The organism is Streptomyces sp. NPDC045955, assembly GCF_056430805.1.
In genome coordinates this window covers 57,672-114,024 of record NZ_JBWKKY010000001.1, presented here as the reverse complement: position 1 = coordinate 114,024, position 56,353 = coordinate 57,672, and the positions used below count along the sequence as shown (strand labels likewise).

The following is a 56,353-nucleotide window of genomic DNA, read 5'->3' as shown; positions in this document are numbered from 1 at the left end:
CAGGGCAAGGGCGCCTGGCCGGTCTGCGGCAAGGGCCTGTCGAGCGCCGGCTACAGCGGCGGCTCCGAGCAGAGCAGCGGCTCCACCGAGACCCGCCAGACCGAGCAGCAGCCGGCCTCCCGCTCCGACGAGCGTCCGGCCCAGACCCAGAAGACCGTCACCACCCCGACCGGCAAGAAGGTCAAGAAGGGTGACGGCGAGTACAAGGTCGTCAAGGGTGACACCCTCAGCTCCATCGCGACCGAGCAGAAGGTCGAGGGCGGCTGGGAGAAGCTGTTCGAGCTGAACAAGGACATCATCACGGACGCCAACCTGATCTACCCGGGCCAGCAGCTGCACCTGAAGTAAGCAGCGGCCCATCCCCGTCCCCACGGGCTCCCCGCCCCGGTGCGTCATCCCCCGTGCGCACCGGGGCGGGGTTTTTTCCGGCGGTCTTTGCGATCCGGCTTTGTTCCGTTCGGAAACAATTTACTCTCGGTTCTGTCCATGGGGTGGGCGACCCGGTGGCCGATCGCCCGGAGCCGGTTAGGCTCATGTCGCGAGCCACCGCGGCCCGCGCCTCGCCGGGTCCACGCGGCCCGCGTACCCGCGTCACATGAAGAAGGAGATGCTCGTGCCGTCCATCGACGTCGTCGTAGCCCGGGAAATCCTGGACTCCCGAGGCAACCCCACGGTCGAGGTCGAGGTCGGCCTCGACGACGGCAGCACTGGTCGTGCCGCCGTCCCGTCCGGCGCCTCCACGGGCGCCTTCGAGGCCATCGAGCTGCGCGACGGCGACTCGAACCGCTACCTCGGCAAGGGTGTGGAGAAGGCCGTCCTCGCGGTCATCGAGCAGATCGGCCCGGAGCTCGTCGGCTACGACGCCACCGAGCAGCGCCTGATCGACCAGGCCATGTTCGACCTGGACGCCACCGACAACAAGGGCTCCCTCGGCGCCAACGCCATCCTCGGCGTCTCGCTCGCCGTCGCCCACGCCGCCTCCGAGGCCAGCGACCTGCCGCTGTTCCGCTACCTGGGCGGCCCGAACGCGCACCTGCTGCCGGTGCCGATGATGAACATCCTGAACGGCGGCTCGCACGCCGACTCCAACGTGGACATCCAGGAGTTCATGATCGCCCCGATCGGCGCGGAGTCCTTCTCCGAGGCCCTGCGCTGGGGCGCCGAGGTCTACCACACGCTGAAGAAGGTCCTGAAGTCGAAGGGCCTGGCCACGGGCCTCGGCGACGAGGGCGGCTTCGCCCCGAACCTCGGCTCCAACCGCGAGGCCCTCGACCTCATCCTCGAGGCGATCAACGAGGCCGGCTACACCCCCGGCGAGCAGATCGCCCTGGCCCTCGACGTGGCCGCGTCCGAGTTCTACAAGGACGGCGTCTACACCTTCGAGGGCAAGGAGCGCTCGGCGGCCGAGATGACCGAGTACTACGCGGAGCTCGTCGACGCGTACCCGCTCGTCTCCATCGAGGACCCGCTGTTCGAGGACGACTGGGAGGGCTGGAAGACCATCACCGCCAAGCTCGGTGACAAGGTCCAGCTCGTCGGCGACGACCTGTTCGTCACCAACCCCGAGCGCCTCGCCCGCGGCATCGAGGAGGGCGCGGCCAACGCGCTCCTGGTCAAGGTCAACCAGATCGGTTCGCTGACCGAGACCCTGGACGCCGTCGAGCTGGCCCAGCGCAACGGCTTCAAGTGCATGATGTCCCACCGCTCCGGCGAGACCGAGGACGTCACCATCGCCGACCTGGCCGTCGCCACCAACTGCGGCCAGATCAAGACCGGCGCCCCGGCCCGCTCCGAGCGCGTCGCCAAGTACAACCAGCTGCTGCGCATCGAGGAGATCCTCGACGACGCGGCGGTGTACGCCGGCCGCAGCGCGTTCCCGCGGTTTCGCTCCGCGAACAATTAAGCACAGCGCTCCGCGAACAATTAAGCACAGCGCTCCGCGAACAATTAAGCACAGCGCTCCGCGAACAACTAGGCACAGCAGGGGCTGACCCGGCCCTCAAGTAGCAGCGTCGTACGTACGTCCCCGTACCCGGTCCCGTACCGTGTCCGGGGACGTACGCGCGTATGACGGTGGAGCGGGAGGCGGACAGACATGGCCGTGAAGGACCGGGACCGGTTCTCCACCGCGACCAGGATCCGGCTGCTCGGCGAGCAGACCGCGGCCCGGGTCTACCGCTCCCAGACCAAGCGTCAGGCCCGCCGCTCGCGGCTGACCGGCCGGGCCGCGCTGCTCGCCCTGGTGATGTGCTCGCTGATCGTGGCCCTGGCCTACCCGATGCGGGAGTACGTCTCGCAGCGCGCCGAGATCGACGACCTCCAGCGCGAACAGCAGCAGGCCCGGCAGCGCGTCGAACGGCTGCGCGACCAGAAGGCGCGCTGGCAGGACGACGCGTATGCCGAGCAGCAGATCCGGAAGCGGTTGCACTACGTCATGCCGGGGGAGACGGGATTCATCGTCGTCGACCCGCACGCGGCGAAGCAGTCGCACGCCGACCTCGGGGCGGCCGACCGCCCCTGGTACTCGAACGTCTGGGACGGGGTCGACAGGGCCGACGCCTCCGACCAGTGACCCGATACCCAGCCAGTGACCTGAACCCAGAGAAAGACAGCCTGAACACAGTCATGGAAACGCCCCCGCCGACCACTCCGCGCACCGAGCCCACCGACGCGGACGTCGAGGCCTTCAAGCAGCAGCTCGGCCGGCCCCCGCGCGGCCTGCGCGCGATCGCGCACCGGTGCCCGTGCGGGCAGCCCGACGTCGTCGAGACGGCCCCGCGGCTGCCGGACGGCACGCCGTTCCCCACGCTGTACTACCTCACGTGCCCGAAGGCGAACTCGGCGATCGGCACGCTGGAGGCGAATGGCGTGATGAAGGAGATGACCGAGCGGCTGGCCTCGGACCCGGAACTGGCGGCGGCGTACCGGGCGGCGCACGAGGACTACGTCCGGCGCCGTGACGCGATCGAGGAGCTGAAGAACTTCCCGAGCGCGGGCGGCATGCCGGACCGGGTGAAGTGCCTGCACGTGCTGGTGGCGCACTCGCTGGCCGCGGGGCCGGGCGTGAACCCGCTGGGCGACGAGGCTCTGGCCATGCTGCCCGAGTGGTGGCGCAAGGGCGCCTGTGTGACGACCGTCGAGGAGGACGCCCAGTGACCCGTGTCGCCGCCGTGGACTGCGGTACGAACTCCATCCGGCTCCTGGTCGCCGATGCCGACCCGGGCACCGGTGAGCTGGTCGACCTGGACCGCCGGATGACGATCGTGCGGCTGGGGCAGGGCGTCGACCGCACCGGCCGACTCGCCCCCGAGGCGCTCCAGCGGACGTTCGCGGCCTGCCGCGAGTACGCCGGGATCATCAAGGAGCACGGGGCGGAGCGGCTGCGGTTCGTGGCGACCTCCGCCTCCCGGGACGCCGAGAACCGGGAAGAGTTCGTGCGCGGCGTGCTGGACATCCTGGGCGTCGAGCCCGAGGTGATCTCCGGGGACCAGGAGGCCGAGTTCTCCTTCACCGGTGCCACCAAGGAACTCGCCGGGCGCGACCACCTGCCGAAGCCCTACCTCGTCGTGGACATCGGCGGCGGCTCGACCGAGTTCGTCGTCGGCGACGACCGGGTGCGCGCGGCCCGCTCGGTGGACATCGGCTGTGTCCGCATGACCGAGCGTCACCTGGTCCGGGACGGGGTGGTGAGCGACCCGCCCTCCAAGGAGCAGATCGCGGCGATGCGGGCGGACATCGAGGCCGCCCTCGACCTCGCCGAGGAGACGGTCCCGCTGCGCGAGGCCCGCACGCTGGTGGGCCTGGCCGGGTCCGTGACGACCGTGTCGGCGATCGCGCAGGAGCTGCCCGAGTACGACTCGGCCGCCATCCACCACTCCCGTGTCTCCCACGACCGGGTCCGCGAGATCACCGAGTGGCTGCTGCGTTCCACGCACGCCGAGCGCGCGGCCGTGCCCTCCATGCACCCGGGCCGGGTCGACGTGATCGGGGCGGGGGCCCTCGTGCTGCTGTCGATCATGGAGCGGATCGGCGCGGAGGAGGTCGTCGTGAGCGAACACGACATCCTCGACGGCATCGGCTGGTCTTTGGCCTGACCGCCTACAGGTTGCGGTACACGTCCCGCCGGTCGCCTACCTTGACGACGAGGATGACGAGCTCACCATCGTTGATCTGGTAGGCGACCCTGTAGCTGCCGACTCTGAGCCGGTAGAGCCCGGACGGGCCGGTGAGCTTCTTGACATCGGCGTCCTCGCGGTACGGGTCATCGCCCAGCGCGGTGAGCGCGGTCAGGATACGCATGGCGTCGGGTCGGCTGATGGCCCGGAGCTGCCGTTGCGCCGCTGTGGTGAACCGGAAGGCGTACTTCAAGCCGCATCGCCGTTCTGCTCGGTGAACAGGTCTGCCAGCAGTTCCGCCATCGTCACGGTGGGGCCGCCCTCGGCCAGAACCGCTTCGGCTTCGCGCGCCAGCATGACGTCGGCCGCTTCCTCCAGTGCTTCGAAATCTGCGATCGGGACCACGGCCGCCACCGGAGCACCGTTGCGCGTGATGACGGTCGGAACGCCTTCCTCGGCCCGGTTGATGTGGTCGGCGAGGTGCGCGCGGGCTTCCCGTACAGTCACGGTGTTCTCAGGCATGAGACCAGTGTACGCATCAGTGTGTACACGGCGCTCTTTCGGTGAGTCGCATTCGCGAGCGATCCTCGACGGCATCGCGTGGTCCGTCGCCTAGCCCGCTTCTGAGCAGGCATGGATCACGAATGAGCGCGTCCGGGGGGTTCTTCTGACCCCCCGGCGACAGCCCGTCGGAAAAGTTCGTGAAGTTCTTCACAAGGAATTCGGCCCTCCCGGGCGATCAGAGGGGCTCCGTTGGCCCGTCCGGGGGCTGAACAGGCCTTTGAACATGTTCAGAAGCATGGTATGGAGGTGTCCGGGGAGGTGCGCGAAGAGGCACTCCGGAAGGACCTCACGGAGGCCCCTCGGATGCAGAGAGGCAGCTCACGCGGCATTGACAACGGTCAGGGGTGCACAAACGCTCCCGGTTGTCACCATGACGTGGATCACGCGGGCCGCGGAGGATAACACACACCCCACCCGAGCTTGTGAAGGGGCGCACGAGCCACCCCCCTCAACCGGGTGGATACTCGATGCCATGAGCACCACGGAGCGTCCCAGGATCCTCGTAGTAGGCGGTGGGTACGTAGGCCTGTACGCAGCTCGGCGCATCCTCAAGAAGATGCGTTACGGAGAGGCGACCGTCACGGTCGTCGACCCCCGGTCGTACATGACCTACCAGCCCTTCCTCCCCGAAGCCGCCGCCGGCAACATCTCCCCGCGCCACGTCGTCGTCCCGCTGCGACGCGTGCTGCCGAAGGCGGAGGTCCTCACCGGCCGGGTCACCAGCATCGACCAGGACCGCAAGGTCGCCTCGATCGCCCCGCTCGTCGGCGAGGCGTACGAGCTGCCCTTCGACTACCTGGTGGTCGCGCTCGGCGCGGTCTCCCGCACCTTCCCGATCCCCGGCCTCGCCGAGCAGGGCATCGGCATGAAGGGCATCGAGGAGGCCATCGGCCTGCGCAACCACGTCCTCGAGCAGCTCGACAAGGCCGACTCCACCACCGACGAGGAGATCCGCCGCAAGGCGCTCACCTTCGTCTTCGTGGGCGGCGGTTTCGCCGGTGCGGAGACCATCGGAGAGGTCGAGGACCTGGCCCGGGACGCGGCGAAGTACTACAAGAACGTGTCCCGCGAGGACATGCGCTTCATCCTCGTCGACGCCGCCGACAAGATCCTCCCCGAGGTCGGTCCCAAGCTCGGCACGTACGGCAAGGAGCACCTCGAGGGCCGCGGCGTCGAGGTCTACCTGTCCACCTCCATGGACTCCTGCGTCGACGGACACGTGGTGCTGAAGAACGGCCTGGAGGTCGACTCCAACACCATCGTCTGGACCGCCGGCGTCAAGCCGAACCCGGTCCTCTCCCGCTACGGCCTGCCCCTCGGGCCCCGTGGCCACGTCGACTGCGAGACCACGCTCCAGGTCAAGGGCACCGACTACATCTGGGCCGCGGGCGACAACGCCCAGGTCCCGGACCTCGTCGGCCGCAAGGCGGGCAACGAGAACGCCTGGTGCCCGCCGAACGCGCAGCACGCGCTGCGGCAGGCCCGCGTCCTAGGCGACAACGTCCTGTCCGGCATGCGGGGCTTCCCGCAGAAGGACTACTCCCACGCCAACAAGGGCGCGGTGGCCGGGCTCGGCCTCCACAAGGGCGTGGCGATGATCGTCATGGGCAAGATGAAGATCAAGCTCAAGGGCCGTCTCGCCTGGTACATGCACCGTGGCTACCACGGCATGGCGATGCCGACCTGGAACCGCAAGATCCGCGTCTTCGCCGACTGGACGCTCGGCATGTTCCTCAAGCGCGAGGTCGTCTCGCTCGGCGCCATCGAGACGCCGCGCGAGGAGTTCTACGAGGCCGCCAAGCCGGCCCCGGTCGCCGCCGCGCCGAAGGAGAAGTCCGAGGCCAAGGCCGAGGAGAAGACCGAGGAGAAGGCCAAGGCCTCCTGACCTCCGGTCGGTCACCCGCCTGACGAAGGACTACTCCACCGAGGGCGTCCGCCGCAGGATCTTCGCTGAAGGATCTCCGCCGAAGGACCTCCCGCCATCCGTGGTGCGGGAGGTCCTTCGGCGTTCCCGTTGCTTCGGCGTGGTGGTTTTGCCCAGTCGTGACGCGTGCCGGGGACTGCGCGAAGGCCCCGCAGGTGTTTACGTGGTGTCGGACATTCCGGGATTCCCCGTCACGGAGGTGTACACCATGGCAGACGCCGCGCCGCGGCTCCAGGGCCTCTTCGCACAGTTGCTGGGAGCACCACTACCGGTGCGCATCCGCGCCTGGGACGGTTCGCAGGCGGGCCCGCCGGGCGCGCCGACCCTGGTCGTACGCAACCGCCGCGCGCTGCGCCGCCTGCTGTGGAAGCCGGGTGAACTGGGCCTGGCCCGCGCCTGGGTGGCGGGTGACCTCGACATCGACGGCGACCTCTACACCACCCTCGACCTGCTGGCCGGTCACATCTGGGAGCGCGACGAGGACGCCCGCACCCTCGCCCAGGCCCTGCGCGACCCCGAGGTCCGCGCCGCCGTACGCGGGCTCGTCAAGCTCGCCGGGACCCCGCTGCCGCCCGCCCCGCCCCGCGAGGAGGCCCGCCGGCCCCGCCGCAAGCTGCACACCAAGCGCAGCGACAGACGCGCCATCAGACACCACTACGACGTCGGCAACGACTTCTACGAGATCGTCCTCGGGCCCTCCATGGTGTACTCCTGCGCCTACTGGCCCAGCCCGGACAGCACCCTCGAACAGGCCCAGCACGACAAGCTCGAGCTGGTCTGCCGCAAGCTCGGCCTGACCCCCGGCCAGCGGCTGCTCGACGTCGGTTGCGGCTGGGGCTCCATGGCCATCCACGCCGCCCGCGAGCACGGCGTGAGCGTCGTCGGCGTCACCCTCTCCCAGGAGCAGGCCGCGTACGCCCGCAAGCGCGTCGCCGACGAGGGGCTCACGGACAAGGTCGAGATCCGCGTCCAGGACTACCGCGACGTCCGCGACGGGCCCTACGACGCGATCTCCTCCATCGGCATGGCCGAACACGTCGGCGCCGAACGGTACCTGGAGTACGCCGGCGACCTGTACGGGCTGCTGAAGCCCGGCGGGCGGCTCCTCAACCATCAGATCGCCCGCCGGCCGGTGCGCGACGAGACGGCGTACGACGTCGACTCCTTCATCGACTCCTACGTCTTCCCCGACGGCGAGCTCCAGCCCGTCGGCATGACCGTCGCGATGCTGGAGCGCGCCGGGTTCGAGGTGCGCGACGTCGAGTCGATCCGCGAGCACTACGCCCTCACCCTGCGGCAGTGGGTCGCCCGCCTGGAGGCCGGCTGGCAGCGTGCCGTCCAGCTCACGAGCCCGGGCCGGGCCCGCGTCTGGCGCCTGTACATGGCCGCCTCCGCGCTCGCCTTCGAACGCAACCGCATCGGCGTCAACCAGGTCCTGGCCGTCCGCACCCCCGAGTCCGGGGCGTCGGGCATGCCCCTGCGCGCCCGCACCTGGAACTGAACACGGCAGGGCCCCGGTACCTGCCGGCGGGACCGGGGCCGTTCGGTGGCGGCCGGGGAGAGGGAGAACCGGGACCGCACTCGCGGCCCGTTTCCGGGCCGGGCCGCGAGCCCGCGGAGCTGCCGAACGGGTGACGCGGCCCCCGCATCCCCTCCGGGCCGCGCGGCCCCGCACCCGAGACGTCGAGGGCCCCTTTCCCACCGTGGGAAAGGGGCCCTCGCATGTCCGGCGCTACTCCGCCTTGATCGCCTCCAGCATGTTCAGGCGGGCCGCCCGACGGGCCGGCCACAGCGCGGCGAGGACACCCACCGTCGCGGCCAGCAGGAGGAAGATCCCCATCCGTGCCCAGGGCAGGATCAGTTCGTAGGTCGCCAGCTTCGTGGCCAGCAGCTCACCGGCCGCCCAGCCGAAGAACACGCCCAGGCCGATGCCCAGCACCGCGCCGAACAGGGAGATCACCAGGGACTCCAGACGGACCATCCGCTTGATGCCCTTGCGGTCCAGACCGATCGCCCGGAGCATGCCGATCTCCTGGGAGCGTTCGAAGACCGACATGGCCAGGGTGTTGATGACACCCAGGACCGCCACGATCACCGCCATGGCGAGCAGGCCGTAGACCATGTTCAGCATCAGCGTGAACATCTGCGCGATCTCGTTGGAGATGTCCTGCTTGTCCTGAACCTTGACGGCCGGGTTGGTGCCGAGGGCCTTCTCCAGCTTGTCCTGGGTCGCACCGGACGTGCCGCCGGCGGTCTTCACCATGACCTTCATGTTGTACGGGTCCGACTCGTGCGGCGCGAGGATCTTCTCGTCGAGCAGGATGCCGCTCAGGAAGTCGTTGCTCTCGTACGTGCCGGCGACCGTGAGCCTCTGCTTCTTGCCGTCCTCGAAGGACACGGTGAAGGCGGAACCGGCCTTCCAGCCGAAGGACTTGGCGGTGTCGCTGTCCACGACGGCCTGGGCGCCGCCGACCTCGAAGGAACCGGTGTCGACCTTCGGGCCGGCCAGGTCGCCGATCGCGGCGCCGTTGACGCCGGTCAGGTACTCGGTCCGGCCGTCGATCCGGGAGGCGGCGTTGAGCATCGGGCTGGTGGCGGTGACGCCGTCGGTCCGCTCCAGCTTCTTCTCGACGTCCGGCGACAGCGCGTTGCCGTTCGCCATGGACACCACGTAGTCCGCCTTGATCGACGACGACGCCATCTTCTCGATGGCCTGCTGGAGGCTGCCCGCCATCACCGTCATGCCGGTGATCAGGGTCAGGCCGATCATCAGCGCGGAGGCGGTGGCGGCCGTACGGCGCGGGTTGCGCACCGAGTTCTGCCGGGCCAGCTTGCCGGAGACACCGAAGGCGCGCAGCACCGGCGCCGCGGCGGCGATCAGCGGGCGGGACAGCAGCGGGGTCAGGATGAACACACCGATGATCAGCAGCACCGCGCCGAGGCCCATGGGTACCTGGCCGTCCGAACCGTCCATCGTCGTGGCCACGAGGACCACCGCGACGCCCGCGGCCGAGACCAGGGCGCCCAGCGTGTTGCGCAGCACCAGCGACTTCGTCGTGGCCTTGGCGTGCACGCTGTTCATGGCCGCCACCGGCGGGATCTTCGCGGCCCGGCGGCCCGGCAGCCAGGCCGCCAGCATGGTGACCAGGATGCCGACCGCGAGCGCGGCGACGATCGTGGTGGGCTTGATGACCAGCGGCCCGTCGGGCACGGACCCGCCGAACGTCCCCATGAGGGAGCGCAGTCCGGCTCCGATGCCGATGCCCGCGACGAGCCCGGCCACGGCGGCGACCGCGCCCACGACGAACGCCTCGACGAGCACGGACCGTGTCACCTGCCGGCGGGAGGCACCGACCGCACGCATCAGCGCGAGCTCCTTGGTGCGCTGGGCGACCAGCATGGTGAAGGTGTTGGCGATGATGAAGGTGCCGACGAACAGGGCGATGCCGGCGAAGACGAGCAGGGCCGTCCGCATGCCGCTCATCGACTGGGAGATCATCTGCGCCTGGTCGTCGGCGAGCTCCTTGCCGGTGGTGGTCTCGACCGTGCCCTCGGGCAGTGCCTTGTCCAGTTCCGCCTTCAGCGCGGCCTGCGAGACGCCCGGCTCAGCCTTGACGTCGATCTGGTCGAACACGCCCGCCTCGCCGAACAGCTTCTGGGCGGTCGCCGTGTCGAAGAGGGTGAGGCTGCCGCCGGCCGCGACGTTGCCGTCGTCGGTGGTGAAGATGCCGGTGATCTTCGGGGTCAGGACCGGGCCGTCGACCGACATGCGTACGGTGTCGCCGACCTTGTACCCGGCGCGCTTCGCCGTCTCGGAGTCGATGAGGATCTCGCCCGGGCCCTTGGGGGCGTGACCGCTGAGCAGGGGATAGCGCGGGTCCTTGGCGCCCCAGTAGTTGCCGCCCTGCGACTGGAAGCCCTCGCCGATGAGCTTGCCGTCCTTGTCGGCCAGGGCGGTGAAGCCCTGCACGACCCCGATGGCGGACGCGGCCCCGGGGACCCGCTCGCTCTTGTCGAGGGTGGCCCGGGTCAGGTCGTGGGGCTTGCCGGCCCGGTCGCCCTCGGCCTCCTGGTAGCCCGCTGTCACGGCGACGTCGACCTGGTCGAAGCCCTTGGCCGAACTCTTCTGGAAGGCGTCGGAGATGGTGTTGGTGAAGACCAGGGTCCCCGACACGAAGGCCACGCCGAGCATCACGGCGAGGACGGTCATCAGGAGCCGGGCCTTGTGCGCGAGCACGTTGCGCAAGGCGGTACGGAACATGGGTTTCTTCTTCTCGGTCCTGTCGGTCCTGACGGGGGATCAGCTGGTGCGGCCCTTGGCGTCGAACGCCTTCATGCGGTCCAGGACCGACTCGGCCGTCGGCCCGTACATCTCGTCGACGACCCGGCCGTCCGCGAGGAAGAGCACCCGGTCCGCGTAGGCCGCGGCCACCGGGTCGTGGGTCACCATCACCACTGTCTGGCCCAGTTCGCGCACGGAGTTGCGCAGGAAGCCCAGCACCTCGGCGCCCGAGCGCGAGTCGAGGTTTCCGGTGGGCTCGTCACCGAAGATGATCTCGGGCCGGGAGGCCAGCGCCCGGGCCACGGCGACGCGCTGCTGCTGACCGCCCGACAGCTGGGAGGGCCGGTGGCCGAGCCGGTCCGCCAGACCGATCATCCGGATCACGGAGTCCAGCCACTCCTTGTCCGGCTTGCGGCCCGCGATGTCCATCGGAAGGGTGATGTTCTCCAGGGCCGTCAGGGTCGGCAGCAGGTTGAACGCCTGGAAGATGAAGCCGATCTTGTCCCGGCGCAGCTTCGTCAACTGCTTGTCCTTCAGGGAGCCGAGCTCGGTGTCGCCGATGCGCACCGACCCGGAGGAGAAGGTGTCGAGACCGGCCACGCAGTGCATCAGGGTCGACTTGCCGGAGCCGGAGGGGCCCATGATCGCGGTGAACTCGGCCTGCCGGAAGTCCACGGAGACCCGGTCCAGGGCGACCACCTGGGTCTCACCCTGTCCGTAGATCTTCGACAGATCCGTGGCGCGCGCGGCCACGGTGGTGGCCCGGTCGGTGAGCGGTGCGGTGGTCACGGGATGGCACTCCTGTCGGACGACGGTGTTCTTGGAAGGACTCGTTCCATCGTCCGGGTCCCACGCCGCCGTGTAGTCACCCGTTGTTCCGGTTCCGAGGGCCGACTCCGGTCTGACCGCGAGGGGCGGAGTCATACCTGGGGATGACGAACGCCCCTGAGGGGACCGGGTGTCCGGAACCGCGTGTTCCGGATGTCGGGAAAATGAGCGGTCAAGTGTCAAGAACAGGTGGAGTGCCCTCGTTCGAGAGGTGAAATTCCGTCATTCCGGCTGCGCCGCCGACGGTCGCACGCAAGGCTATTGGCAAGTGCGGATGGCGCGTTCCGTGTGCTGATGCACCCTCAGACGTCAATAAAATAAGACAACATCGGTCCGCCCTTCCGCTGTTCGGGGGACACGTCCCGATAGTCTCGGAACCTCGATGCGGAGCCCATGGCCTGCCCGGATGGTGGAATGCAGACACGGCGAGCTTAAACCTCGCTGCCCCTTCGCGGGCGTGCCGGTTCGAGTCCGGCTCCGGGCACCTTCCGATCGCTGTGTCGTCCATTGAGAAGTTCGCGGCGTGACCGTTGACAGCGGTCGCGTGCCGTCAGAGACTCGCATCCGATATTGGTGAAGGAATTTTCACCTGGCGAACACATGGACGAACGGATGGGAAGGGGTCGCCCGATGCGCACCACCGTCGGCATCATCGGAGCCGGCCCCGCCGGCCTCCTCCTGGCCCGGCTGCTCCACAACGCCGGTATCGACTCGGTCGTCCTGGAGAGCCGCGACCGCGCCTACGTCGAACGGCGGCAGCGCGCCGGGATCCTGGAGCAGGGCACCGCGGACGTACTGCGCGCGGCCGGCGCCGGGCAGCGCATGGACCGCGAGGGGCTGCGCCACGACGGCATCGAACTGCGCTTCGACCGCAGGCGCCACCGCGTCGACTTCCCCGCCCTCACCGGCGGACGCTCCGTGATGGTCTACGCCCAGACCGAGGTCTGCAAGGACCTCATCGCCCTCCAGCTCGCCGAGGGCGGACCGCTGCTGTTCGAGGCGGAGGCGCTGGCCGTGGAGGACGCCGCTACCGACGCCCCGCGCGTCCGTTTCCGGCACGAGGGTCGCGAGGACGTCCTGGAGTGCGCGTACGTCGTCGGCTGCGACGGCTTCTGGGGCGTCGCCCGCAAGGCGATCCCGGCCGAACTCACTCAGGTCTTCGAACGGACGTACCCCTTCGGCTGGCTCGGCATCCTCGCCGACGTGCCGCCCTCGCACGACGAGCTGGTCTACGCCCGCCACGACCGCGGCTTCGCCCTTCTCTCCATGCGCTCGCCGTCGGTCTCCCGCCTCTACCTCCAGGTGCCCGACGGCACCGACGCCGAGGCGTGGAGCGACGAGGCGATCTGGGACGAGCTGGAGCGCCGCTTCGAGACCGCCGACGACTGGTGCCTGGAGCGCGGCCCGATCACCCAGAAGTCGGTCACGCCCATGCGCTCCTACGTCCACGAGCCCATGCGCCACGGCCGCCTCTTCCTGGCGGGCGACGCGGCGCACATCGTGCCGCCCACCGGCGCGAAGGGGCTGAATCTCGCCGTCGGTGACGTCGTGACGTTCGCCCGGGCCCTGGCCCACCAGCAGGAGACCGGATCATCGGCACTGCTCGACGCCTACTCGGAGACCTGCCTGCGCCGGGTCTGGCAGGCCGAGCGGTTCTCCTACGACATGACGACCCTCCTGCACCGCGCCCCCGGCGCGACCGGCTTCGAGGACCGGCTCCAGCTCGCCCGGCTGGACCGGATCGCCTCCTCCCGCGCCGCAGAGACCGATCTGGCCGAGGGGTACACGGGCTTCCCGTTCGGGTGATGCGCCGGTCGATGCGGGGGCGGCGTCAGCGGGTGATCTCCGTCCGGTTCCGGACGTGTCGCAGCTTGGTGATGAATGACCCCCTCCGGTGGGGGGAATCACGAAGCCGCGTAGCGTGTTGCGCAGCACGACGAGGGAAAGATCCTCCCCAAGCACTAGGGTCTTTCCTTTGCCTACCTATTACTCTTGAGCCAAGGCCACGCAGCGTTGGCCATGGAGGAGTGAAATGAGGAGCAGAAACCCGGTCTTCTCGCGACGGGGGTTCAGCCGCGACAACGGCTACGCGGGCTTCAACACCGCGCCGCAGGCCGGGGGTCCCGCTGTCGCCACCCAGGGCAACCCGTACGCACAGCCGACGGGCAACCCCTACGCGCAGAACCCGTACGCGCAGAACCCTTACGCCCAGCAGGACCTGCAGTACGGCGCGCCGCCGCAGGCCCCGGCCACCACCGGCCGGATGACCATCGACGACGTCGTCCTGCGCACGGCGAGCACCCTCGGTGTGCTCATCGTCACCGCGGCGCTCTCCTGGGCCCTGCTGCCGGTCGACGACGCCAACATCAGCCGCAGCTACGGCATCGGCATCGGCGCCGCGCTGATCGGCATGGTCCTGGCGTTCGTGCAGTCCTTCAAGCGCAAGGCCTCGCCCGCGCTGATCCTCACGTACGCCGCGTTCGAGGGTGTCTTCCTCGGCGTCGTGTCCAACATCGTCGACAGCCACATCGCCGACGGCGCGGCCATGCAGGCCGTGATCGGCACCATGGCGGTCTTCGCCGGTGTGCTGATCGCCTACAAGGCCGGCTGGATCCGCGTCAACCGCCGCTTCTACGGTTTCGTGATGGCGGCCGCGCTCGGCTTCATCCTGCTGATGATGGTGAACCTGCTGTTCGCGGTGTTCGGCGGCGGTGACGGCCTCGGCTTCCGCAGCGGTGCCCTCGGTGTCGTCTTCGGCATCGTCGGCGTCATCCTCGGTGCTTGCTTCCTCGCCCTGGACTTCAAGCAGGTCGAGGACGGCGTCGCCTACGGCGCCCCGCGCGAGGAGGCGTGGCTCGCGGCCTTCGGTCTGACGCTGACGCTGGTGTGGATCTACATGGAGTTCCTGAGGCTCATCTCGATCCTCAACAGCAGCGACTAGTACTGACCAGTCGTACGCGAGGGGCCCCGGCACAGCCGGGGCCCCTCGTCGTGGTGCGCGCCTAGAGCAGTTTGCGCGCGGCCCTCCTCAGGTCGTACTCGTGGACGATCGCCTTGGCGTGGCCGTATGCGAGGTTGTGTTCGTGCCGGAGCCAGCTGACCTTTTCCTCGAAACGGAAGAGTGCCGGGCCTTCTTCGACGGTGCGCAACCAGTCGGAGATATCACGACCGGTGCAGTGGGGGATGCGGGCGAGCATGTTGCGATGGGTCTCTTCGGAGAAGACTTGGGACATCGGCGCCTCCGGACGCTGGGATGTAAGCCGGTCCTTCAGGTCACCGTGCCTGAGTGTTCGCCCGTTGGCAACAGTCCCGGTGCGACGCGTACGCTCGCGGCGTGGTTGATACGACGCCTCTGACCCGTGCGGTGGATCACTTCGCCGATCGTTTGAGGGCCGCGCCCCAGAGCCGGTTGCAGCGGGGCGCTGCCGCTGAGGCTCTCGGGCTGGCCCGGGAGTTGTCCCGGAGGGCGCAGGTGCTCGAGGGTCTGGAGCCTCGGGAAATGCCGGATGCGGGGATGTTCGCGGCCGCAGATCAGATCACCGTTGCCGGGCATGATCTTGCGGTGGTGATTCCCAGTGGTGCCGACGTCGATGACGCGGTGCGGTTGGTCGAGGAGGCGCAGAAGCGGGCGGGGGTCTGAGCGGCGCTCCTCTACAGGGACGCGATGACCCTGTCGGCCAGGATGTAGACGTTCTCCTCGCCGCACTCGAACGTCAGGGTGTAGGCGCCCGAGATGCCGGAGCCGCCCAGGAGGACCGGGGTCCTGCCTGCGCGCAGAGCCTCGGCCAGGTGCTCCGCCGTCTCCCGGTGGCCCGGGGTCATGCACAGGGTCGTGCCGTCGGCGAAGACGTAGACGTCCAGGGTGCCCAGGGGGCCCGGGCGGACGTCCGTCAGTTCCACGCGCTGGGCGGCCAGCTCCTCCAGCGTGGCGACCGTGCGCTCGTGGTCGTTCACCACCGGCGACTGCGTCGGCACGAAGTCCGGGTGGGAGGGGTGGCGGCGGCGGGCGGCGGCCAGCTCCGGGGACTCCGCGGCCGGCTCCTCGGTGTCGGCGCCGGGCTCGGACACCGGCTCCAGGCCCGCGAAATCGGCCTGCCGGGGCAGGAACAGGTCGACGTCGGGCAGACCCAGCAGGGGCGGTGCGTCGGAGGCGTCACGGGCCTCCTGGGCGGCCCAGAACGCCCGTGCCTCGGCGAGCTCCCGCTCGCGCTCCTCCGCGAGCGCCGCCGCCACGGCGGCCCGTATCTCGTCGGTGTCGGCCGGCGTGCGGGCGGCGGGGAGCAGGGCACGGGTGGTGGCGGCGCGGTTCTCGGCCAGCGCGGTGTGCAGGGCCGCGACCTGTCGGCGCAGCTGGAGGACGGTGCGCAGGACGGCGACGCCCACGGCGCCCGTGGCGGCCGTGGTGACCAGCAACGCGATCGGCATGGCGCTCACTGACGTACTCCCGGTTCAAAGTCGACCCCCGACTTCCTACATCAGCTTGAAGGGCGGACTAACCAGCTGTCAGTGCGTAACGTCACGAAACGGACAGGGCTTGGATGCCGGGGGAGGGGGTGGGGCTGTTGTGACCTGGGCTTCTCTGCGTGTAGAGGGAGATAGGTCACATCCTGAGGGAGATTGGATCACAAAACAGCCCAGAACCCCGGAGTTTCCGGGGTTCTGGGCCAAGACCTCACGGTGCGTGCTATGGCGGCTACGGTCAGGCGCTCAGCTGAGGCGCTCGATGACCATGGCCATGCCCTGGCCGCCGCCGACGCACATCGTCTCCAGGCCGAACTGCTTGTCGTGGAACTGGAGGGAGTTGATGAGCGTGGTGGTGATGCGGGCGCCGGTCATGCCGAAGGGGTGGCCGACGGCGATGGCGCCGCCGTTGACGTTCAGCTTCTCCAGCGGGATGCCCAGGTCGCGGTAGGAGGGGATCACCTGGGCGGCGAACGCCTCGTTGATCTCGACCAGGTCGATGTCGTCGATGGTCAGCCCGGCCCGCTTCAGGGCCTGGTTGCTCGCCTCGACCGGGCCGAGGCCCATGATCTCGGGCGAGAGGCCGGAGACGCCGGTCGACACGATGCGGGCGAGCGGGGTGAGGCCCAGCTCGCGGGCCTTGGTGTCGGACATGATCACGAGCGCGGCGGCACCGTCGTTCAGCGGGCAGCAGTTGCCGGCCGTGACCATGCCGTCGGGGCGGAAGACCGGCTTGAGGCCCTGGACGCCCTCCAGGGTGACGCCGGCGCGGGGGCCGTCGTCCTTGGAGACGACCGTGCCGTCGGGGAGGGTCACCGGGGTGATCTCGCGCTCCCAGAAGCCGTTCTTGATGGCCTCTTCGGCGAGGTTCTGCGAGCGGACGCCGAACTCGTCCATGTCCTGGCGGGTGACGCCCTTGGCGCGGGCCAGGTTCTCGGCGGTCTGGCCCATGGCGATGTACGGGTCGGGCAGCAGGCCGTCCTCGCGCGGGTCGTGCCAGGTGGAGCCCTCGGACTGGGCGGTCGCGGCCGTGCGGGCCTCGGCCTCGGCGAAGAGTGGGTTGTGCGTGCCGGGCATGTCCGAACTGCCGTTGGCGTACCGGGAGACCATCTCGACGCCGGCCGAGATGAAGACGTCGCCCTCGCCCGCCTTGATGGCGTGCAGGGCCATGCGGGAGGTCTGCAGGGAGGACGAGCAGTACCGGGTGACGGTGCAGCCCGGCAGGTGGTCCATCCCCATCTGCACGGCGACGATGCGGCCGAGGTTGTGGCCCTGCTCGCCGCCGGGCAGGCCGCAGCCGAGCATCAGGTCGTCGATGTCCTTCGGGTCCAGCTCGGGGACCTTCGCCAGGGCGGCCTGGACGATCGTCGCGGTCAGGTCGTCCGGGCGGAGGTCCTTGAGGGAGCCCTTGACGGCGCGGCCGATGGGGGAGCGGGCGGCTGAGACGATCACGGCTTCGGGCATCACGGCTCCATTGACGTACCGGGTGGTCTGGCTGGGCTGTCTGGGAAGTTACCCGTACGTATGGGCTGGGTCACGGGTATGGCGATGTGACCCTGACCGCAGTTTTCTAAGCGCTTGCTTTTTCCGGCCTCCCGGGACTCTCCTCAGTTCGACGGCGTGGCGGGAGCCGGCTCCTGCTCGGATACCCGCCGGCGGCGCCGGCGCTTCAGCAGCGCCCACGGTCCCCTCGGACCGCTCGGCATGGCGGCCGTGACCTCCGTACCCGCCTCCGACGCGGCCTCCGCCGCCGCCCGGGCCACCGGCAGGAAGCCCTCGCGACGGGAGGCGTCCGGGCGCTCCTCCTCGGCCGGCCACAGACCGAGGGAGGCGCAGACGGTCGGCAGGACCGCCATCGCCGCCGTCGCGTAGCCCTCGGCGGAGGGGTGGTAGCTGTCCGGGCCGAACAGCTCCCGCGGGTTCGCGGCGAACTCGGGGCCGAGCAGATCGCCCAGGGACACGGTGCGGCCGCCCTGTTCGACGACTCCGATCGTCTGGGCGGCCGCCAGCTGGCGGGAGGCCCGTCGGGCCAGCCAGCGCAACGGTTGCCGGACCGGCTCGATCGTGCCCAGGTCGGGGCAGGTGCCGACCACGACCTCCGCGCCGGCCGTGCGCAGCCGCCGAACCGCCGAGGACAGGTGGCGGACCGAGCGGGTCGGGGGCATGCGGTGGGTGACGTCGTTCGCGCCGACCATGATCACGCAGATGTCCGGTACCGGGCGGGGGGCGGCCAGTACCAGGGCCACCTGGCGGTCCAGGTCGTCCGAGCAGGCACCGGGCGTCGCCACCGTGCGCAGCTCCACCGGGCGTTCCGCCAGGGCCGCCAGGCCCGAGGCCAGCAGTGCGCCCGGCGTCTGCCCGGCCCGGTGCACGCCCTGGCCGGCGGCCGTGGAGTCGCCCAGCATCGTCAGCCGCAGCGGCTCCACACCGGGATGGGCGTACGCCTGGCCGTACCGCCCGTCCGCGTTCGGCACATGCGCCGACGTGCCGTTGCCCACCCGGCGCCGCGCCAGCTGGACCTCCGCCAGCACCAGCCCGGCGGCCGCCGCCCCGGCCAGACCGATCCCGCCGCCGCCGTATGCCGCGCCCGCCGCGATCCGCCGGGCCACCCGCGCCCTCGACATGCTCGTCATGCGTCGCCGCCACCTCCTCGAACCCGTACACCCAGTGCTTGCCCCGTACAGACCGTCGCCCAATCCCAACGGGGAGTGAACGACCGTCACGGATGACCCGGCAGGGCCTAGGCTGGCGGCACCAACTACGACCACTTCTGCGGCAACCGGAGACAACGGTGCAGTTCCACGACTCGATGATCAGTCTCGTCGGCAACACCCCGCTGGTGAGGCTCAACAGCGTGACCCAGGGCATCAGGGCGACCGTCCTGGCCAAGGTGGAGTACTTCAACCCCGGCGGGTCCGTGAAGGACCGCATCGCCCTGCGCATGATCGAGGCGGCAGAGGAGAGCGGCGCGCTCAAGCCGGGTGGCACGATCGTCGAGCCGACCAGCGGGAACACCGGCGTGGGTCTCGCCATCGTGGCGCAGCAGAAGGGGTACAAGTGCATCTTCGTGTGCCCCGACAAGGTGAGCACCGACAAGATCAACGTGCTGCGCGCCTACGGCGCCGAGGTCGTCGTCTGCCCGACCGCCGTGGACCCCGAGCACCCGGACTCCTACTACAACGTCTCCGACCGGCTGGTCCGTGAGACGCCCGGTGCCTGGAAGCCCGACCAGTACTCCAACCCGAACAACCCCCTCTCCCACTACCACTCCACCGGCCCCGAGCTGTGGGAGCAGACGGAGGGGAAGATCACCCACTTCGTGGCGGGCGTGGGCACCGGCGGCACCATCTCCGGGACCGGCCGCTATCTGAAGGAGGTCAGCGACGGCAGGGTGAAGGTCATCGGCGCCGACCCCGAGGGGTCCGTCTACTCCGGCGGGTCCGGGCGGCCGTACCTGGTCGAGGGCGTCGGTGAGGACTTCTGGCCCACCGCCTACGACCGGACCGTCGCGGACGAGATCGTCGCCGTGTCCGACAAGGACTCCTTCCAGATGACCCGCCGCCTGGCCAAGGAGGAGGGCCTGCTGGTGGGCGGCTCCTGCGGCATGGCGGTCGTCGCCGCGCTGGAGGTCGCCGAGCGGCTCGGCCCGGACGACGTCGTGGTGGTCCTGCTGCCGGACAGCGGCCGCGGCTACCTCAGCAAGATCTTCAACGACGAGTGGATGGCCGACTACGGCTTCCTGGAGGACGCGGGCCCGAGCGCCCGCGTCGGCGACGTGCTCGCCGACAAGGAGGGCGACCGCATGCCCTCCCTCGTCCACATGCACCCGGAGGAGACGGTCGGCCAGGCCATCGACGTACTGCGCGAGTACGGCGTCTCGCAGATGCCGGTCGTCAAGCCGGGCGCGGGCCACCCCGACGTGATGGCCGCCGAGGTCGTCGGCTCGGTCGTGGAACGCGAGCTGCTGGACGCGCTGTTCAGCAAGAGCGCCTCCCTGGAGGACCCGCTGGAGAAGCACATGTCCGGCCCGCTGCCCCAGGTCGGCTCCGGCGAACCCGTCGCCGACCTGATGGCCGTCCTCGGCAAGGCGGACGCGGCGATCGTCCTCGTCGAGGGCAAGCCGACCGGGGTGGTCAGCCGGCAGGACCTGCTGTCCTTCCTCGCCCGCTCCGCGAAGTGACGGCGAACGGCCGGTGAACCCCCCGCGAACCGGGTGCACTTGGCGTTCGTCCGCGATCTTCGTGGACTTCGCGGAAGTGGTACGAGCGCGACACGTTCGCGCAGCACCCGCTTAACACGAGTCCTGCACATTAGGGGTGTCGGCAGGGCGGGAGCGGCTCCCCGCCCCGGCCGGCGCCGTTGGCGTCAAGGACCTCCGGAGCGGCTCCCGGACCTCCACCGACGTCACAGACGCGAGGGCCCGGCCTGACCAGGCCCGCGTCTTACGCGGGGACCGCCGTCGTCCCGCCCCCCGTTCACGGGGGTGCGGCGGTCCCCGCGCTTTTCCTTGTCCGGTCAGGGCAGCCGGCCCGCTTCCTTCGCGGGCGTCAGCCGGCCCGGCTCGTCACCCAGCTCCCCAGCAGCGCGAGCCGCTCCGCCGTCTCCGAGCCCGGTTCGGGCGTGTACGCCACGATCGTCTGGTCCGGGGCGGCCGGGATGGTGAGGGTCTCGTACGGGAGGGTCAGCAGGCCCGCGACCGGATGCCGGAGCTGCTTCACCCCGTGGTCGCAGGGCTTGACCAGGTGGTCCGCCCACAGGCGGCGGAAGTCGTCACTGGCGCGGGAGAGTTCACCGACGAGCCTGCCCATGACGGGGTCGTCGGGATGGTGGCCCGCGTTGAGGCGGAGGTGGGCGACCGTCTGGGAGGCGATCGCCGCCCAGTCCGGGTAGAGGTCGCGGGCGGTGGGATCGAGGAAGACGCGGCGAGGCATGCCGCGCTCGCCGGGGGCCAGGTCGCTGAAGCCGATCACGGCGTCACCGAGGGCGTTCCAGGCGAGGACGTCCATACGGTGGTCCAGGACGTACGCGGGGTTGCGGTCCAGGCCGTCCAGGATCAGCTGGACACCCGGGCGCACCCGGGACGCGGCCTCCCGGTGCGCGGATTCCCGGGACGCGGCCGGACCGCCCTCGGCCCGCCGACGGGGCCGGGCGACCGCCCGCAGATACGCGTGCTCCGCCTCGTCCAGCCGCAGTACCCGCGCGACCGCGTCCAGCACGGCGTCCGAAACTCCCCCGGGTCCCCGGCCCTGCTCGAGGCGGATGTAGTAGTCGACGCTCACCCCGGCCAGCTGCGCCACCTCCTCACGACGCAGCCCCGGGACCCGGCGGCGGCCGTAGGAGGCCAGCCCCACGTCTTCCGGCTGGATACGGGCGCGGCGCGAGCGCAGGAAGTCTCCCAGTTCTCCGTCCATGGCATTGAGCCTAGGCGGCCCGGCGCCGGCGAACCTGGTACTGCCAGACCCAGGAAAAGCGCCGCCCTGGGTACGGCCGCCGAGGAGGCCGAGGGTGGTGGACGACGCCGGGGAGACGCCCCGGCCACCACCGAGGGGACACTCCATGCCGTACGAGAACCTGGCCGGCCGTACCGCCGTCGTCACCGGAGCCGCGAGCGGGATCGGTGAGGCCGTCGCCGTACTGCTGGCCGCCCAGGGCGCGCGGGTGGCGCTGCTGGCCCGGCGTGAGGAACGGCTCGCGGCGCTCGCCGGGAAGATCCGCGCCGACGGCGGGCAGGCCCTGGCCGTCGCCGCGGACGTCACCGACGAGACGTCCGTGACCGACGCAGCCGACCGGATCCACGCCGCGTACGGGACGGTCGACCTGGTCGTGAACGCCGCCGGCGTCATGCTGCCGCACCCCGTCGACGCCCGGCGCGCCGACGAGTGGCAGCGGATGCTCGACACCAACGTCACCGGCGTGCTGCGGATGATCGGCGCCTTCACCGGCGACCTGGTGGGCGCCGCCGCGGACGGCCGTAGCGCCGACATCGTGAACATCTCGTCCATCGCCGCGCACGTCAGCTTCCCGAACTACGCGGTGTACGGCGCGACCAAGGCCGCCGTCACCTACCTGTCGGAGTCCCTGCGCGGCGAGTTCGGGCCGCGGGACGTCCGGGTCACCAACATCGAGCCCGGGTTCGTCGAGAGCGAGCTGCGCACGCACATCGCCGACGCGGAACTCTCCCGGCAGGTGGAGGGCATGCTGGACGAGGTGGGCGCGCTGTCCGCCGAGGAGCTCGCCGACCTGGTCGCCTACGTGACGAGCCGCCCGCGCCGGGTCAACCTGCGGCAGATCGTCGCGCTGCCGACCCGGCAGGTGTGAACGGCGTGCCGACCCGGCAGGTCTGAACGGCGTGCTCCCGCTCAGTCCTCCCAGTCGCTGTTCCGGGAGGACTGGCGGCGACCGCCGAACAGGCCCGGGTTGGTGCGGGCGGCCTGCACGACGTTGACGCCGACGATGCCCGCCCAGGCGGCGAGCAGGCCGGGCAGATGGGCCACGCCCCCGCCGATCGCGGACAGCGGCACCGCGAGGACCAGGGAGACGATCCCGAAGCCGAAGCGCTCGCCCCAGGAGTCCGTGGCCCGCGGCGACCGGGAGTCCCGGGCCGTCTGCATCTGCTGCTCGGCGAGCTGCCGGCGCACCCGGCGGTCCACCGCGCCGTCGATCCGCTGGTCGACCTTCTCCAGGAACGAGTCGACCAGCGCGGACTCGTACTCCTCGCCCAGCTCCCTGCGCGCGTGCAGGGTGGCGTCGAGTTCCTTCTTCAGGTCGGTGTCCCGCGCGTCCATTCCGGTCATGCCCTCACGGTAGAAAGCCGGGCCGCCGGCCGCACTGGGGTTAGCCCCCCTGTCCGGGCTGGGGCTGTCCCAGTCAACCGGTGAGACCCGGAACTGAACAGCACGCCAGGACGAGCGGAGTCAGGGCTGCCGCTGCGGCGAGGGCCGCACACACGGTCCGCGGTGCGGGAGAGCTCGGGGCCTGCGGTGTGAGGATGCGGCGCATGCGCAACACCGCCGACGGTCCGCCCGCCGCGAAGGCCATGTGGGGTGCCTGACCGGATGCCACCGCGTACAGGGCGGTGGCGAGTGCGTCCCGCGAACACCGGCGCAACGCCCGGTCGTCGGCTGCCATCTCCAGCAGCAGGGGCACCTCGGTGCGAGCCAGCCGGGCCAAGGGCAGTTCGCGGAAACTGGCGGCGAAGGCCCTGGCGGCGGCCACCAGCAGATGGTGGCGGCCGGTGATGTGCGCCCGCTCATGCTCCAGCACGGCTGCCACCTGCTGCCCGGTCAGGACCTGGAGTGCCCCGGAACTGACCACGATGTGAGGCGCACGGCCCGGCAGGCAGTACACGGCCGGGGTGTCGTGCTGCAGCACGGTGGCGCTCAACCCCGGTCGCCGGCCGCCGACGAGGCGCAGCAGTTCGGCGTGACGTGCCCGCAGGCGCCTCGCGCTCAGCAGTTCGCGTACGAGGACGGCAGTGAACGCGGCGGGCACGAACGCCGCCGCGGACAGGGCCGCCCCCACGCGGGCGTCCAGGCCTGCCAGGCCGTTCGGGAACATGGCCCCCCAGTGCGCGCCGGCGGAGACGAGGCAGGCCTCGGCGAAGCGGGACAGGGGGTGGCCGCCCGCTGCCGGAAGCAGCAGTTGCAGGACCGTCAGGGACACGGAAGCGATGAGGGACACCCCGAGCAGGACCCACGTCGTGAGAGCCAGCCGGGGTGTCCGGTGCGCCCAGTCGCCGCGGGCGAGCACCTTCGGCAGCAGCACTCCGACCACCAGGGTGATGATCAGAGGCGGCAGCGCGTGATGACCGGGGACGAGTGACGGGCCCGGGAGACCGAGGAGTGCGGTCACGAGGGCGCTCCGGGCTCTCCGGTGCCGCCTGGGGCACGGCCCGTCGCGCGCAGTGCGGCGGCCAGCGCGGACACGTCCTCCGGCGACATGTGTTCCACGAATCGCTGCAGCGCGGCCTGGCGGTCCTCGGTGTTGCCGAGCGCGTCCTGCATGAGGGCGGCGGTGTATTCCTCACGGCTGCGCACGGGTTCGTACAGCCAGGCGCGCCCGGCCTTCTCGCGGCGGAGCAGGCCCTTGCGGTGGAGGATGTCCGCGACCGTCATCACCGTCGTGTAGGCGACGGGACGCATGTGGTTGATGTCGTCGACGATCTCGCGGACCGTGGCAGGCCGTCCCCAGCGCCAGAGCCGGTCCATGATTTCGGCTTCGAGGTCACCCAGCCGTCGCACCCTTCCCCCTCTTCCTCCCCGTCGCCGAGGTGCCTCACATCGTATGGCACCCCTGGTCGCCGCAGCCTGGCCGCGGGCTGGGCGTGAGCAGCGCCGGGCCCGGGCGGCTGAGCCGCCCGGGCCCGGAAAACGGTCGGCCGCTTCAGCGGTCGGCGGGCTGGAAGCCGCGCAGGCGCAGGCTGTTGCCGACCACGAAGACCGAGGAGAAGGCCATGGCCGCTCCGGCGATCATCGGGTTGAGCAGGCCGGCGGCGGCCAGCGGCAGGGCGGCGACGTTGTAGGCGAAGGCCCAGAAGAGGTTGGACTTGATGGTGCCCAGCGTCTTGCGGGACAGGCGGATGGCGTCCGCCGCGACCCTCAGGTCGCCCCGCACGAGCGTCAGGTCGCCCGCCTCGATCGCGGCGTCCGTGCCCGTTCCCATCGCCAGGCCCAGGTCGGCCTGGGCCAGTGCGGCGGCGTCGTTGACGCCGTCGCCGACCATGGCGACCGAACGGCCCTCGCCCTGCAGGCGCTTGACGGCGTCGACCTTGTCCTGCGGCATGACCTCGGCGATCACGTGCTCGGCGGCGATGCCCACCTCCGCGGCGACCGCTTCGGCGACCGCCTTGTTGTCACCGGTGAGCAGGATGGGCGTCAGGCCCAGGGCACGCAGCCGCTCGATGGCCTCCGGGCTGGTCTCCTTGACGGCATCGGCGACCTCCAGGACCGCGCGGGCCTCTCCGTCCCAGGCGACCGCGATGGCGGTGCGCCCGGCCGCCTCGGCCTCGTCCTTGGCGCGCCGCAGCTCCTCCGGCAGGGACATGGCCCATTCGGCGAGCAGCTTCTCGCGTCCGACGAGGACCGCGTGACCCTCGACGATGCCCTGGACGCCGAGACCGGCGATGCCGGCGAAGTCCTCCGGAGCGGGGAGCGTGCCGACGCGGGCGGTGGCGCCGGAGGCGACGGCCTGGGCGATGGGGTGCTCGGAGGAGTGCTCCAGGGCGCCGGCGAGGCGCAGGACGTCGTCCTCGTCGGTGCCGTCGGCGGTGTGCACGGCGAGCAGGGTCATCTTGCCGGTGGTGACGGTGCCGGTCTTGTCCAGGACGACGGTGTCGACCTTGCGCGTCGTCTCCAGGACCTCGGGGCCCTTGATGAGGATGCCGAGCTGGGCGCCGCGGCCGGTGCCGACCATGAGGGCGGTCGGCGTGGCCAGGCCCAGGGCGCACGGGCAGGCGATGATCAGGACGGCGACCGCGGCGGTGAAGGCGGCGGTCAGTCCGGCGCCGTTGCCGAGCCAGAAGCCCAGCGTGCCGAGCGCCAGGGCGATCACGACCGGGACGAAGACCGCGGAGATCTGGTCGGCGAGCCGCTGGGCGGCGGCCTTGCCGTTCTGCGCGTCCTCCACGAGCTTGGCCATGCGGGCGAGCTGGGTGTCGGCGCCGACGCGGGTGGCCTCGACGACCAGGCGGCCGCCGGCGTTCAGCGTGGCACCGGTGACGGCGTCCCCGGCGCCGACCTCGACCGGTACGGACTCGCCGGTGAGCATGGAGGCGTCCACGGCGGACGAGCCCTCGACGACCACGCCGTCGGTGGCGATCTTCTCACCGGGCCGCACCAGGAACCGGTCGCCGACCTTGAGTTCGCCGACGGGAATGAGCTCTTCCCGGCCGCCCCGCACCACCGTGACGTCCTTGGCGCCGAGCTCCAGCAGGGCCTTCAGCGCCGCGCCCGCCTTCCGCTTGGAGCGCGCCTCGAAATACCTGCCGGCGAGGATGAAGGCCGTGACACCCGCCGCGGCTTCCAGGTAGATGTTCCCGGCGCCGTCGGTGCGGGCGATGGTGAGTTCGAAGGGGTGGGTCATGCCGGGCGTGCCGGCCGTGCCGAAGAACAGCGCCCACAGGGACCACAGGAACGCCGCCGAGGTACCGACGGAGATCAGCGTGTCCATCGTCGCGGCACCGTGCCTGGCGTTCGTCCAGGCGGCCTTGTGGAAGGGCCAGGCGGAGTACGTCACCACGGGCGCCGCCAGCGTGAGCGAGAGCCACTGCCAGTACTCGAACTGCAGCGCCGGGACCATGGCCATCGCGATCACGGGTACGGCGAGTGCCACGGCTGCGGTCAGCCGCTGGCGCAGTGGCCGCAGCTCGTCGCTCTCCTCCTGGGCCGAGCCCTCACCGGACGCCGGGGCGTCGGAGCGGGCGGTCTCGGGCTGCGGCTCCCGTGCGGTGTAGCCGGTGGCCTCGACCGTGGCGATCAGGTCCGAGACCGTCACGTCCTCGCGGAAGGTGACCTTCGCCTTTTCGGTGGCGTAGTTGACGGTGGCCTCGACCCCGTCCAGGCGGTTGAGCTTCTTCTCGATCCGGGCGGCGCACGAGGCGCAGGTCATGCCGCCGATGGCGAGTTCGACCTCGGCGGCGCCGGGCGTGGTGGTGGTCATGTCTGCTCCTCGGAGCTCACGGACGCGATGTGCGAAAGAGACGGGGGGAACGGGGGCCGCGGGGATGTGCGGCCCCCGCCCGGCTCGTGGGCCGGTCAGGCGGTCACGCGGCCGGCGAAGTCGTAGCCGGCCTCGTCGACGGTCTTGGCGATCAGCGCGTCGAGCGCCTCGTCGGGCTCGGCCGCGGTCGTCACCGTGACCAGGCCGGTGCCGATCTCGACCTCGACCGAAGTGACCTCGGCCAGCTCGCCCACGGCCTTCTGGACGACGCCCTGGCAGTGCGCGCTGCCCACGCCGTCGACCTTGTAGGTGGTCTTGATCTCCACCGTGGTGTGGCAGCTTCCGTCGGGGGTGCAGCAGTTCGACACGGGGTCCTCCGCGACTAGTGGTTCCAGTGGTTGTCATACCCCAGGGGGGTATCTGCGACGCGACTCCATGTATACCCCCGGCCCGTATTCGAAGCAAGGGGTCGTCCCGGCTTGACTTGATACCCCCTGGGGGTATGTTGACCATGTCGGTCGCACGCACGAGCGGCCCGGAGAGAGGAGTGGGTCATGAACACCGGACTGCGGATCACCGTCTTCGCAGCCGCGCTCACCGCGACGTTCGGCGCCGCCTACGGCGTGGGCGGCGCGGTCGGCCCGGTCTCACCCGAGCCGCGCAGCGGTACGCACGGGGGTGGCGCGGGACACGCGTCCGCCGGACACGAGGGCGGCGAAGCGCTCACCCTGGGTGCCGACCTCGCCGCGTCCGGGCCGTACGAGCCCCGCGAGCCCCCGCCGCGTCACTGGTCACCGGTCTGGTCGAGAACGCGCCGACGCTGCTCGGCGGCCGGATCGCCCAGGGCGTCGGCGCGGCCCTGCTGTCCCCGGCCGCACTGTCCATCGTCACCACCACCTTCCACGGCGCCGAACGCAACAAGGCACTCGGTGTCTGGGCGGCGATCGGCGGCACCGGCTCCGCGGCCGGCGTGCTCCTCGGCGGGGCCCTGACCGGCGGGCCCGGCTGGCAGTGGGTGTTCTACATCAACGTGCCCGTCGGGGTGCTCCTGCTGTTCGCCCTGCCCGCCCTCGTTCCACCCCGGCCCCCGCAGCCCGCCCGGCTCGACGTCCCCGGCGCGCTCCTCGTCACCACGGGCACCGCCGCCCTGATCCACGGCATGGTCGAGGCGGGGGACGCCGGCTGGGCGGACGCCTCGACGCTGCTGCCGCTGGCCGGTGCGGCGGTGGCGTACGCGGCCTTCGCGGCGGTCGAACGGGCCGGCCGGGCCCCGCTGATGGACCTGCGGATGTTCACCCGGCGGCCGGTGCTCGCCGGGGCCTTCCTGATGCTGATCGCCACCGCCTTGCTGATCGCGTTCTTCTTCCTCGGCTCCGTCTACTTGCAGCACATCCGCGGCTTCAGTCCCCTGAGGACCGGGCTCGTGTTCCTCCCCGTCGCCGTGGCCACCGGCATCGGCGCCCACCTCGGCTCCCGGCTCGTCGGCCGGATCGGCAGCCGCCCGACGGCCGTCGCCGGTATGGCTGTCGCGGCCGCCGGGACCGTCCCGTTGACCCGGCTGTCGGAGACCGGCAGCGTGTACGCCGGGCTTCTGCCGGGCTTCGTGATCGCCTCCCTCGGCATCGGCGCGGTCTTCGTCACCGCCACGACGACCGCCCTGGCGATGGTGGAACACCGGGAGGCGGGGCTGGCCTCCGGGGTCGTCAACACCTTCCACGAGGTGGGTGGCTCGATCGGCGTCGCCGTCGTCTCCACCGTCGCCGCCTCCGGCTTCGAGCGGGGCTCGGCGGACGCGTTCGGCGACGCGTTTACGGCCTGTGCCGTGACGGCCGCTGCCGCCGCCGTGCTGTCGCTGGGCCTCGTGCCGCGCGGCAGACCCCGCCCGACCGGCGGCCCGCACGTGCACTGACAGGGCTGGTGCTCGGTGCAAGAGCCTCCGGCTCAGCGGGCGTGGCCGGTTCGGGCCCCGCCTCCATGGCCCGAACCGGCCGGGCGCGCACCATGGGCGGGTGGGAAGCCGAGACAAGGAGGTCGGGCGGGATGGACGCGTGGCAGCCGATGCTGGTCCTCCTCGGTGTGGTCGGGGCCGGTCTGGCCGGCCTGTACGGGCTGGGCCTGTGGCTGGCGGCAGCGCGGGCTCCCCTCGAAACCGGCCCCTTCGCCGGAGGCCTCGAACCGGGCGAGCACGCCGTGTCCCGGTTCCATGTGCGCTGGTACCCGGTCACCATGATCTTTCTGGCCTTCGACATGGAGATGCTCTTCATGTACCCGTGGGTGAAGGTCGTCTCGGAGGTGGGCACCACAGCCGTAGTGGAGATGTTCCTCTTCCTCGGCATCCTGTTCGCGGCGGTGGCGTACGCCTGGCGTGAGGGGGCCCTGAGGTGGACCTGAGGGACCTGATGCGGCGTACGGCGATGAACCGCCCGGCGGTGCTCGTGGTCACGCTGCCCGGAGCGACGGAACTCCGGCTGGAGACGGAGGCGGAGGTGCGCCGGCGGGGGTGGCCCGTGGCCGGCACTCCGGCCGCCGCTGATCTGCTGGTCGTCTGCGGCGTTCCGGCGCCGGAGCACGGGGAGTGGCTGGACCGCGTCGGGCGGTCGATGCCGGAGCCCGCCGTGCGCATCGTGGTGAGGGAGCACGGACAGGTCGCACACGCCCTCGGCATGGCGCACGGGGACCTGACCGACAGGGCGGTGACGCCGCCAGGCGGCGACGCGACAGCCGACTCCGTGCACCACGGCGACATGGCCTCGCACCACGGCGACATGGCCGCCCACCACGGACACGCGGGACACGAGCCCGGAGACCCTCAGGAAGAGGCGCAACCGCCCGGTCTGCAGGGACACATGGCCGACCGGTCCGAGGCCCCGTCGGACGAGCCCGGCGAGCATGAGCACGGCCATCACATGGGTCATGACATGCACGCCATGGGCGAGGTGGCGGGCCGGCCGATGGCCGAACGGGCCGACGACCGGGACGAGCTGCGGCTCGACCAGCTGCACGTGCCGTTCGGCCCTGGGCTGAGTGACTGGCCGGCGGGGCTCGTGCTCCGTCTCACCCTGCAGGGAGACGTCGTACAGGGCGTCGAGGTGGACCACCTCCCGGTCGCCTCCGGTGCCGGACCGCCGTTCTGGGACGAGCCGTGGCTGCGGGCCGCGCACGGCGAGGAGGTCACCAGGGCGAGTGCGGCGCGGCGGCGCTGTGCCGCGCATCTGGACAGTGCGGGGCGGCTCCTCGCCGTCGTCGGCTGGGACGACGTCGCCGTGCGGTGCCGTCGGCTGCGGGACGAGCTGCTGGCGGGGGCGTCGCGGGAGCGGATCGGCGGCGATCTGCGCAGGACGGTGCGCAGAGTCGGTCGGTCCAGGACCCTGCGCTGGTCGATCGCCGGACTGGGGGAGTTGCCGGCGGACAGGGCGCGCGCGGCCGGAGTGACCGGACCGGCGCTCGCCGCGGACGGCGACGCGTACGACCGGCTGCTGATGTGGCTGAGCGAGGCCGAACGCGGCATCCAAGACCTTGACGACACACGCCCGTTGGCGTCGGTCGACCGGGCCGGCCCACGGGGCGGGCTGGACGGACCACAGCCGCCGTCGCAAGCGCTGCTCGACGTCCTCCCCGGTCTCCTGGCCGGCGCCGAGTTCGCCTGCGGACGGATCATCGTGGCCAGTCTGGACCCCGACCTCGACGAACTCGCCCTCGCGCCCGTGCCCGGAGCGGCCCATGCCTGATGCAGCGCCCCTGTGGGCGACCGTCGTCCTTCCCGTCGCCCTGGCCGTGGCCGCCGCGGTCACCGCCGGGTTCGACGCGGTGCTGTCCGGGTCGGCCGAGCGCGGTCCGGCCGGGAGTGTCCGGGAGGCCGGGCTGCGGGCCACGGCTCCGTTGCGCGAGGCCCTGCGGCTGCTCGTTCAGCAGCCGCGCCGCACGACGGCCGCCGACCGGCTGCTCGGAAGGCTGGGCGCGGTGCTGGTCCCGGTGGCCGCCGTGCTCGCGGGTGCCGTACTGCCGTGGGGTTTTCGTGCCGTGAGTGATCCGTCCGTCGGCATCGTGTGGTTCAACGCGATGGAGGCCCTGGCCTGGGCGGCGGTGTGGCTCGCGGGCTGGGGACCGAACTCGGCGCTGTCCCTGATCGGCGGCTACCGGTTCCTGGCGCAGGGGCTCGCGTACGAGCTCCCGCACATGCTCGCGATCACCACCGCCGCCCTCGGGGCCGAGTCCCTGCGGGTGGGGAACGTGGTCGGGGCCCAGGACGGCCTGTGGTTCGTGGTGTGGATGCCTGCCGCGTTCGTCGTCTATCTGCTGAGCGCGCTCGCGATGGCCTTCTGGGGACCGTTCGCGTACCCGGTGTCACGGGACGCGGCCGGTGGTGCGGCGGCCGAACTGGCGGGCGTGGACCGGCTGGTGTTCCTGGGCGGGCGGTGGCTGCTGCTCGTGGTGACCGCCGGTTTCAGCGTGCCGCTGTTCCTCGGCGGAGGGCACGGCCCGCTGCTGCCGGGCTGGGCGTGGACGCTGCTCAAGACCGCCGCCGTCCTGGCGCTGCTGGTCGCCGGGCGCCGGGCACTGCCCGTCCTGCGGATGGAGCGGTACATGGAAGTGGCGTGGCTGGTGCTGGTGCCGCTGACGCTGCTTCAGGCGCTGTTCGTGGCCGTCGTCGTCCTGAACCGATGAGAGCGAGGTACGCCGCGATGTCCGACGACGTGATCTTCTGGGTGCTGGCCGTGCCGGCGGTGGCCGCCGCGGTCATGGTGTTCCGGTTCGACTCCATGGCCCGGGCGACGTACGCGCTGCTGACCTCCCTGCTGTGCGCCGGCGGCGAGGTGCTGCTGCTCGGGCTGGACTACCTCGGGGTCGTGATCGTGCTGATGATGACCATCGAGATGGCCATCATGGCCGTGTTCATGGTGATGTACATGATGAACCCGGCCGGGCTCATGCCGATGACCATGGTCCACAACAAGAAGGGCGCGGCCGCGATCTGCGCGGTGGTCTTCGCCCTACTCGCCGCGGGGATCCTGCTCGCCCCGTGGCCGTCCCGGCGCGGCAGGCCGTCGGACGATCCCACCATGGATCTGGGGCTGTCGCTGATGGGTCCTCAGATGCTCACCATGATGACCCTGGGACTCACCCTGTTCGCCACCATCGTCGCGACCGTCGTCCTGGCCACCCGCCGGGGCCGCTACGACCGCTTCGGCGACGACCTGACGGCGCGCGGGGCCGATGACCCGGTCCGGGGAGGGACGGGCCGATGAGTCTGGAGCTGTTCCTGCTGCTCGCCGCCGCGCTGTTCAGCATCGGCCTGTTCGGCGCGCTCACCCAGCAGTCGATCGTGATGCTCATGATGGGGCTCGAACTGATGCTGGGCGGCATCATCGTCGGCGCGGCCGCCGTGTGGCACTACATCGCCCCGGCCGCCGCCGACGGGCAGGTGCTGGTCGTCCTCGCGGTCACCGTGATGGCTGTGGAGATGGCCATCGGGTTCGCCGTGGTCACCGCGCTCTTCCGGGCCCGTGAGGTCGACATGACCGACATGGCGGCGGAGCTGAAGGAGTGAGCGCGCTGCTGTGGGCGCTCGTCGCGCTGCCGCTGACCGTGGGGACGCTGCTCGCGGTCGCCGGCCGCGCGGCGGACCGGTACGCCCCCGGTGTCGCGGTCGGCACGGCCGTCGCCGCGCTCGGCCTCGCCGCCACCGTGGCGTTCGGGCACCCGCGGGCCGCTGCGCCGCTGCTCGAAGGGCTGCCCGCCGGGCTCGTGGTCGACGGCTTGTCGGGCCTCATGGCCGTGACCGTCACGGCGGTGACCGCGGCCGTCCTCCTGTTCAGCGTCGCGGACATCGGACCCGGCGAGGCACGCGCCCGTTTCTTCGGGCTGATGCTGCTGTTCGGCGGCGCGATGCTGACGACCGTCACCGCGACCACGCTGCCGGTCCTGCTGATGGCGTGGGAGGTCATGGGCGCCACCTCCTGGGCGCTGATCGGCTACTGGTGGCGCGACCCCGAGCGCGGCGATGCCGCCAACACGGCCTTCCTCACCACCCGCGCCGCCGACCTCGGCCTCTATCTCGCCGCCGGAGCGGCGCTGGCGAGCGGGCAGGCCGGTTCCCTCGCCCTGGAGGACCTCCCGGACGCGACCGGCACCTGGTCCACGGTCATCACCGCCGGCGTCATCGCGGCCGCGTTCGGCAAGTCGGCCCAACTGCCGTTCAGCTTCTGGCTGTCCAGGGCGATGCAGGGCCCCAGCCCGGTCTCCGCCCTGCTGCACTCGGCGACCATGGTGGTGGCCGGGGCGTATCTGCTGCTCCGGCTGGAGCCGCTGCTCGCGCAGTCCGGTTGGGGCGGACCGGTGGTGGCGTGGACGGGCGCGGTGACGGCGGTCGTGCTCGGCCTGGTCGCCGTGGCGCAGACCGACCTCAAGCAACTGCTCGCCGCATCGACCTGTGCCCAGATCGGCTTCATGGTGCTCGCCGCCGGTTCCGGTGCGGTCACCGGCGGAACTCTGCAGCTCATCGCCCATGCCGCCGCCAAGAGCCTCGCCTTCCTCGTCGCGGGCGCCTGGCTGACGTCCCTCGGCGGCAAGGCGCTGCCCGCCCTGCGCGGTGCGGCCCGGCGGCACCGAACGGCCGGGGTCACCTTCACCGTCGCGGCCCTGGCCCTGGCCGGGGTCCCACCCCTGTCCCTGTGGGCGGCCAAGGACGTACTCCTCGCCGGCGCCCTGGAAGACGGCATGGCGCTGTACCTCGCCGGGTTGGCCGGTGCCGTGATCTCCGCGGTCTACAGCGCCAAGGCGCTGTGGTTCGTCTGGCAGCCCACTTCCGCGACGGACGACCGTACGGAGGAGCCGCTGCCGTATGTGACCCGGCTGCCGCTCGCGGTTCTGGCCGTCGCCTGCGCCGCACTGACCGTCACGTCCTTCCCGCCCGTACGGGACGCGGTGCAGCGGGTGCTCGGCGGTGCGGTGCAACCCGGCCCACGCGCATGGGAGTTCGCCCTGTCCGGCGCACTCGCCGTGGCCGTCTCGGCCGCCGTCTGGATCCGTGGCCCCCAACTCCTCGCCCTGCCCGGCCGGATCACCTCCCCGGCGTCGCAGTGGCTTCACCTGGAGACCGCCGCGCGCACGCTCCTCATGCACCCGGTCCTGCGCCTCGCCGACGCGCTCGCCGCCTTCGACGACCGGGTGCTGGACCGCGCCGTCGAAGGCACCGCCCGCGGCTCGGTCCGGCTGGCGCGATGGACCGACGCCCGGGCGGAGCGGCTCGTCGACGGCACCGTGGAAGGCGTGGCCGACGGTGCCCGCGCGCTCGGCCGTTGGGCGCGCCGACCGCAGACCGGGCAACTGCACCAGTACCTCGCCCAGGCGGTCGCCGCCTTCACCGTTCTCGCCGTCGTCCTCGTCCTCGTGAGGTGACCGCCGTGCTCACGGCCCTCGTCCTGCTCCCGACCGCCGTGGCGGCCCTCCTGCTGTGCCTGCCGCGCGGCGCGCCCCGCCCCCTGTTCCTGACGGCCTGGGCGGCGACCACCGCCGCCGAACTGGTCCTGACGGTGGCCCTCTGGGCGGGGTACCGGGCCGACGGCGGCATGCAGTACGAGACGCGGGCCCGCTGGATCCCCAGCGCCGGCATCAGCTACCACGTCGGCGTCGACGGACTGTCCCTGCCGCTGGTGGCCGTCACCTGCGTACTGTTCCTCTCCTGCGCGCTGTACGCGTGGCGCGAGACCCGCCGCGTCAGGGAGTTCGCGGCGCTGTTCCTCTTCCTGCAGACGACGTGCCTCGGCCTGTTCGTGGCCCTCGACCTGATCCTGTTCTTCGTCTTCTTCGACCTGTCCATCGTGGCGATGTACTTCGTCATCGCCGGGTGGGGACACGAGGGCGCCGCCCGCGCCGCGCTGAAGTTCTTCCTCTACACCTTCATCGGCTCCCTCGCCCTGCTGCTCGGCTTCATCGGCCTGTACCTGGCCGCCGACCCGCACACCTTCGACATCGTCGTACTGACCGACGCCAACCCCCTGGCCGGACGCTCCGCTCACGGAGCCCTGGTCCTCCTCGCCATCGGCGTCGGACTGGCGGTCAAGACCCCGACCGTGCCCTTCCACACCTGGCTTCCGCCCGCCCACACCGACGCACCGGCCGCCGGGTCGGCGATCCTGGCCGGCGTGCTGCTGAAGATGGGCACGTACGGCTTCCTGCGCATCGCGATGCCCGTCCTGCCCGGCGCCTGGCGCGACCACGCGCTCGTCTTCGTCGTCGCCGGCGTGGTCTGCGTGCTGTACGGAGCACTGGTCGCCCTCGCCCAGACCGACTTCAAGCGGATGGTCGCCTACACCTCCGTGAACCACATGGGCTACATCGTCCTGGCGATCGGCGCGGCCGGGGCCGTCGGCGCGGGACAGGAGGAGGCCCGCCGCCTCGCCGTCACCGGATCGGTCTTCCAGATGGTCAGTCACGGCCTGCTGACCGGCGCGCTGTTCCTGCTGTCCGGGGTGCTGTACGAACGCGGGCGCACGTACGAGATGTCCGCGTACTCGGGTGTCGCCGGGCGGGCGCCCGTCTTCGCCGCGCTGACCGGCGTCGCCGCCTTCGCCTCGCTCGGACTGCCGGGCTTCTCCGGCTTCATCGCCGAGTTCCAGATCCTCACCGGGAGCCTCGGGCCCGAGCCGGTCGCCACCGGCCTCGCCGTGCTCGGGATCCTGCTCACCGCGGGGCTGTTCCTGCGCGCACTGCACCACATCTTCCTCGGCTCGCTGCGGCTGCCCGCGGCCGCGCCCGGTGCCGACCGGCCGTTCCCCGACATCCGCCGCCATGAAGGGCTCGCGATCGTCCCCCTGCTGGCCCTGGGCGTCGTCCTCGGCCTCGCACCCCGTTTCGTCCTCGACGTCATCGAACCGGCCTCGCGCGCCGTGCTGGAGCTGCTCGCGCGATGAACGCGATGTCCGGGATGGATGCGATGACCGGGATGAACGCGATCACCGGGATGAATGCCATGAACGAGATGACGGGGAGGAACGAGAACCCCCTCGACCTCCTGCCCGAGGTGCTGCTCGCCGCCTCCGCCGTGCTCGGGCTGCTGCTCGGGGCGTGGCTGCCGCGTCGCCGCCAGTGGCTGACCGGGGCCCTGGCGGGCGCGGCCTGTACCGGAGGGATCGTGGCCGCCGCCATCGCCGCGACCGGCCCGGTGGAGACGGCCTTCGGTGCGTCCTTCGCCATCGATCCGGTCACCGCCACCGGCAGAATCGTCATCCTGGGCGGCACTCTGCTCGTCCTCGCGCTCGCCATGCCGCGCCTGTACGCCGACCCGCGCGAAACCGAGTTCTACGTCCTCCTCCAGCTCGCCGCCGTGGGCGCCCTCGTCCTCGCCGGAGCCCAGGACCTGCTGCTCCTCGCCTCCGGCTACCTCCTGGCAAGCGTGCCCGCCTACGCGCTCGCCGGGTTCCGCAAGGACGGCCCCGGCACCGAGGCGGCCTTGAAGTACTACGTCGTCGGCGCGCTCCTCGGTGTCCTGATGCTCGCCGGCATCACCGTGCTGCTCGCCGCCGGCCGCGCGACCGCGTACCCCGTGCTGCGCCCCGGGCTCGCCCAGGCACCGGCCGGGCTGGTCGCGGTCGGCACGCTCGCCCTGCTCGCCGGCGTCCTCTTCAAGGCCGGAGGCGTGCCCGGCCACTTCTGGGTGCCGGACGCCGTCCAGGGCAGCCCGGCCCCGGTGGCCGCCTTCCTCACCACCGTCCCCAAGGTCGGCGCCCTGGCGGCCCTCTACCGGCTCGCCGCCGTGCCGCTCGCGGACGCCGACCTGCCCTGGGCCGGCCTGGTGGCGGTGTTCTCGGTCGCCTCGATGACCCTGGGCAACCTGGCGGCCTTCTTCCAGCAGGACGTCACACGCCTGCTCGCGTACTCCACCATCAGCCAGGTCGGCTACCTCCTGCTCCCGGTGGCCGTCGCCGGACGCACCGGCCTCGACCAGGAGGCGCTGCTGTACTACCTGGCCGGGTACGCGCTGACCAACCTCGGCGCTTTCGCCGTCGTCTGCGCACTCCCGGGAGCCCGCGCCATCGACGACTACCGGGGCCTGGCACGGGCGCACCCGGCCCTGCTGGCCTCACTCGTCGTCTGTCTGCTGGGTCTGGTCGGCACCCCCCCGACCGCCGTGTTCCTCGGCAAACTGGAGGCCTTCAGCGCGGCCTTCGACGGTGACTACGCCTGGCTGGCCGTCGTCGCGGCGGTCAACACCGTGGCCTCCCTCTTCTACTACCTGCGCTGGATCGCCCCGGCGTTCCTCGCGCGCGGACCCGCGGGTGACGCCCGTACGACGTCCCGGACGGCCGCTGTGATCGCCTGCGGTGCGGCCGCCGGATCCGTCGTTCTCGGACTGCTCGGAGGGACCGTCCTCGACGTACTGGGTGGTCCGCTCGCGCGCTGACCGGCAGCGCGACGCCCGAAATCCGAGTGTCGGCGACGCAGTACCAACTCACTTAGTAGTATCGCGGTGGGTCGAGTACGGAAGGCGGGTCGGCATGAGCGGGCGGCTGCGGGCAGGTGGGGCCTTCGGGTACCTCCTGCTGGTCGTCATGCTCACCCTGGGTGTGTTCGCCATGCACACGATGGGCCACCCCAAGGAGTCGTCCGGGCACGGCATGAGTGCTGCCGTTCCCGCTGCCGCGGGAGTGCACCACGACGCCATGGCCCAGAGCGCCACGGCCCTGGCCGGGCCCGAGGTGGCGGACGGGCAGGGGACCGCGGCGTCGGCTGCCAAGTCGGACGGGCAAGGGACCGCGGCGTGGGCTGCCAAGTCGCCGGTGCACGAGCCTCCGGGCGGCATGGACCCGATGTCCGTGTGCTTGGCGGTTCTCACGGTGTGGCTGCTCGTGCTGTTCCTCCGGGCGCTGGTGGTCCGCCGGCAGGAGCGGCTGACGGCCCTGCTCGCCAGGTCGATGGCCCTGGCGCGCCCCGGCACTCCACCGCCGAGACCGCTCCTCTCCCAGTTGTCAGTTCTGCGGATATAGGCCAAGCCGTGGCGCGGCGCACTCAGTGCTGCCCGCGCAGACGCCGCTTCGCACAGCCAGTGACTGACGACAAGAGGTATCTCGCACATGACTGCCTACAAGCACGCCCTCAACCGTCGCCTGAGCCGCCGTCTCGCGGTGGTGGGCGTCATCACGGCGGGCGGGTTGCTGCTCGCCGCCTGCGGTGGGAACGACATGGAGGGCATGGACCACGGGAGCGGCAGCTCCGCCTCCGCCTCCGCCTCCGCCTCGCCGAGCCGGGCGACGGGTGAGAAGCCGGCGACCGGCGCGTTCAACGACGCGGACGTCATGTTCGCCCAGATGATGATCCCGCACCACGAGCAGGCCCTGGAGATGGCCGAGCTCGCGGACGGCCGGGCCTCCGACGCGGAGATCAAGACCCTGGTCGCGGACATCGAGAAGGCCCAGGATCCCGAGATCCGGACCATGAAGTCCTGGCTGAAGTCCTGGGGCAGGCCGGAGTCCACCGGAGAGAGCATGCCCGGCATGGACCACGGATCAGGCGGCATGGACCACGGGTCCGGGATGCCCGGAATGATGTCCGAAGGGGACATGCAGAAGCTCGAAGCCGCCAAGGGCACCGAGTTCGACCGGATGTTCGCGGAGATGATGATCGAACACCACAAGGGTGCGATCACCATGGCGGAGGACGAGCAGAAGAACGGCCGCAACGCCCAGGCCAAGAAGCTCGCCGCCGACGTCGTGAGGACCCAGACCGCCGAGGTCGAGAAGTTCGAGAAGATCCTCGACCGCCTCTGATCAGCGTCACCCACTGACCGCCCAGGGCTCCGAGGAGCCCGGGCGGTCGTCTTCCGGGGGGGGCGATCAGGCAGTCTTCCGGGGGGGGATCAGGCAGCCATCATGACGAGCATGGCGCACATGGTGCCGCCCATGCCGATGTGGGCCGCCAGCGCCGCACCCGGTGACGTACCGGGCGGGCGGCGGCGGCTCCGGTTGCCCGCCGCCCCGTGGGCGCGGTGCTTGTCGCCTCCCGGCCGGGCCCTGTCCCAGACGGAGGCGGCCAGGGACGCGGCGAAGACCACGATCGCGTCGGGCAGGGCGAGGAGCCGCCTGGCCCAGCGGCCCTTGCCCGCGGCACGGCCCGCGCCCGCTCGCCGGCCGGTGCCGCGCAGCCGCGCCCGCACGGACGCGACGACCGAGAGCAGGAAGTACACGGCGAGGGCGATCAGGACGACCCGCCACACGGACGTGGAGCCCCCCGACGCGGAGCCATGGGCAGCGGCGCCGGTCGTCATGTCGTGGGCGGGCATTCCCGAGGAGTGATCCATGCCCTCCGTCCCGGCCATGCCCTCCATTCCCGCCATGCCCGCCGCCCCCGCGGGGTCGGATCCGTGCCCGTGTCCGTGAGCCGCCCCGCCCATCGGGTGCCCGCCCAGGGCGAGGACCGGCGCGGAGTCGGTACCCGGCATGGCGAGCGTCATGATCACCATGGCCGCACTGCCGATGACGTGATGCGTCCAGCGGCGGCCGTGTCGCCAGCCGTGCAGACGGGCCTGGTGTACGGACAGGGCCACACCGACCAGGCCGACGGCGGTGAACGCCGCCACCCACCACAGGCTGTGGTCACCGAAGCCGGCCGCCGTCGCGGGCAGGAACATCGCGGCCATGCCGCCGGCCATGACGAGGTCGCCTCCGGCCGCGAACCGGTCCTCCTTGCTCTCGGCGGCGGCCAGCCGGGCCGTGCTCACGACGGCCACGAGTGCGGCGACCGCCGCCAGCGTCCCGTTCAGGACCGGACTTCCCATCGCTGCCTCCGTATGGACCGTCTCTGGCTGCTGTCTACGGATGTCCTTAGTACGTCGGGGCGCCGAGAGGCGTTCAGCGGAGGACCCCGCTTGCCGGTCTGCATATGCTCATGCACAATCCTCAGCTACTGAATAAGCGAGGGGGAGCACCTCATGAGCGTGACCGACAGCCCTGCCGCTCGGTTGCAGGCGCTCTTCGAGGGCCACCGGCTGACGCCGACCCAGCGGCGCATCGCGCACAGCATGGTGCGGCGCGCCGCCGACGTGCCTTTCTTGTCGAGCGTGGAGCTCGCCGAGCTGGCCGGGGTCAGCCAGCCGTCCGTGACCCGTTTCGCCGTCGCCCTCGGCTTCGACGGCTACCCGGCCCTGCGCCGCCACCTGCGCGAGGTCGCCCCCGCCGAACCCGCCGCGGACGCCGGGTCCGCCAACGAGTACCAGCAGGCTGTCGAGGCCGAGATCGAGAACCTGCGGCACCTGGCGGAGGCCCTGGCCGACCCCCGGCCCGTACAGCGCGCGGGGCGCCTCCTCGCGGCATCCCGGCCGCTCCCCGTCCTCGGACTGCGGGCGGCGGCCGCCCAGGCGCACGGCTTCGCCTACTTCGCCGCCAAGGTCCACCCCGACGTACGGCTCCTCAACGAGGGCGGCACGATGCTCCACGACCGCATCGACGCCGCCGTCCGGGCGGGCGCGACCGCACTGCTGTGCTTCGCGCTGCCCCGGCACCCCCGTGAAGTCGTCGACACCCTCGACTACGCCAGACAGGCCGGGCTGACCGTCGTCACGGTCGCCGACTCCGCCTTCGCGCCGGTGGCCAAGGTGTCCGACCTGCTGCTGCCCGCCGCTGTCGGCACCGGCCTGGCCTTCGACACGGCCTGCGCCCCCATGCTGCTCGGCCGGGTGCTGCTGGAGGCGATGTGCGACGACCTGCCGGAGGCCCAGTCCCGCCTGGAGGAGTTCGACGTGAAGGCGGCGGCGCGGGGACTGTTCGTCGACTGACGGCACGGGCACCGCATTCTCAGACTCGTCTCACGTTGTGTCGCTAATGTGCCTGTCCTGAAACGCCCTTCAGACGCTTCGGAGAGTGAACGGAGGCTGAACGTGACGCGCGGAGGACAAGGGCTGGCTCGAGTGGCCGTCGTCGTACGGGCGGGGGCGGCCCCACTGTGGTGGCTGGGTGTGTTCGCGGCGGGCATCGGCCTGCTCGCGCCGGGGCTGACCGGACGCCGGATCGGCGTCCTGGCCGGCGCGGCACTGTTCGTCCTGGCGACGGCCGTCGTGGCGTACGGACGCCGCAAGCGGTACGTCGCCCTGGCCGCGTCCGCGGCCCGCGCCGCCAAGCACGACGTACTCCAGGACCGCCATGTGACCGTACGCAACTGGCGACGCCACCACCGCTGGTGGCTCCTGCTCGCCTTCCTCGCCGCCCTGGGCAGCGCCTTCGCCGTGCCCGCCGCGGCGGGTCTGCTCCTGGCCGGCTGCGGCGCGGGCCTGTGGCTGAAGGCCGCGTGGCTCGGCCGCCGCGAGCGCGCGGACGAGGTGCTGCTGTGGGTACGCGTGGACTGGCTGCGCGGGGGCGCGGGCGGCCCCGCGGGCAAGCGGGTCAAGGGCTACCGCAGCACGGGCATCGCGGCCGGTGACGCGGCCCCGGGCGGGGCGAGGAAGAAGACGCCGGCGCTCGTGTGACCGGGCAGGCGGAGGCCGGCTCAGGGGCGCGGGGCCGCATGCGACATGCGGCCACCGCTGCCCGGTGGCGACCAGCCACGGCGAACACGCACCGGGCGGCGGCACGGCATCGCCTACCGCGCCGCCGCCGGGACTCCGGTCGCGTTCCCGTCCGCCACCGGGCCGCTGGGGTGTTACTGAAGCCCCCACGGTGCCCGGCCGCCCACCAGTGCATCGACCTGTGCCCCTCCGGACTCCGCCACCACCTCCTCGACCGTCTGCGCCTGGCGCACGACCGCGAAGGAGACACGCCCCTGCCCGCCCGGCCCGAAGCCGTAAATCGCGGGCCGGACCAGCGAGTTGTACGCATAGTGGTGCGCGAAGTAGTACGCCCCCGTGTCCAGCGCCGCCGCGAAGTCCCCCTGCTCCAGCAGCGGCAGCGCACACCCCTCGGCCAGCAGGTCGCCCGAGAAGCACGCCGGACCGGCCACGTCCTGCACCACGGCCGGACCCTCCTTGGGGCGCCCCTTGGCGTCGTACGCGGCGATCCTCAGTGGCCAGGCTCCCGGCGCGTACACCGTCCGCGTCGCCACCTGCACGCCCGCGTGCGTGACCGCCACCGGCCGGCCGCCCGCGCTCTTGGCGTACTCGACCCGCGCCACGACCGTTCCGTGCTTCGCCAGCAGTGACCGCCCGAACTCCGTCACCAGTCCGTACCGTCCGTCGAACAGCCCGGGCACCTCCTCGGCCAGCATCCGTGCGTACTGCGCGTACGTAGGCGTCGTCGCGTCCGACGCGAAGTTCACCGGCAGCCCGCCGCCGATGTCGAGCGTGTCGATCTGCCGCCGCCCGGCCCGCCGGTTGATCTCCTCCGCCAGCTCGTACGTCTCCGCCACACCCCGCGCCATCAGGGACAGCGGGACCCCCTGGGACCCCGTGTGCGCGTGCAGCCGGGTCAGCCACGGCCGGTCCAGATACGCCCGCACGACCCACTCCCGGGCGCCCTCGTCGCGCAGCGCCACCCCGAACTTCGACGTCGCCGTGGCCGTGGACGTCGCCTCGATGGAACCCCCGCCGATCTGCGGATTCACCCGGATCCCGAGCGGGGACCGGCTGGCGGCGGACTTCATCAGGCCGTCGATGCGCTCCAGCTCCTGCGGATTGTCCGCGTTGACGGCGATGCCCAGCGCCAGCGCCTCGCGCAGCTCCTCGGCCGTCTTGGCCGGCGAGTCCAGCACCGTCATCTCCGGGCCCAGCCCCGCCGCCCGCGCCAGCGCCAGCTCGCCCGGGCTCGCCACCTCCGCGCCGACGCCCTCCTCACACAGCAGCCGCAGCACCGGCACCAGCGGGGTCGCCTTCACGGCGAAGGCGTGCAGCACCGGAGTGCCCGGCGCGACGACCGCGTCGAACGCGGCCCGCAGCTCCGCCACCGACTCGCGGATACCGGTGACGTCCAGCAGCCCGACGATGGGACTGCCGGTCCCGAGCAGCCCCTGCTCAACAGCGGCCCGTACCGCCTCGTCCCGCCGGGTCGCCCGCCCGGCGGCGAAGTCGCTGGATCCCTCGATGTGTGCGCCCATGCATCCAGCCAAACATCCACGCCACCGCCGCGCCGACCCCCGGACGTATTGACTAGCCCTATTCAGAAGGTCAGGATGTGAATAACCGCAGCAACAGCAACCGCAGCAACACCCGCCGGGAGCACCACGCACCCACCAGGAGGCAGACCATGTCAGGACCCCGCCCGCCCGTCTCCCTCCACCACCCTCAAACGAGGCCCTACGGGCCGCCTCCTGGTCCTGTCCGAGCACCGCGCGGCACGGAACGAAGCGCCCTGGGATGGCAGCAGGAAGCCGCCCTGCGCATGCTCCAGAACAACCTCGACCCGGAGGTCGCCGAGCACCCCGACAAGCTCGTCGTCTACGGCGGCACCGGCAAGGCGGCCCGCGACTGGCGCTCCTTCGACGCGATGGTGAGGACCCTGCGGGGGCTCAAGCAGGACGAGACCATGCTGGTCCAGTCCGGCCGGCCCGTCGGCGTCATGCAGACCCACGAGTGGGCCCCGCGCGTTCTCATCGCCAACTCCAACCTCGTCGGCGACTGGGCGAACTGGGAGGAGTTCCGCCGTCTGGAGGCCCTCGGCCTGACCATGTACGGGCAGATGACGGCCGGCTCCTGGATCTACATCGGCACCCAGGGCATCCTCCAGGGCACCTACGAGACCTTCTCCGCCGTCGCCGCGAAGAAGTTCGGCGGCACCCTCGCCGGGACCATCACGCTGACCGCCGGTCTCGGCGGGATGGGCGGCGCCCAGCCGCTCGCCGTGACGATGAACGACGGTGTGGCGATCTGCGTCGACTGCGACCCGCGTGCGATCGAGCGGCGCATCGAGCACCGGTACCTGGACGTCAAGGCCGACTCCCTCGACCACGCGCTGCGGCTCGCCGTGGAGGCCCGGGACGCCCGCCGCCCGCTGTCCATCGGCGTCCTCGGCAACGCCGCCGAGCTGGTGCCGCAACTGCTCGCCATGGGCGCCCCGATCGACATCGTCACCGACCAGACCTCCGCCCACGACCCGCTGGCCTACCTGCCCGTCGGCACCGCCTTCGAGGACATGGCCGACGCCGCCGCCAAGGACCCGGCCGGCTTCACCACCCGGGCCCGCGAGTCCATGGCCCGGCACGTCGAGGCCATGGTCGGCTTCATGGACGCCGGCGCGGAGGTCTTCGACTACGGCAACTCCATCCGCGGTGAGGCGCAACTGGCCGGATACGACCGGGCCTTCGCCTTCCCCGGCTTCGTCCCCGCCTACATCCGCCCGCTGTTCTGCGAAGGCAAGGGCCCCTTCCGCTGGGCCGCCCTGTCCGGCGAGGCCTCCGACATCGCCAAGACCGACAAGGCGATCCTCGACCTCTTCCCGGAGAACGAGTCCCTGGCCCGCTGGATCCGCATGGCCGGGGAGCGGGTCCACTTCCAGGGACTGCCCGCCCGCATCTGCTGGCTCGGCTACGGCGAGCGGGACAAGGCCGGCGAGCGGTTCAACGACATGGTCGCGAGCGGGGAGCTGGCCGCACCGGTCGTCATCGGCCGCGACCACCTCGACTGCGGCTCCGTCGCGTCCCCCTACCGGGAGACCGAGGCCATGCTCGACGGGTCCGACGCGATCGCCGACTGGCCGCTGCTGAACGCGATGGTGAACGTGGCGTCCGGGGCGTCCTGGGTGTCCCTGCACCACGGGGGCGGTGTCGGTATGGGGCGGTCGATCCACGCGGGGCAGGTGACGGTGGCCGACGGCACGAGGCTGGCCGGCGAGAAGATCCGGCGGGTGCTGACGAACGACCCCGGCATGGGAGTCATCCGGCATGTCGACGCCGGGTACGACATCGCGGAGTCGGTTGCTCAGGAGAAGGGCGTCCGTGTCCCGATGCGTGAGGGTGACTCCGCGTGACCAGTGACGGCAACCCTGCGGTGGGGGCGGGCGCGTCGCCGCCTGCGGGTTCGGCTGTGCCCACCCGTTCCGCCCCGCGGAACGACTCCCCACGGCCTCGCGGCTCCTCCTTCCACCAGATGTGGCGCGACCTGCTCCCCATCGGCCGCCACCCCGCCTCGGGCGGCTACCGCCGATTCGCCTGGACCGGTGTCGACGGTGACTGCCGGGCCTGGTTCGAAACCCAGGCGCAGACGCGAGGCCTCGTCCACGAGGTCGACCGGAACGGAAACCAGTGGGCCTGGTTCGGCGACCCCGCCGTCGGGGACGCCGTCGTCACCGGGTCGCATCTGGACTCCGTGCCGGACGGCGGCGCCTTCGACGGCCCCCTCGGAGTCGTGTCCGCCTTCGCCGCGCTGGACGAACTGCGTGGCCGGGGCGCGCAGTTCACCCGGCCGCTCGGCATCGTGAACTTCGGTGACGAGGAGGGCGCCCGGTTCGGACTCGCCTGTGTCGGGTCCCGGCTCACCGCCGGGCAGCTCACCCGCGAACAGGCGCACCGGCTCACCGACGGCGAGGGCGTGACCCTGCCCCGGGCCATGGAGGCCGCCGGATACGACCCGGAGGCCATCGGACCCGACCCCGAGCGGCTCGCCCGCATCGGCGCCTTCGTCGAACTGCACGTCGAGCAGGGCCGGGCCCTCGACCTGTCCGGCGACCGGGTCGGCATCGCCAGCGCGATCTGGCCGCACGGCCGGTGGCGGTTCGACTTCCGGGGCGAGGCCAACCACGCCGGCACCACCCGGCTCGCCGACCGGCACGACCCCATGCTGTCCTACGCCGAGACGGTCCTCGCTGCCCGCCGCGAGGCCGAACTCGCCGGTGCCGTCGCCACCTTCGGGAAGGTCGCCGTCGAGCCGAACGGCGTCAACGCGATCCCCTCCCTGGTGCGCGGCTGGCTCGACTCGCGCGCCGCCGACCAGGACAGCCTGGACGCCGTGGTCGCCGGCGTCGAGAAAGCGGCAGGGGAGTACGCCGCCGCCCACGGTGTCGACCTCGCCGTCGTACGCGAGTCGTTCACGCCCGTCGTCGAGTTCGACCACGCCCTGCGCGACGAACTCGGCCGCATCCTCGGCAAGGACACCGGCCTCACCGTCCCCGTCCTGGGCACCGGCGCCGGACACGACGCCGGGATCCTGTCCGGGAGCATCCCGACCGCCATGCTGTTCGTGCGCAACCCCACCGGCGTCTCCCACTCACCGGCCGAGTCCGCCACCGAGGACGACTGCGTCGCCGGGATACTCGCACTCGCCGACGTACTGGAAGGACTGGCGTGCAGGTGACCACAGCAGCCACGCGCACGTACTGGCTGGAGCACGCCTGGCTCGGCACGCACGTCGAGCCGGGCGTGGCCCTGGACGTCCGGGACGGCCGCATCGCCACCGTCCACGCGGGCACCCCCGCCCCGCCCCCGGGCGCCGAGGTCCTGCGCGGCCTCACCCTCCCCGGCCTCGCCAACGCTCACAGCCACGCCTTCCACCGCGCCCTGCGCGGCACCGTCCAGGTCGGCTCCGGCACCTTCTGGACCTGGCGCGAGGTCATGTACGCCACGGCCGCCCGGCTCACCCCCGACAGCTACCACGCCCTCGCCCGGGCCGTGTACGCCGAGATGGCCCTGGCCGGCATCACGGCGGTCGGCGAGTTCCACTACGTCCACCACGCCCCCGGCGGCACCCCCTACGCGGACCCCAACGCGATGGGCGAGGCCCTGATCGCGGCCGCCGCCGAAGCCGGGATCCGCATCACCCTCCTCGACACCGCCTATCTCTCCTCCGGCTTCGGGCAGCCGCCCACCACCCCTCAGCTCCGCTTCTCCGACGGCACGGCGGACGCCTGGGCCGAACGCTGTTCAGTTCTCAAGGAACGAGATCACGCACGGATCGGGGCGGCGATCCACTCCGTACGGGCCGTGCCCGCCCACCAGTTGGCGACCGTCGCCCGGTGGGCCGAGGAGCGGCGGGCCCCGCTCCATGTGCACCTGTCGGAACAGACGGCCGAGAACGACGCCTGCCGCCAGGCCCACGGCCGCACCCCCACCCGGCTGCTCGCCGACCACGGCGTGCTCGGCCCGCGCACCACCGGTGTCCACAACACCCACCTGACCGCCGAGGACATCTCCCTCATCGGCGGCAGCGGCACCGCCACCTGCATGTGTCCGACGACCGAGCGCGATCTCGCCGACGGCATCGGCCCCGCCGTCGCCCTGCAGCAGGCGGGCTCGCCGCTCTGTCTCGGCTCCGACAGCCACGCCGTGATCGACCTGCTCGAAGAGGCACGCGCCATGGAGCTGAACGAGCGCCTGCGCACCCGTACCCGAGGCCACTGGACGGCGGCGGCCCTCCTGCGGGCCGCCTCGGCGGACGGGCACGCGGCCCTCGGCTGGCAGGACGCGGGCGCCCTGGAGACCGGCGCGCTCGCCGACTTCACGACGATCGCGCTCGACTCGGTCAGGACGGCAGGGCCGCTTCCGCGGCTCGCTGCCGAGACGGCCGTATTCGCCGCGTCGGCGGCAGATGTGTCGCATACGGTCGTGGCAGGCCGGCACGTCGTACGGGACGGGGTCCACTCGCTCGTACCGGACGTGCCGCGAGCCCTCGCGGACGCCGTCGAAGCCCTGCGCGGATGATCCCGGACCGCTCCTGCGAGCGGTCGGCCCCCGCACCCGAACCCACCGCCGACCAGGCCACCAAGGACGCCATGAGCAACGCGACGACCGTCAGCCCCGCCCACTCCGCGAGCACCGCAAGCACGCTCATCACCAACATCGCCGCCCTGGTCACCAACGACCCCTCCCTCGGATGGGGGTCCCCCCGCTCGAGCAAATTCGAGAGTGGGGGAGGTTCCCCCCTCGGACTGGTCCAGGACGCGGCCGTCGTCATCGAAGGCGACCGCATCGCGTGGACCGGTGATCAAAGCAAAGCACCCGCCACTGACAATCGGGTCGACGCCGGCGGCCGCGCGGTCCTCCCCGGCTTCGTCGACTCCCACTCGCACCTCGTCTTCGCGGGCGACCGGACGCAGGAGTTCAACGCCCGGATGTCGGGGCGGCCTTACAGCGCGGGCGGCATCCGCACGACCGTCGCGGCCACCCGCGCCGCGACGGACGAGGAACTGGAAGCCAACGTCACCCGTTACCTCGCCGAGGCCCTCCGCCAGGGCACGACCACCTTCGAGACGAAGTCCGGCTACGGCCTGACGGTCCGGGACGAGGCCCGCGCCCTGCGCGTCGCCGCCCGCCACACCGACGAGGTCACCTACCTCGGCGCCCATATCGTCGCCCCCGAGTTCGCCGACGATCCGGCCGCCTACGTCGACCTGGTCACCGGCGAGATGCTCGACGCCTGCGCCCCGCACGCCCGCTGGATCGACGTCTTCTGCGAGCAGGGTGCCTTCGACGGCGACCAGGCCCGCGCGATCCTCACCGCCGGCAAGGCACGCGGCCTGCACCCCCGGATCCACGCCAACCAGCTCTCCTACGGCCCCGGCGTGCGACTGGCGGTCGAACTCGACGCGGCCAGCGCCGACCACTGCACCCATCTGACGGACGAGGACGTCGACGCGCTGGCGAACAGCCGCACGGTCGCCACCCTCCTGCCCGGCGCCGAGTTCTCCACCCGCGCCGCGTGGCCGGATGCCCGCCGCCTCCTCGACGCGGGCGTCACCGTGGCCCTGTCCACGGACTGCAACCCGGGCTCGTCGTTCACCTCGTCCGTCCCGTTCTGCATCGCGCTGGCCGTACGGGACATGGGCATGACCCCCGACGAGGCCGTCTGGTCGGCCACGGCGGGCGGCGCCGCGGCCCTCCGGCGGACCGACGTGGGCCGCCTCACCCCGGGCGCGTACGCCGACCTGACGCTTCTCGACGCCCCGAGCCACGTCCACCTGGCCTACCGGCCCGGGGTCCCGCTGGTCACCGGAGTCTGGCGGCGCGGCGAGCGGGTGCTCTGAGCGACGCAGGCACACAAAGGGCGCAAGCTCATCCCTCTCGACTTCGCCTCCGACGGGGCGGTCGAGGTGGCTCAGCGCCCTGGCCACGTTCCTGCCGACCACGGCGCTGATCATCTACTCACCGTGAGAAGGGAACGAAGACGCACACGGCTGGCGTGAGAAGGGAACGAAGACGCACACGGCTGGTGAGGGAGCAGCGGCCGCGCTGAGGCCCGCGAGGGCCACGGGAGACGCGCCCGGGGGCGGACCGAACGGTCCGCCCCCGAAGTACGGCGTCACCGGGCACAGCGTCGTGCAGTGCGGACCACTCCGCGGAGGGCACTCCCAGGAGGGTCACTCCTCGACGGTCAGCCCCTTGCGCAGCCGTACCAGCGTGCGCGACAGCAGCCGCGAGACGTGCATCTGGGAGATGCCCAGTTCCTCGCCGATCTCCGACTGGGTCATGCCCGCGACGAAGCGCAGCGACAGGATCTTCCGGTCGCGCGGCGGAAGTTCGGCGATCAGCGGCTTCAACGACTCGACGTACTCGATGCCTTCGAGCCCGTGGTCCTCGTAGCCGATGCGGTCCGCGAGCGCGCCCTCGGAGTCGTCCTCCTCCGGCTGGGCGTCCAGCGAGGAGGCGGTGTAGGCGTTAGACGCGGCCATGCCCTCGACGACCTCGTCGTTGGAGATGCCGAGACGCTCGGCCAGTTCGGTCACCGTCGGGGCGCGGTCCAGCTTCTGGGCCAGCTCGTCACCGGCCTTGGCCAGGTCGAGCCGCAGCTCCTGAAGCCGCCGCGGAACGCGTACGGACCACGAGGTGTCGCGGAAGAAACGCTTGATCTCGCCGACGATGGTCGGCATCGCGAACGTGGGGAACTCGACACCCCGGGACAGCTCGAAGCGGTCGATCGCCTTGATCAGGCCGATGGTGCCGACCTGGATGATGTCCTCCATCGGCTCGCTGCGGGAGCGGAACCGGGAGGCGGCGAACTTGACCAGCGCGAGGTTCAGTTCGACGAGAGTGTTGCGGACGTACGAGTACTCGTGGGTGCCTTCCTCCAGCGTCTCCAGCCGCTCGAAGAGGGTCTTGGACAGGGCCCGTGCGTCGACCGCGTCGACTTCCTCGTACGGGGGGATGTCCGGAAGTCCGGCGAGAAGGTCGTCCTGTGTGACGAGCATCTCAACCTGCTCGATGGGATCCAGATGTTCCGGAGGGGGTGTCGACGTCGCTTTGTGGGTACGCGATGCGTCGAGCCGGGGTGACATGATGTCCTCCATCGTTCTCGGCATATGGCTGCCGGAGCCAGTACGTGCACTGCGGTGTGCGGCGCCTCCAAAGCCGGCCGTGTCGGTTACGTGTCTTTACTAGGCCTACCCGCTTCCCCGAGCCCACCGCAAGTGCGTTCTGTGGGCATATGTCCGTTTGTGTGCGGTTGTTCGGGTGTCAAAGCGTGGAGGGAAGGCGTAGTGTTCGTGGGCGTCAGCAGCAGTCGCGACGTCGGGAGAGAGAGACGGCATGGACCGCGGGACAGTCGGCAGCGCACAGTCTGGCCGGCTTCTGGTGGAGGTGCGGGAAGAGGGCTCGAATGCCGTCGTGACCCCGGCGGGTGAGCTGGATCACCACACCGCCGATCTGTTGCGTGAGCCACTCGATGACTGCCTCGCCAAGGGATTCAAGCGTCTGGTCATCGACTGCGCGCGGCTGGAGTTCTGTGACTCCACGGGGCTCAACGTGCTCCTTGGTGCCCGACTGAAGGCCGAGGCCGCAGGCGGTGGCGTGACGCTCGCCGGGATGCAGCCGGTGGTGGCGCGCGTGTTCGAGATCACTGGCGCGGATGCGGTCTTCAGCGTCCATGACACGCTTGAGGCGGCCCTGGCCGACGAGTCGGGCTGAGCCGTGGTGTGTCGGCGCGCCGAGCCTCGGTCATCCCCCTGTGACCGGTGTCCTCCCCCCGTCGCGCCTTTCGCGCCGAATACGGGGGTGTTCCCCCGGGCCGCCCGGGCAGGAGACATCCTGAAACGGTCGCCCGCCAGGGCGGCGGTGGCGCCGCGAAACCGTCGTGCCGCGCACTGCGTGACTGACTGTGTACTGAATTTTTTGAATCGTGAACTGGTGAATCGGTGAGGTGAAGCGCTGATGAGCACCACCCGGCCCTACTCGCCGGGCGACCGCGGGCCGGAGCCCAGCGGCGCTTCCGGGGCGTCCGAGGGTGGCGTACAGGCGGGCGGTGCGTCCGGCGAGGGCGTGGCCGCGCCGTCCGGAGCCGCGGCACCGCCGGGAGGCCGGCAGGTGCGGCGGCTGAGCTTCGACGGGGCCAGCGGGATCGTCCCGCTCGCCCGCGACTTCGCCCGCCAGGCGCTGTACGCATGGGGCTGGCTCCCGGCCGCCTCGGCGGACCAGCGGGCCGCCGCCGAGGATGTCCTGCTCGTCGTCTCCGAGCTGGTCACCAATGCCTGTCTGCACGCCGAGGGGCCGGATCAGCTGTGGATCACCTGCGACAACAAGGTGATCCGCATCGAGGTCGCCGACCGGGGCACGGGTCAGCCGTCGCCCCGTACCCCGCACCGGGCCGGCCGCCCCGGGGGTCACGGCATGTTCATCGTCCAGCGGCTGTGCCTGGACTGGGGCGTCGTCCGCACGCCGGGAGTCGCCGGCAAGACGGTGTGGGCCGAACTGGGAGCTCCTGCCTGATCCGGAGCCGCCCTGGTGGTTGGCTGATCCGTTGCGCCGCGAGCAGGCCGGGTGGCGGCTTCGGCTGGTTCTCGGGTGGCCGGCCGCTTTACCGGCCCGCTCACGACGTAGGTGATCGTCCGCTTTACGCGCTCCGCGCACTCCATGAGTGATCGACCGGGCGCGGCTTCGGCTGTCGGAGTGACCGGGCGGGTGCGGACTCCGGGTCCTCCTCGTGCGGCCGTTCGGGTGAAGGGCCGAGCGGGCAGTCAGCCGGTGGCCGCCCGGCTGTCCGGCTGCCCGGCCGCGTGGCTACCCGACCGCACAGCTGCCTCGCTGGACGGCTGCTCGCCCGGCCGCCCGCCCCACCCCCGCGGAACCTCCGCCGCACATCCCCCCGCCCGTCACTCGCCACACTCCGGATCGCCACAGATCCGGCGCGCACTGTGTCTTCCTTCCTCAACGCCCCGGGCGTACCTTGACGGCCCGATCTGATGCGCCGTCAGAAAACAGGAAGGGGAGCGGCTCCGTGTCGTACCGGAATCGAACCGCCGCGCTCGCGTCCGCCGCGGCCCTGGCCGGCTCGGCGGTGTTGATGGCCGCCCCCACGGCCCGGGCCGAGGTCGTCGACGTCAACTACCAGTGCAAGACGCCGATCGGCGACAAGAGCGCCGTCTCGCCCATCGACATCAAGGGTGTCGAGAGCGGCAGCGGCTACCGGATCACCATGTCCTGGCAGAAGGGCGTCTCCTCCAGCCCGGTCGAACTGGGCAAGGGCGCGATGACGCCGAGCGCCACCATCGCCCTGGGCGGCGCGGACAGCGGCACCCTGACGGTGACCGGCCCCGCCAATGACGCCGCGATCCCCGCCAACACACCGATCAAGATCAACGACCTGAGCGGCACGTACACGCCGAAGAAGAGCGGCGAGGTCACCTTCACGGCCGGCGTGCTCACCATCAAGGCGCTCGGCACGACGACCACGTGCACGCCGACGAACGACCCTGGCCCGTCCCTGACCCTCGACGCCACGGCCGCGAGCGACGGCGGCGCCACCGGCTCCACCCAGGGCGGCGGCCCCGGCCCGGGATCCGGCTCCGGCGACGAGCTCCCGCAGACCGGCCCGGAGGACTCGGTCGTCGCCCTCGGCACCCTCGGCGGAACCGTCCTGCTCGCCGGCGCGGCGGGCGCCCTGTGGCTGACACGACGTCACCGGACAGCGCGAGCAGGCCACTGAGCGCACCCCCGCACGACCGCTGGAGCCGCCGATGCCGCCGATGCCGTACGCCGCCCGTGTCCCGTACCTGTCACTGCGTCTCCTGCTGCCCCTGCTGCTGGCGCTCCCGCTGGGCCTGGCGGGCGCCCGGCCCGCCGCGGCGGCGGACCGGCCGGTCGTCGAGCTGTCCAGGGCCCAGGCCGGGGCGGGCGGCTCGGTCACCGTCACCGGCAGCGGCTGGCGTCCGCGTGCCCTGCTGACGCTGCTGGTCTGCGGGCAGGCCGAGCCGTCCCGGGGCGTGACCGGCGGCACCAACTCCTGCGCCAACGCCGACGGCCGGGCTGTCACCACCGACGCCGAAGGGCGCTTCCGCCGTGAACTGCCCGTCGTGGAGCCGCCCGTGCCGTGCCCCTGCGTGGTGCACGTGACGACGGTGACGGGGGCGGGGGCCGAGGCCGACGCGGTCCTCAAGGTCGCCGGGCACGCGGTCGAGCCGCTGCCCGCCGACCGGGCCGGCGGGCGGCTGTCCCTGCTCGCGGACACCCGGCTGCGGGGCTCCGGCGGGCTGCTGACCTGGTTCGGCTCCCCGCCCGCCCGGACACTCGTGGTCACCGTCGGGAACGTCGGGACGTCCCCCGTGAAGGACCCCGTCTTCCAGGTCGGCACCTCCCACGGCGTGTTCGCCCCGCAATGGCAGGACCAGCGCTGGCGCGGCACGATCCGGCCCGGCGGCAAGGCCCGCATCGAACTTCCCGTGCAGCTCGCGGCCGGGGCGCACGGCGACTACACCGTGTCCCTGAAGTACGGCGGCAAGGTCCTCGCCGAGCACCCCTGGGGCGTGGGCCGCCCCTGGGGCGTGACCCTGTTCTGGGTCCTCGTCTGCCTGGTCGTCCCGGCGGCGCTGTTCCGCGCCGCCCTGGCCGTCGTGGACCACGCCCGCCCCCGCCGCCCCGTCCACGCGGCCCGCCCGCCCCGCCGCCGCCCGCGCCTGCCCGCCGCACGCCGGCCCCCGGCCCTGCCGTGGGTCTCCCCGGACGCCGAGCCGCCGGGCTCGACGAGGACATGAGAAGGGCCGCCGCACCTCGAAGGTGCGGCGGCCCGTTCGTCAGGGTCCGGCGGGACGGCTCAGTGGACGTCGCCCATCAGCGCCTTGACCTTCCTGCGGTACATGTACACCGCGCCACCCGCCAGGGCGGCGAGGACCGCCTCCGCCGCGACCGCGCCCGTGCCGCTCAGGTCGACGCCCCCGACGGCCGGGTTGGAGAGCAGGCCCGTCACCGAGTCGCCCGCCGTGACCGCGAGGAACCAGACGCCCATCATCTGGCTGGCGTACTTGGCCGGGGCCATCTTCGTCGTCACCGACAGGCCGACCGGCGAGAGGCACAGCTCACCGACGGTCTGGATCAGGTAGATGCCCACCAGCCACATCGGGCTGACCAGCGTGTCGCCGCCGGTCATGCCCAGGGGTAGCAGGAAGAAGAAGAACGAGACACCCACGAAGAACAGCGCCGCGGCGAACTTGGCGACCGTGCTCGGCTCCTTGCCCTTGCGGTTCAGCCACAGCCAGAACCAGGCGAAGACCGGGGCCAGGGCCATGATGAACACCGGGTTCAGCGACTGGTACCAGGACGACGGGAAGTCGAAGCCGAGCAGCGAGCCGGAGGCCTTCGTCTCACCGAACGCCTGCACCGTGGAACCGCCCTGGTCGTAGATCATCCAGAAGGCGGCGGCCGCGACGAAGAACCAGATGTAGCCGGTCATCTTCGACTGCTCGACCGCGCTGAGCTCCTTGTCCCGCTTGATGCGGATCAGCACACCGGCCGGAATGACCAGGCCGATCACCGTGAGCGGGATCATGGCCCAGTTGAGGGTGAAGTGGCCGGTGAGGCCGACGACGCCGTAGAAGACCGCCGCGACGGCCAGCCAGAGCAGGCCCTTGCGCAGCCAGGAGGCACGCTCCTCGGCCGCCAGCGGCTTGGGCACGACGTCGCTCTGCGGGCTGAGGTTCCGGGTGCCGACGAGGAAGGCCACGAGGCCGATGCCCATGCCGACCGCGGCCAGACCGAAGCCGAGGTGCCAGCTCACCTGCTGGCCGACCGTGCCGATGATCAGCGGCGCGAAGAAGGCACCCATGTTGATGCCCATGTAGAAGATCGTGAAGCCGCCGTCACGGCGCGGGTCCTCCGGGCCGTCGTAGAGGTGGCCGACCATGGTGGAGATGTTGGCCTTGAGCAGGCCCGAGCCCAGTGCCACCAGGGCCAGACCGGCGAAGAAGGGCGCCTGGCCGCCGGGCAGGGCCAGCACCAGGTGACCGGCCATGATCGTGAGGGCCGCGATCGCCACGGTCTTGCGCGGGCCCCAGACCCGGTCGCCGAGCCAACCGCCCGGCATGGCGAGCAGGTACACCATCGACAGGTACACCGAGTAGATCGCCGTGGTGGTGGCGAGGTCCACCCCGAGCCCGCCGCCCATGCTGCCCTTCTTGGCGTCGGGCCCGCCGGAGAGCAGGTACACGACGAGCAGGGCCCGCATGCCGTAGAAGCTGAACCGCTCCCACATCTCGGTCATGAACAGAGTGGCCAGTCCGCGGGGGTGGCCGAAGAAGGTCTTCTCGGAGCCGGGGATGCCCGGGCGGGCCGAGTCCTTCGTCAGGCTGGACGCCATGGTCGTTCCTTGCTGGTCGGGACGCGCTCCGCAGCAGCGGTGGGTGCGCCCGGGGGGAGCTGCCGGCACCGGTTCGTACGGCCGCCCGCCCGACGCCTACGGGGATCCGCTCCGGGTCACGGAGCGGTGGGCGGTCGCCACCGGGATCCACGCCTCTACGCGCGTATCCGCACGACGAGGCCCGGCCACAGGTCGTTTCAGGTCCGGGGGGCCGGCGAACCGGCCCGCGCACAGACCCGCACACAAAAGAGACCTCCAGGGGCAAACAGCCTCCGAAGGTCGCCGTGGTGCTACAGGCGTTGATTCACCATACGGCAGGACACCGCCGCATATGGAAGGACTTGAGACACGGATCACAGGTATCAGGGGAACCGCAAGCACTATTTCCAAGGTCCTTACCAGGATCGCACCCCACAGGCAGAGGTCAGTGCGTCTGCCCGCAGTTCGTAAGAAACGGGTGTGCGGCGGGTAAGAATCAAGGCTTCCGGTCACACCCCAGCTCAGGGGCTTGCAGGTCTACCATCACCTCATGACCCGTGTACTGCTCGCCGAGGACGACGCGTCCATCTCGGAGCCTCTCGCCCGTGCTCTGCGCCGGGAGGGCTACGAGGTCGAGGTGCGTGAGGACGGACCCACCGCGCTCGACGCCGGAATGCAGGGTGGCGTCGACCTGGTCGTGCTCGACCTGGGTCTGCCCGGCATGGACGGTCTGGAGGTGGCCCGCCGCCTACGGGGCGAAGGCCACAGCATCCCGATCCTCATCCTGACCGCGCGCGCCGACGAGGTGGACACCGTCGTCGGGCTCGACGCGGGCGCCGACGACTACGTCACCAAGCCGTTCCGGCTCGCCGAGCTGCTCGCCCGCGTCCGCGCCCTGCTGCGCCGCGGCGCCGCCGAGCCGCAGCAGCCGCCCGCCACCCACGGTGTGCGGATCGACGTCGAGTCGCACCGCGCCTGGATGGGCGAGGAGGAGCTCCAGCTCACCGCCAAGGAGTTCGACCTGCTGCGGGTGCTGGTGCGCGACGCGGGCCGGGTCGTCACCCGCGACCAGCTGATGCGCGAGGTCTGGGACACCACCTGGTGGTCGTCGACCAAGACCCTCGACATGCACATCTCCTGGC

At 71.5% G+C, this 56,353-nt stretch carries 52 protein-coding genes and 1 tRNA gene (2 of these 53 only partly in view); 35 read left to right on the top strand and 18 right to left on the bottom strand.

Translation table 11 applies throughout. The annotated features are described in order from the left end of the window. The 5 genes from AC07F0_RS00515 to AC07F0_RS00495 form a co-directional block, all read left to right on the top strand. Nucleotides 1-348, top strand: the 3' portion of a protein-coding gene (locus AC07F0_RS00515) for a transglycosylase family protein (protein WP_478972332.1). 324 nt of this gene lie to the left of the window's left edge; 348 of the gene's 672 nt are visible here — the last part of the coding sequence; the start codon falls outside the window, past its left edge; its stop codon occupies nucleotides 346-348. A 265-nt stretch (nucleotides 349-613) separates the two neighbouring features. Beyond that, nucleotides 614-1,903 carry a phosphopyruvate hydratase gene (eno, locus tag AC07F0_RS00510; protein WP_436727865.1) on the top strand — a complete coding sequence of 430 codons (1,290 nt, stop codon included), beginning with the start codon at nucleotides 614-616 and terminating at the stop codon, nucleotides 1,901-1,903. A 192-nt stretch (nucleotides 1,904-2,095) separates the two neighbouring features. Beyond that, nucleotides 2,096-2,572, top strand: coding sequence for an FtsB family cell division protein (locus AC07F0_RS00505; RefSeq protein WP_436727826.1), 477 nt, complete (start codon nucleotides 2,096-2,098; stop codon nucleotides 2,570-2,572). Between the two features lie 53 nt (nucleotides 2,573-2,625). Further along, the gene (locus AC07F0_RS00500; protein ID WP_478972329.1) at nucleotides 2,626-3,156 is read left to right on the top strand and encodes a DUF501 domain-containing protein; all 531 of its coding nucleotides are present in this window, start codon (nucleotides 2,626-2,628) and stop codon (nucleotides 3,154-3,156) included. Then, nucleotides 3,153-4,094, top strand: a complete 942-nt coding sequence (locus AC07F0_RS00495) for a Ppx/GppA phosphatase family protein (protein WP_478972326.1) — start codon at nucleotides 3,153-3,155, stop codon at nucleotides 4,092-4,094. The genes AC07F0_RS00500 and AC07F0_RS00495 overlap by 4 nt, the downstream gene beginning before the upstream one ends. 4 nt (nucleotides 4,095-4,098) lie before the next feature. Here AC07F0_RS00495 and AC07F0_RS00490 read toward each other — a convergent pair whose 3' ends face one another. Both AC07F0_RS00490 and AC07F0_RS00485 read right to left on the bottom strand, forming a co-directional pair. After that, complete coding sequence (locus tag AC07F0_RS00490; protein WP_199210820.1) at nucleotides 4,099-4,368, bottom strand: type II toxin-antitoxin system RelE family toxin; 270 nt, start codon at nucleotides 4,366-4,368, stop codon at nucleotides 4,099-4,101. Further along, nucleotides 4,365-4,637 carry a type II toxin-antitoxin system Phd/YefM family antitoxin gene (locus AC07F0_RS00485; protein ID WP_478972323.1) on the bottom strand — a complete coding sequence of 91 codons (273 nt, stop codon included), beginning with the start codon at nucleotides 4,635-4,637 and terminating at the stop codon, nucleotides 4,365-4,367. The genes AC07F0_RS00490 and AC07F0_RS00485 overlap by 4 nt, the downstream gene beginning before the upstream one ends. A 514-nt stretch (nucleotides 4,638-5,151) precedes the next feature. Here AC07F0_RS00485 and AC07F0_RS00480 point away from each other — a divergent pair. Together AC07F0_RS00480 and AC07F0_RS00475 are read left to right on the top strand one after the other, a co-directional pair. Next, nucleotides 5,152-6,564: an NAD(P)/FAD-dependent oxidoreductase gene (locus AC07F0_RS00480; RefSeq protein ID WP_478972320.1), complete on the top strand. Its 1,413-nt coding sequence runs from the start codon at nucleotides 5,152-5,154 to the stop codon at nucleotides 6,562-6,564. A gap of 247 nt (nucleotides 6,565-6,811) precedes the next feature. Next, a complete protein-coding gene (locus AC07F0_RS00475) occupies nucleotides 6,812-8,104 on the top strand; it encodes a class I SAM-dependent methyltransferase (RefSeq protein ID WP_436727830.1) in 1,293 nt (430 codons plus the stop codon). Between the two features lie 231 nt (nucleotides 8,105-8,335). Here the strand turns inward: AC07F0_RS00475 and AC07F0_RS00470 are convergent, their stop codons facing one another. Beyond that, on the bottom strand, nucleotides 8,336-10,864 hold the full coding sequence (locus tag AC07F0_RS00470; protein WP_478972317.1) for an ABC transporter permease: 2,529 nt from the start codon (nucleotides 10,862-10,864) through the stop codon (nucleotides 8,336-8,338). Nucleotides 10,865-10,903: 39 nt separating this feature from the next. Further along, nucleotides 10,904-11,674: an ABC transporter ATP-binding protein gene (locus AC07F0_RS00465; RefSeq protein ID WP_356927650.1), complete on the bottom strand. Its 771-nt coding sequence runs from the start codon at nucleotides 11,672-11,674 to the stop codon at nucleotides 10,904-10,906. Between the two features lie 439 nt (nucleotides 11,675-12,113). Between AC07F0_RS00465 and AC07F0_RS00460 the strand changes: the two genes are divergently transcribed. From AC07F0_RS00460 to AC07F0_RS00450, 3 genes are all read left to right on the top strand, one after another. Next, nucleotides 12,114-12,197 (top strand) — tRNA-Leu (locus tag AC07F0_RS00460). A 146-nt stretch (nucleotides 12,198-12,343) separates the two neighbouring features. Further along, a complete protein-coding gene (locus AC07F0_RS00455) occupies nucleotides 12,344-13,519 on the top strand; it encodes a 4-hydroxybenzoate 3-monooxygenase (RefSeq protein ID WP_478972314.1) in 1,176 nt (391 codons plus the stop codon). A gap of 226 nt (nucleotides 13,520-13,745) precedes the next feature. After that, on the top strand, nucleotides 13,746-14,654 hold the full coding sequence (locus AC07F0_RS00450; RefSeq protein ID WP_436727834.1) for a Bax inhibitor-1/YccA family protein: 909 nt from the start codon (nucleotides 13,746-13,748) through the stop codon (nucleotides 14,652-14,654). Nucleotides 14,655-14,715: 61 nt separating this feature from the next. Here the strand turns inward: AC07F0_RS00450 and AC07F0_RS00445 are convergent, their stop codons facing one another. Beyond that, nucleotides 14,716-14,946, bottom strand: a complete 231-nt coding sequence (locus tag AC07F0_RS00445) for a DUF4287 domain-containing protein (RefSeq protein WP_306966512.1) — start codon at nucleotides 14,944-14,946, stop codon at nucleotides 14,716-14,718. 101 nt (nucleotides 14,947-15,047) lie between these two features. Here AC07F0_RS00445 and AC07F0_RS00440 point away from each other — a divergent pair, with 101 nt between their 5' ends. Further along, nucleotides 15,048-15,353 carry a hypothetical protein gene (locus tag AC07F0_RS00440; RefSeq protein ID WP_436727835.1) on the top strand — a complete coding sequence of 102 codons (306 nt, stop codon included), beginning with the start codon at nucleotides 15,048-15,050 and terminating at the stop codon, nucleotides 15,351-15,353. Between the two features lie 11 nt (nucleotides 15,354-15,364). Here the strand turns inward: AC07F0_RS00440 and AC07F0_RS00435 are convergent, their stop codons facing one another. The 3 genes from AC07F0_RS00435 to AC07F0_RS00425 all read right to left on the bottom strand — a co-directional run bounded on the left by AC07F0_RS00435 (nucleotide 15,365) and on the right by AC07F0_RS00425 (nucleotide 18,807). After that, entirely contained in the window at nucleotides 15,365-16,147 is a 783-nt protein-coding gene (locus AC07F0_RS00435; RefSeq protein WP_436727836.1) for a hypothetical protein, read from the bottom strand. A gap of 273 nt (nucleotides 16,148-16,420) precedes the next feature. Next, nucleotides 16,421-17,638, bottom strand: a complete 1,218-nt coding sequence (locus tag AC07F0_RS00430; RefSeq protein WP_478972311.1) for an acetyl-CoA C-acetyltransferase — start codon at nucleotides 17,636-17,638, stop codon at nucleotides 16,421-16,423. 143 nt (nucleotides 17,639-17,781) lie between these two features. Next, nucleotides 17,782-18,807, bottom strand: a complete 1,026-nt coding sequence (locus AC07F0_RS00425; protein WP_478972308.1) for an SGNH/GDSL hydrolase family protein — start codon at nucleotides 18,805-18,807, stop codon at nucleotides 17,782-17,784. 158 nt (nucleotides 18,808-18,965) lie between these two features. On the opposite strand from AC07F0_RS00425, the gene AC07F0_RS00420 reads away from it, so the two are divergent. Beyond that, nucleotides 18,966-20,354, top strand: coding sequence for a cystathionine beta-synthase (locus AC07F0_RS00420; RefSeq protein WP_436727838.1), 1,389 nt, complete (start codon nucleotides 18,966-18,968; stop codon nucleotides 20,352-20,354). A gap of 367 nt (nucleotides 20,355-20,721) precedes the next feature. On the opposite strand, the gene AC07F0_RS00415 is transcribed toward AC07F0_RS00420, so the two are convergent. Further along, on the bottom strand, nucleotides 20,722-21,585 hold the full coding sequence (locus tag AC07F0_RS00415) for a helix-turn-helix transcriptional regulator (RefSeq protein ID WP_478972305.1): 864 nt from the start codon (nucleotides 21,583-21,585) through the stop codon (nucleotides 20,722-20,724). A gap of 145 nt (nucleotides 21,586-21,730) precedes the next feature. Between AC07F0_RS00415 and AC07F0_RS00410 the strand changes: the two genes are divergently transcribed. After that, nucleotides 21,731-22,492, top strand: a complete 762-nt coding sequence (locus AC07F0_RS00410) for an SDR family oxidoreductase (RefSeq protein WP_436727840.1) — start codon at nucleotides 21,731-21,733, stop codon at nucleotides 22,490-22,492. 41 nt (nucleotides 22,493-22,533) lie between these two features. Here AC07F0_RS00410 and AC07F0_RS00405 read toward each other — a convergent pair whose 3' ends face one another. From AC07F0_RS00405 to AC07F0_RS00385, 5 genes are all read right to left on the bottom strand, one after another. Then, complete coding sequence (locus AC07F0_RS00405; RefSeq protein WP_478973546.1) at nucleotides 22,534-22,959, bottom strand: hypothetical protein; 426 nt, start codon at nucleotides 22,957-22,959, stop codon at nucleotides 22,534-22,536. Between the two features lie 82 nt (nucleotides 22,960-23,041). Next, entirely contained in the window at nucleotides 23,042-24,025 is a 984-nt protein-coding gene (locus AC07F0_RS00400) for a M56 family metallopeptidase (RefSeq protein ID WP_478972302.1), read from the bottom strand. Then, the gene (locus AC07F0_RS00395; RefSeq protein WP_436727842.1) at nucleotides 24,022-24,414 is read right to left on the bottom strand and encodes a BlaI/MecI/CopY family transcriptional regulator; all 393 of its coding nucleotides are present in this window, start codon (nucleotides 24,412-24,414) and stop codon (nucleotides 24,022-24,024) included. Before AC07F0_RS00395 ends, AC07F0_RS00400 begins: the two co-directional genes overlap by 4 nt. 142 nt (nucleotides 24,415-24,556) lie before the next feature. Then, nucleotides 24,557-26,830, bottom strand: a complete 2,274-nt coding sequence (locus AC07F0_RS00390) for a heavy metal translocating P-type ATPase (protein WP_478972299.1) — start codon at nucleotides 26,828-26,830, stop codon at nucleotides 24,557-24,559. Between the two features lie 95 nt (nucleotides 26,831-26,925). Next, the gene (locus tag AC07F0_RS00385) at nucleotides 26,926-27,198 is read right to left on the bottom strand and encodes a heavy-metal-associated domain-containing protein (protein WP_478972296.1); all 273 of its coding nucleotides are present in this window, start codon (nucleotides 27,196-27,198) and stop codon (nucleotides 26,926-26,928) included. A 179-nt stretch (nucleotides 27,199-27,377) separates the two neighbouring features. On the opposite strand from AC07F0_RS00385, the gene AC07F0_RS00380 reads away from it, so the two are divergent. From AC07F0_RS00380 to AC07F0_RS00330, 11 genes are all read left to right on the top strand, one after another. Then, nucleotides 27,378-28,739, top strand: a complete 1,362-nt coding sequence (locus tag AC07F0_RS00380; protein ID WP_478972293.1) for an MFS transporter — start codon at nucleotides 27,378-27,380, stop codon at nucleotides 28,737-28,739. Between the two features lie 131 nt (nucleotides 28,740-28,870). Continuing rightward, on the top strand, nucleotides 28,871-29,221 hold the full coding sequence (locus tag AC07F0_RS00375) for an NADH-quinone oxidoreductase subunit A (RefSeq protein WP_328346618.1): 351 nt from the start codon (nucleotides 28,871-28,873) through the stop codon (nucleotides 29,219-29,221). Further along, nucleotides 29,212-30,558, top strand: coding sequence for a hypothetical protein (locus AC07F0_RS00370; protein WP_478972290.1), 1,347 nt, complete (start codon nucleotides 29,212-29,214; stop codon nucleotides 30,556-30,558). The genes AC07F0_RS00375 and AC07F0_RS00370 overlap by 10 nt, the downstream gene beginning before the upstream one ends. Continuing rightward, on the top strand, nucleotides 30,551-31,495 hold the full coding sequence (locus AC07F0_RS00365) for an NADH-quinone oxidoreductase subunit H (RefSeq protein WP_478972287.1): 945 nt from the start codon (nucleotides 30,551-30,553) through the stop codon (nucleotides 31,493-31,495). Before AC07F0_RS00370 ends, AC07F0_RS00365 begins: the two co-directional genes overlap by 8 nt. A 17-nt stretch (nucleotides 31,496-31,512) precedes the next feature. After that, nucleotides 31,513-32,076 carry an NADH-quinone oxidoreductase subunit J gene (locus AC07F0_RS00360; RefSeq protein WP_436727850.1) on the top strand — a complete coding sequence of 188 codons (564 nt, stop codon included), beginning with the start codon at nucleotides 31,513-31,515 and terminating at the stop codon, nucleotides 32,074-32,076. After that, entirely contained in the window at nucleotides 32,073-32,378 is a 306-nt protein-coding gene (gene nuoK / locus AC07F0_RS00355) for an NADH-quinone oxidoreductase subunit NuoK (RefSeq protein WP_020275585.1), read from the top strand. Before AC07F0_RS00360 ends, nuoK begins: the two co-directional genes overlap by 4 nt. Further along, entirely contained in the window at nucleotides 32,375-34,228 is a 1,854-nt protein-coding gene (locus AC07F0_RS00350; protein ID WP_478972284.1) for an NADH-quinone oxidoreductase subunit 5 family protein, read from the top strand. Before nuoK ends, AC07F0_RS00350 begins: the two co-directional genes overlap by 4 nt. Nucleotides 34,229-34,233: 5 nt before the next feature. Beyond that, nucleotides 34,234-35,742: a complex I subunit 4 family protein gene (locus AC07F0_RS00345; RefSeq protein WP_478972281.1), complete on the top strand. Its 1,509-nt coding sequence runs from the start codon at nucleotides 34,234-34,236 to the stop codon at nucleotides 35,740-35,742. Between the two features lie 68 nt (nucleotides 35,743-35,810). Next, a complete protein-coding gene (locus tag AC07F0_RS00340) occupies nucleotides 35,811-37,232 on the top strand; it encodes an NADH-quinone oxidoreductase subunit N (protein WP_478973543.1) in 1,422 nt (473 codons plus the stop codon). A gap of 94 nt (nucleotides 37,233-37,326) precedes the next feature. Further along, entirely contained in the window at nucleotides 37,327-37,815 is a 489-nt protein-coding gene (locus AC07F0_RS00335; protein ID WP_478972278.1) for a DUF6153 family protein, read from the top strand. Nucleotides 37,816-37,902: 87 nt separating this feature from the next. After that, a complete protein-coding gene (locus AC07F0_RS00330; protein WP_478972275.1) occupies nucleotides 37,903-38,595 on the top strand; it encodes a DUF305 domain-containing protein in 693 nt (230 codons plus the stop codon). An 89-nt stretch (nucleotides 38,596-38,684) separates the two neighbouring features. Here AC07F0_RS00330 and AC07F0_RS00325 read toward each other — a convergent pair whose 3' ends face one another. Then, complete coding sequence (locus AC07F0_RS00325; RefSeq protein ID WP_478972272.1) at nucleotides 38,685-39,602, bottom strand: DUF5134 domain-containing protein; 918 nt, start codon at nucleotides 39,600-39,602, stop codon at nucleotides 38,685-38,687. 153 nt (nucleotides 39,603-39,755) lie between these two features. On the opposite strand from AC07F0_RS00325, the gene AC07F0_RS00320 reads away from it, so the two are divergent. Both AC07F0_RS00320 and AC07F0_RS00315 read left to right on the top strand, forming a co-directional pair. Next, complete coding sequence (locus tag AC07F0_RS00320; RefSeq protein WP_478972270.1) at nucleotides 39,756-40,598, top strand: MurR/RpiR family transcriptional regulator; 843 nt, start codon at nucleotides 39,756-39,758, stop codon at nucleotides 40,596-40,598. 102 nt (nucleotides 40,599-40,700) lie between these two features. Next, complete coding sequence (locus AC07F0_RS00315; RefSeq protein ID WP_436727857.1) at nucleotides 40,701-41,285, top strand: hypothetical protein; 585 nt, start codon at nucleotides 40,701-40,703, stop codon at nucleotides 41,283-41,285. A gap of 173 nt (nucleotides 41,286-41,458) precedes the next feature. On the opposite strand, the gene AC07F0_RS00310 is transcribed toward AC07F0_RS00315, so the two are convergent. Then, on the bottom strand, nucleotides 41,459-42,844 hold the full coding sequence (locus AC07F0_RS00310) for a type III PLP-dependent enzyme domain-containing protein (RefSeq protein WP_478972267.1): 1,386 nt from the start codon (nucleotides 42,842-42,844) through the stop codon (nucleotides 41,459-41,461). Between the two features lie 149 nt (nucleotides 42,845-42,993). Here AC07F0_RS00310 and hutU point away from each other — a divergent pair, with 149 nt between their 5' ends. From hutU to hutI, 4 genes are all read left to right on the top strand, one after another. Continuing rightward, nucleotides 42,994-44,712: a urocanate hydratase gene (gene hutU / locus AC07F0_RS00305; protein WP_478972264.1), complete on the top strand. Its 1,719-nt coding sequence runs from the start codon at nucleotides 42,994-42,996 to the stop codon at nucleotides 44,710-44,712. A 119-nt stretch (nucleotides 44,713-44,831) separates the two neighbouring features. Continuing rightward, complete coding sequence (locus AC07F0_RS00300; RefSeq protein ID WP_478973540.1) at nucleotides 44,832-46,034, top strand: allantoate amidohydrolase; 1,203 nt, start codon at nucleotides 44,832-44,834, stop codon at nucleotides 46,032-46,034. Beyond that, a complete protein-coding gene (locus AC07F0_RS00295) occupies nucleotides 46,025-47,377 on the top strand; it encodes a formimidoylglutamate deiminase (protein WP_478972261.1) in 1,353 nt (450 codons plus the stop codon). The genes AC07F0_RS00300 and AC07F0_RS00295 overlap by 10 nt, the downstream gene beginning before the upstream one ends. Continuing rightward, nucleotides 47,374-48,699: an imidazolonepropionase gene (gene hutI / locus AC07F0_RS00290; RefSeq protein ID WP_478972258.1), complete on the top strand. Its 1,326-nt coding sequence runs from the start codon at nucleotides 47,374-47,376 to the stop codon at nucleotides 48,697-48,699. Before AC07F0_RS00295 ends, hutI begins: the two co-directional genes overlap by 4 nt. A gap of 333 nt (nucleotides 48,700-49,032) precedes the next feature. Here hutI and AC07F0_RS00285 read toward each other — a convergent pair whose 3' ends face one another. Further along, nucleotides 49,033-49,959 (bottom strand): RNA polymerase sigma factor SigF, encoded by a 927-nt coding sequence (locus AC07F0_RS00285; RefSeq protein ID WP_436727862.1) that lies wholly within the window; start codon nucleotides 49,957-49,959, stop codon nucleotides 49,033-49,035. Between the two features lie 238 nt (nucleotides 49,960-50,197). Between AC07F0_RS00285 and AC07F0_RS00280 the strand changes: the two genes are divergently transcribed. The 4 genes from AC07F0_RS00280 (at nucleotide 50,198) to AC07F0_RS00265 (ending at nucleotide 53,634) form a co-directional block, all read left to right on the top strand. Next, nucleotides 50,198-50,575: an STAS domain-containing protein gene (locus AC07F0_RS00280; RefSeq protein ID WP_392038955.1), complete on the top strand. Its 378-nt coding sequence runs from the start codon at nucleotides 50,198-50,200 to the stop codon at nucleotides 50,573-50,575. A 243-nt stretch (nucleotides 50,576-50,818) separates the two neighbouring features. Then, entirely contained in the window at nucleotides 50,819-51,373 is a 555-nt protein-coding gene (locus AC07F0_RS00275) for an ATP-binding protein (protein WP_478972255.1), read from the top strand. Nucleotides 51,374-51,881: 508 nt separating this feature from the next. After that, on the top strand, nucleotides 51,882-52,589 hold the full coding sequence (locus AC07F0_RS00270; RefSeq protein ID WP_478972252.1) for an LPXTG cell wall anchor domain-containing protein: 708 nt from the start codon (nucleotides 51,882-51,884) through the stop codon (nucleotides 52,587-52,589). Nucleotides 52,590-52,629: 40 nt separating this feature from the next. Continuing rightward, on the top strand, nucleotides 52,630-53,634 hold the full coding sequence (locus tag AC07F0_RS00265; protein WP_478973537.1) for a hypothetical protein: 1,005 nt from the start codon (nucleotides 52,630-52,632) through the stop codon (nucleotides 53,632-53,634). Between the two features lie 59 nt (nucleotides 53,635-53,693). On the opposite strand, the gene AC07F0_RS00260 is transcribed toward AC07F0_RS00265, so the two are convergent. Further along, on the bottom strand, nucleotides 53,694-55,232 hold the full coding sequence (locus AC07F0_RS00260; protein ID WP_478972249.1) for a peptide MFS transporter: 1,539 nt from the start codon (nucleotides 55,230-55,232) through the stop codon (nucleotides 53,694-53,696). A gap of 529 nt (nucleotides 55,233-55,761) precedes the next feature. Here AC07F0_RS00260 and AC07F0_RS00255 point away from each other — a divergent pair. Then, nucleotides 55,762-56,353 carry the 5' portion of a response regulator transcription factor gene (locus AC07F0_RS00255; protein ID WP_010034575.1) on the top strand. 86 nt of this gene lie beyond the right edge of the window, so only the first 592 of its 678 coding nucleotides appear in the window; it begins with the start codon at nucleotides 55,762-55,764; its stop codon lies off the right edge, out of view.

Bases quoted from the DNA above. Each gene is read 5' to 3' on its own strand.
- AC07F0_RS00505 (WP_436727826.1), top strand. From the start codon at position 2,096: ATGGCCGTGAAGGACCGGGACCGGTTCTCCACCGCGACCAGGATCCGG.
- AC07F0_RS00500 (WP_478972329.1), top strand. From the start codon at position 2,626: ATGGAAACGCCCCCGCCGACCACTCCGCGCACCGAGCCCACCGACGCG.
- AC07F0_RS00485 (WP_478972323.1), bottom strand. From the start codon at position 4,637: ATGCCTGAGAACACCGTGACTGTACGGGAAGCCCGCGCGCACCTCGCC.
- AC07F0_RS00480 (WP_478972320.1), top strand. From the start codon at position 5,152: ATGAGCACCACGGAGCGTCCCAGGATCCTCGTAGTAGGCGGTGGGTAC.
- AC07F0_RS00475 (WP_436727830.1), top strand. From the start codon at position 6,812: ATGGCAGACGCCGCGCCGCGGCTCCAGGGCCTCTTCGCACAGTTGCTG.
- AC07F0_RS00470 (WP_478972317.1), bottom strand. From the start codon at position 10,864: ATGTTCCGTACCGCCTTGCGCAACGTGCTCGCGCACAAGGCCCGGCTC.
- AC07F0_RS00455 (WP_478972314.1), top strand. From the start codon at position 12,344: ATGCGCACCACCGTCGGCATCATCGGAGCCGGCCCCGCCGGCCTCCTC.
- AC07F0_RS00450 (WP_436727834.1), top strand. From the start codon at position 13,746: ATGAGGAGCAGAAACCCGGTCTTCTCGCGACGGGGGTTCAGCCGCGAC.
- AC07F0_RS00445 (WP_306966512.1), bottom strand. From the start codon at position 14,946: ATGTCCCAAGTCTTCTCCGAAGAGACCCATCGCAACATGCTCGCCCGC.
- AC07F0_RS00430 (WP_478972311.1), bottom strand. From the start codon at position 17,638: ATGCCCGAAGCCGTGATCGTCTCAGCCGCCCGCTCCCCCATCGGCCGC.
- AC07F0_RS00425 (WP_478972308.1), bottom strand. From the start codon at position 18,807: ATGACGAGCATGTCGAGGGCGCGGGTGGCCCGGCGGATCGCGGCGGGC.
- AC07F0_RS00415 (WP_478972305.1), bottom strand. From the start codon at position 21,585: ATGGACGGAGAACTGGGAGACTTCCTGCGCTCGCGCCGCGCCCGTATC.
- AC07F0_RS00410 (WP_436727840.1), top strand. From the start codon at position 21,731: ATGCCGTACGAGAACCTGGCCGGCCGTACCGCCGTCGTCACCGGAGCC.
- AC07F0_RS00405 (WP_478973546.1), bottom strand. From the start codon at position 22,959: ATGGACGCGCGGGACACCGACCTGAAGAAGGAACTCGACGCCACCCTG.
- AC07F0_RS00390 (WP_478972299.1), bottom strand. From the start codon at position 26,830: ATGACCACCACCACGCCCGGCGCCGCCGAGGTCGAACTCGCCATCGGC.
- AC07F0_RS00375 (WP_328346618.1), top strand. From the start codon at position 28,871: ATGGACGCGTGGCAGCCGATGCTGGTCCTCCTCGGTGTGGTCGGGGCC.
- AC07F0_RS00365 (WP_478972287.1), top strand. From the start codon at position 30,551: ATGCCTGATGCAGCGCCCCTGTGGGCGACCGTCGTCCTTCCCGTCGCC.
- AC07F0_RS00360 (WP_436727850.1), top strand. From the start codon at position 31,513: ATGTCCGACGACGTGATCTTCTGGGTGCTGGCCGTGCCGGCGGTGGCC.
- nuoK (WP_020275585.1), top strand. From the start codon at position 32,073: ATGAGTCTGGAGCTGTTCCTGCTGCTCGCCGCCGCGCTGTTCAGCATC.
- AC07F0_RS00340 (WP_478973543.1), top strand. From the start codon at position 35,811: ATGACGGGGAGGAACGAGAACCCCCTCGACCTCCTGCCCGAGGTGCTG.
- AC07F0_RS00335 (WP_478972278.1), top strand. From the start codon at position 37,327: ATGAGCGGGCGGCTGCGGGCAGGTGGGGCCTTCGGGTACCTCCTGCTG.
- AC07F0_RS00330 (WP_478972275.1), top strand. From the start codon at position 37,903: ATGACTGCCTACAAGCACGCCCTCAACCGTCGCCTGAGCCGCCGTCTC.
- AC07F0_RS00325 (WP_478972272.1), bottom strand. From the start codon at position 39,602: ATGGGAAGTCCGGTCCTGAACGGGACGCTGGCGGCGGTCGCCGCACTC.
- AC07F0_RS00320 (WP_478972270.1), top strand. From the start codon at position 39,756: ATGAGCGTGACCGACAGCCCTGCCGCTCGGTTGCAGGCGCTCTTCGAG.
- AC07F0_RS00310 (WP_478972267.1), bottom strand. From the start codon at position 42,844: ATGGGCGCACACATCGAGGGATCCAGCGACTTCGCCGCCGGGCGGGCG.
- hutU (WP_478972264.1), top strand. From the start codon at position 42,994: ATGTCAGGACCCCGCCCGCCCGTCTCCCTCCACCACCCTCAAACGAGG.
- AC07F0_RS00300 (WP_478973540.1), top strand. From the start codon at position 44,832: ATGTGGCGCGACCTGCTCCCCATCGGCCGCCACCCCGCCTCGGGCGGC.
- hutI (WP_478972258.1), top strand. From the start codon at position 47,374: ATGATCCCGGACCGCTCCTGCGAGCGGTCGGCCCCCGCACCCGAACCC.
- AC07F0_RS00285 (WP_436727862.1), bottom strand. From the start codon at position 49,959: ATGGAGGACATCATGTCACCCCGGCTCGACGCATCGCGTACCCACAAA.
- AC07F0_RS00280 (WP_392038955.1), top strand. From the start codon at position 50,198: ATGGACCGCGGGACAGTCGGCAGCGCACAGTCTGGCCGGCTTCTGGTG.
- AC07F0_RS00275 (WP_478972255.1), top strand. From the start codon at position 50,819: ATGAGCACCACCCGGCCCTACTCGCCGGGCGACCGCGGGCCGGAGCCC.
- AC07F0_RS00265 (WP_478973537.1), top strand. From the start codon at position 52,630: ATGCCGTACGCCGCCCGTGTCCCGTACCTGTCACTGCGTCTCCTGCTG.
- AC07F0_RS00260 (WP_478972249.1), bottom strand. From the start codon at position 55,232: ATGGCGTCCAGCCTGACGAAGGACTCGGCCCGCCCGGGCATCCCCGGC.